The sequence below is a fragment of the Arthrobacter sp. K4-10C genome, from assembly GCF_059090085.1.
The window spans coordinates 56,659-113,832 of record NZ_JBNHFI010000002.1; the positions used below are offsets into that span (position 1 = coordinate 56,659).

Annotated in this window: 51 protein-coding genes (2 of these 51 cut by a window edge); 25 read left to right on the forward strand and 26 right to left on the reverse strand. The window is 65.9% G+C overall.

Annotation, left to right across the window (positions count from 1 at the left end):
- On the forward strand, window positions 1-795 hold the 3' portion of the coding sequence (locus AC5RUU_RS03030; RefSeq protein ID WP_493973738.1) for an ABC transporter substrate-binding protein. The gene continues 558 nt to the left of window position 1, outside the view; 795 of the gene's 1,353 nt are visible here — the last part of the coding sequence; the start codon falls outside the window, past its left edge; it ends in the stop codon at window positions 793-795.
- A 67-nt stretch (window positions 796-862) separates the two neighbouring features.
- On the opposite strand, the gene AC5RUU_RS03035 is transcribed toward AC5RUU_RS03030, so the two are convergent.
- From AC5RUU_RS03035 to AC5RUU_RS03050, 4 genes are read right to left on the reverse strand one after another with little or no spacing between them, the layout of a single operon-like run.
- A complete protein-coding gene (locus AC5RUU_RS03035; RefSeq protein WP_493973739.1) occupies window positions 863-1,636 on the reverse strand; it encodes an ABC transporter ATP-binding protein in 774 nt (257 codons plus the stop codon).
- Window positions 1,633-2,691, reverse strand: a complete 1,059-nt coding sequence (locus AC5RUU_RS03040) for an ABC transporter ATP-binding protein (protein ID WP_493973740.1) — start codon at window positions 2,689-2,691, stop codon at window positions 1,633-1,635. The genes AC5RUU_RS03035 and AC5RUU_RS03040 overlap by 4 nt, the downstream gene beginning before the upstream one ends.
- Entirely contained in the window at window positions 2,688-3,677 is a 990-nt protein-coding gene (locus tag AC5RUU_RS03045; RefSeq protein ID WP_493973741.1) for a branched-chain amino acid ABC transporter permease, read from the reverse strand. The genes AC5RUU_RS03040 and AC5RUU_RS03045 overlap by 4 nt, the downstream gene beginning before the upstream one ends.
- A 10-nt stretch (window positions 3,678-3,687) precedes the next feature.
- The gene (locus AC5RUU_RS03050) at window positions 3,688-4,971 is read right to left on the reverse strand and encodes a branched-chain amino acid ABC transporter permease (protein WP_493973742.1); all 1,284 of its coding nucleotides are present in this window, start codon (window positions 4,969-4,971) and stop codon (window positions 3,688-3,690) included.
- A gap of 496 nt (window positions 4,972-5,467) precedes the next feature.
- Here AC5RUU_RS03050 and AC5RUU_RS03055 point away from each other — a divergent pair, with 496 nt between their 5' ends.
- Window positions 5,468-6,370, forward strand: coding sequence for a Bax inhibitor-1/YccA family protein (locus AC5RUU_RS03055; protein ID WP_493973743.1), 903 nt, complete (start codon window positions 5,468-5,470; stop codon window positions 6,368-6,370).
- Between the two features lie 95 nt (window positions 6,371-6,465).
- Here AC5RUU_RS03055 and galK read toward each other — a convergent pair whose 3' ends face one another.
- Together galK and galT are read right to left on the reverse strand one after the other, a co-directional pair.
- Complete coding sequence (gene galK, locus AC5RUU_RS03060) at window positions 6,466-7,653, reverse strand: galactokinase (protein WP_493973744.1); 1,188 nt, start codon at window positions 7,651-7,653, stop codon at window positions 6,466-6,468.
- Window positions 7,650-8,807 (reverse strand): galactose-1-phosphate uridylyltransferase, encoded by a 1,158-nt coding sequence (gene galT / locus AC5RUU_RS03065; protein ID WP_493973745.1) that lies wholly within the window; start codon window positions 8,805-8,807, stop codon window positions 7,650-7,652. Before galT ends, galK begins: the two co-directional genes overlap by 4 nt.
- Window positions 8,808-8,905: 98 nt before the next feature.
- Here galT and AC5RUU_RS03070 point away from each other — a divergent pair, with 98 nt between their 5' ends.
- The 4 genes from AC5RUU_RS03070 to AC5RUU_RS03085 are packed head-to-tail and all read left to right on the forward strand — an operon-like array spanning window position 8,906 to window position 13,091.
- On the forward strand, window positions 8,906-9,865 hold the full coding sequence (locus AC5RUU_RS03070) for an aldose 1-epimerase family protein (protein ID WP_493973746.1): 960 nt from the start codon (window positions 8,906-8,908) through the stop codon (window positions 9,863-9,865).
- A gap of 39 nt (window positions 9,866-9,904) precedes the next feature.
- Complete coding sequence (locus AC5RUU_RS03075; protein ID WP_493973747.1) at window positions 9,905-11,236, forward strand: AI-2E family transporter; 1,332 nt, start codon at window positions 9,905-9,907, stop codon at window positions 11,234-11,236.
- A complete protein-coding gene (gene ilvA, locus AC5RUU_RS03080; protein ID WP_493973748.1) occupies window positions 11,233-12,471 on the forward strand; it encodes a threonine ammonia-lyase in 1,239 nt (412 codons plus the stop codon). The genes AC5RUU_RS03075 and ilvA overlap by 4 nt, the downstream gene beginning before the upstream one ends.
- A gap of 8 nt (window positions 12,472-12,479) precedes the next feature.
- Entirely contained in the window at window positions 12,480-13,091 is a 612-nt protein-coding gene (locus AC5RUU_RS03085) for a rhomboid family intramembrane serine protease (protein ID WP_493973749.1), read from the forward strand.
- 71 nt (window positions 13,092-13,162) lie between these two features.
- Here AC5RUU_RS03085 and greA read toward each other — a convergent pair whose 3' ends face one another.
- Together greA and AC5RUU_RS03095 are read right to left on the reverse strand one after the other, a co-directional pair.
- Window positions 13,163-13,657, reverse strand: coding sequence for a transcription elongation factor GreA (greA, locus tag AC5RUU_RS03090; RefSeq protein ID WP_493973750.1), 495 nt, complete (start codon window positions 13,655-13,657; stop codon window positions 13,163-13,165).
- 142 nt (window positions 13,658-13,799) lie between these two features.
- Complete coding sequence (locus AC5RUU_RS03095) at window positions 13,800-14,174, reverse strand: DUF4307 domain-containing protein (RefSeq protein WP_493974013.1); 375 nt, start codon at window positions 14,172-14,174, stop codon at window positions 13,800-13,802.
- A 205-nt stretch (window positions 14,175-14,379) separates the two neighbouring features.
- Here AC5RUU_RS03095 and mca point away from each other — a divergent pair, with 205 nt between their 5' ends.
- The gene (gene mca, locus AC5RUU_RS03100; protein WP_493973751.1) at window positions 14,380-15,285 is read left to right on the forward strand and encodes a mycothiol conjugate amidase Mca; all 906 of its coding nucleotides are present in this window, start codon (window positions 14,380-14,382) and stop codon (window positions 15,283-15,285) included.
- Between the two features lie 97 nt (window positions 15,286-15,382).
- Window positions 15,383-15,718: a hypothetical protein gene (locus AC5RUU_RS03105; protein WP_493973752.1), complete on the forward strand. Its 336-nt coding sequence runs from the start codon at window positions 15,383-15,385 to the stop codon at window positions 15,716-15,718.
- 67 nt (window positions 15,719-15,785) lie between these two features.
- Here the strand turns inward: AC5RUU_RS03105 and trhA are convergent, their stop codons facing one another.
- Window positions 15,786-16,529, reverse strand: coding sequence for a PAQR family membrane homeostasis protein TrhA (gene trhA, locus AC5RUU_RS03110; RefSeq protein WP_493973753.1), 744 nt, complete (start codon window positions 16,527-16,529; stop codon window positions 15,786-15,788).
- Between the two features lie 151 nt (window positions 16,530-16,680).
- Here trhA and AC5RUU_RS03115 point away from each other — a divergent pair, with 151 nt between their 5' ends.
- Both AC5RUU_RS03115 and phoH2 read left to right on the forward strand, forming a co-directional pair.
- On the forward strand, window positions 16,681-17,442 hold the full coding sequence (locus AC5RUU_RS03115; protein ID WP_493974014.1) for an isoprenyl transferase: 762 nt from the start codon (window positions 16,681-16,683) through the stop codon (window positions 17,440-17,442).
- A 237-nt stretch (window positions 17,443-17,679) separates the two neighbouring features.
- A complete protein-coding gene (gene phoH2 / locus AC5RUU_RS03120; protein WP_493973754.1) occupies window positions 17,680-19,098 on the forward strand; it encodes an RNA 5'-3' helicase PhoH2 in 1,419 nt (472 codons plus the stop codon).
- Between the two features lie 145 nt (window positions 19,099-19,243).
- On the opposite strand, the gene AC5RUU_RS03125 is transcribed toward phoH2, so the two are convergent.
- Window positions 19,244-19,891 carry a GNAT family N-acetyltransferase gene (locus AC5RUU_RS03125; RefSeq protein WP_493973755.1) on the reverse strand — a complete coding sequence of 216 codons (648 nt, stop codon included), beginning with the start codon at window positions 19,889-19,891 and terminating at the stop codon, window positions 19,244-19,246.
- Between the two features lie 43 nt (window positions 19,892-19,934).
- A complete protein-coding gene (locus tag AC5RUU_RS03130) occupies window positions 19,935-20,729 on the reverse strand; it encodes a hypothetical protein (RefSeq protein ID WP_493973756.1) in 795 nt (264 codons plus the stop codon).
- A 59-nt stretch (window positions 20,730-20,788) separates the two neighbouring features.
- On the opposite strand from AC5RUU_RS03130, the gene AC5RUU_RS03135 reads away from it, so the two are divergent.
- Entirely contained in the window at window positions 20,789-21,331 is a 543-nt protein-coding gene (locus AC5RUU_RS03135; RefSeq protein ID WP_493973757.1) for a prepilin peptidase, read from the forward strand.
- 143 nt (window positions 21,332-21,474) lie between these two features.
- On the opposite strand, the gene AC5RUU_RS03140 is transcribed toward AC5RUU_RS03135, so the two are convergent.
- From AC5RUU_RS03140 to AC5RUU_RS03150, 3 genes are all read right to left on the reverse strand, one after another.
- Complete coding sequence (locus AC5RUU_RS03140) at window positions 21,475-22,902, reverse strand: class II fumarate hydratase (RefSeq protein WP_493973758.1); 1,428 nt, start codon at window positions 22,900-22,902, stop codon at window positions 21,475-21,477.
- Window positions 22,903-22,989: 87 nt separating this feature from the next.
- Window positions 22,990-23,604 (reverse strand): carbonic anhydrase, encoded by a 615-nt coding sequence (locus AC5RUU_RS03145; RefSeq protein ID WP_493973759.1) that lies wholly within the window; start codon window positions 23,602-23,604, stop codon window positions 22,990-22,992.
- Window positions 23,605-23,613: 9 nt separating this feature from the next.
- A complete protein-coding gene (locus AC5RUU_RS03150; protein ID WP_493973760.1) occupies window positions 23,614-24,294 on the reverse strand; it encodes a DUF4245 domain-containing protein in 681 nt (226 codons plus the stop codon).
- A gap of 226 nt (window positions 24,295-24,520) precedes the next feature.
- Here AC5RUU_RS03150 and glpX point away from each other — a divergent pair, with 226 nt between their 5' ends.
- Together glpX and AC5RUU_RS03160 are read left to right on the forward strand one after the other, a co-directional pair.
- Window positions 24,521-25,543: a class II fructose-bisphosphatase gene (glpX, locus tag AC5RUU_RS03155; RefSeq protein WP_176156781.1), complete on the forward strand. Its 1,023-nt coding sequence runs from the start codon at window positions 24,521-24,523 to the stop codon at window positions 25,541-25,543.
- A gap of 85 nt (window positions 25,544-25,628) precedes the next feature.
- Complete coding sequence (locus AC5RUU_RS03160; protein ID WP_493973761.1) at window positions 25,629-26,669, forward strand: lipid II:glycine glycyltransferase FemX; 1,041 nt, start codon at window positions 25,629-25,631, stop codon at window positions 26,667-26,669.
- Here AC5RUU_RS03160 and manA read toward each other — a convergent pair.
- The 4 genes from manA to AC5RUU_RS03180 are packed head-to-tail and all read right to left on the reverse strand — an operon-like array spanning window position 26,666 to window position 31,387.
- Window positions 26,666-27,913, reverse strand: coding sequence for a mannose-6-phosphate isomerase, class I (gene manA / locus AC5RUU_RS03165; RefSeq protein ID WP_493973762.1), 1,248 nt, complete (start codon window positions 27,911-27,913; stop codon window positions 26,666-26,668). The genes AC5RUU_RS03160 and manA overlap by 4 nt on opposite strands.
- A gap of 36 nt (window positions 27,914-27,949) precedes the next feature.
- Window positions 27,950-29,599 (reverse strand): LCP family protein, encoded by a 1,650-nt coding sequence (locus AC5RUU_RS03170; protein WP_493973763.1) that lies wholly within the window; start codon window positions 29,597-29,599, stop codon window positions 27,950-27,952.
- Between the two features lie 10 nt (window positions 29,600-29,609).
- On the reverse strand, window positions 29,610-30,194 hold the full coding sequence (purE, locus tag AC5RUU_RS03175; RefSeq protein ID WP_493973764.1) for a 5-(carboxyamino)imidazole ribonucleotide mutase: 585 nt from the start codon (window positions 30,192-30,194) through the stop codon (window positions 29,610-29,612).
- On the reverse strand, window positions 30,191-31,387 hold the full coding sequence (locus tag AC5RUU_RS03180) for a 5-(carboxyamino)imidazole ribonucleotide synthase (RefSeq protein ID WP_493973765.1): 1,197 nt from the start codon (window positions 31,385-31,387) through the stop codon (window positions 30,191-30,193). The genes purE and AC5RUU_RS03180 overlap by 4 nt, the downstream gene beginning before the upstream one ends.
- 171 nt (window positions 31,388-31,558) lie before the next feature.
- On the opposite strand from AC5RUU_RS03180, the gene AC5RUU_RS03185 reads away from it, so the two are divergent.
- A complete protein-coding gene (locus AC5RUU_RS03185) occupies window positions 31,559-32,116 on the forward strand; it encodes a GtrA family protein (protein ID WP_493973766.1) in 558 nt (185 codons plus the stop codon).
- 17 nt (window positions 32,117-32,133) lie between these two features.
- Here AC5RUU_RS03185 and AC5RUU_RS03190 read toward each other — a convergent pair whose 3' ends face one another.
- Entirely contained in the window at window positions 32,134-32,832 is a 699-nt protein-coding gene (locus AC5RUU_RS03190; protein ID WP_493973767.1) for a TIGR03089 family protein, read from the reverse strand.
- 402 nt (window positions 32,833-33,234) lie between these two features.
- Here AC5RUU_RS03190 and AC5RUU_RS03195 point away from each other — a divergent pair, with 402 nt between their 5' ends.
- Genes AC5RUU_RS03195 through AC5RUU_RS03205 form a run of 3 tightly spaced genes read left to right on the forward strand, consistent with a single transcriptional unit; the run spans window position 33,235 to window position 38,796 of the window.
- A complete protein-coding gene (locus AC5RUU_RS03195) occupies window positions 33,235-33,768 on the forward strand; it encodes a WhiB family transcriptional regulator (RefSeq protein WP_493973768.1) in 534 nt (177 codons plus the stop codon).
- A gap of 29 nt (window positions 33,769-33,797) precedes the next feature.
- Window positions 33,798-37,142, forward strand: a complete 3,345-nt coding sequence (locus tag AC5RUU_RS03200) for a glycosyltransferase family 2 protein (RefSeq protein WP_493973769.1) — start codon at window positions 33,798-33,800, stop codon at window positions 37,140-37,142.
- Complete coding sequence (locus AC5RUU_RS03205; protein ID WP_493973770.1) at window positions 37,135-38,796, forward strand: DUF5719 family protein; 1,662 nt, start codon at window positions 37,135-37,137, stop codon at window positions 38,794-38,796. The genes AC5RUU_RS03200 and AC5RUU_RS03205 overlap by 8 nt, the downstream gene beginning before the upstream one ends.
- Window positions 38,797-38,861: 65 nt before the next feature.
- On the opposite strand, the gene AC5RUU_RS03210 is transcribed toward AC5RUU_RS03205, so the two are convergent.
- Window positions 38,862-39,374: a metallopeptidase family protein gene (locus tag AC5RUU_RS03210; protein WP_493973771.1), complete on the reverse strand. Its 513-nt coding sequence runs from the start codon at window positions 39,372-39,374 to the stop codon at window positions 38,862-38,864.
- 119 nt (window positions 39,375-39,493) lie between these two features.
- On the opposite strand from AC5RUU_RS03210, the gene AC5RUU_RS03215 reads away from it, so the two are divergent.
- The 4 genes from AC5RUU_RS03215 to AC5RUU_RS03230 all read left to right on the forward strand — a co-directional run bounded on the left by AC5RUU_RS03215 (window position 39,494) and on the right by AC5RUU_RS03230 (window position 43,080).
- Complete coding sequence (locus tag AC5RUU_RS03215; protein ID WP_493973772.1) at window positions 39,494-39,877, forward strand: DUF3499 domain-containing protein; 384 nt, start codon at window positions 39,494-39,496, stop codon at window positions 39,875-39,877.
- Between the two features lie 79 nt (window positions 39,878-39,956).
- Window positions 39,957-40,193, forward strand: a complete 237-nt coding sequence (locus AC5RUU_RS03220) for a Trm112 family protein (RefSeq protein ID WP_493973773.1) — start codon at window positions 39,957-39,959, stop codon at window positions 40,191-40,193.
- A gap of 106 nt (window positions 40,194-40,299) precedes the next feature.
- Window positions 40,300-41,778: an adenosylhomocysteinase gene (ahcY, locus tag AC5RUU_RS03225; protein ID WP_493973774.1), complete on the forward strand. Its 1,479-nt coding sequence runs from the start codon at window positions 40,300-40,302 to the stop codon at window positions 41,776-41,778.
- 63 nt (window positions 41,779-41,841) lie between these two features.
- Window positions 41,842-43,080: a L,D-transpeptidase gene (locus tag AC5RUU_RS03230; RefSeq protein WP_493973775.1), complete on the forward strand. Its 1,239-nt coding sequence runs from the start codon at window positions 41,842-41,844 to the stop codon at window positions 43,078-43,080.
- Window positions 43,081-43,082: 2 nt separating this feature from the next.
- Here AC5RUU_RS03230 and AC5RUU_RS03235 read toward each other — a convergent pair whose 3' ends face one another.
- A complete protein-coding gene (locus tag AC5RUU_RS03235; RefSeq protein ID WP_493973776.1) occupies window positions 43,083-43,883 on the reverse strand; it encodes an RDD family protein in 801 nt (266 codons plus the stop codon).
- A 73-nt stretch (window positions 43,884-43,956) separates the two neighbouring features.
- Between AC5RUU_RS03235 and AC5RUU_RS03240 the strand changes: the two genes are divergently transcribed.
- Together AC5RUU_RS03240 and AC5RUU_RS03245 are read left to right on the forward strand one after the other, a co-directional pair.
- A complete protein-coding gene (locus AC5RUU_RS03240; protein WP_493973777.1) occupies window positions 43,957-44,949 on the forward strand; it encodes a stage II sporulation protein M in 993 nt (330 codons plus the stop codon).
- A gap of 126 nt (window positions 44,950-45,075) precedes the next feature.
- On the forward strand, window positions 45,076-46,305 hold the full coding sequence (locus AC5RUU_RS03245) for a TIGR01906 family membrane protein (protein ID WP_493973778.1): 1,230 nt from the start codon (window positions 45,076-45,078) through the stop codon (window positions 46,303-46,305).
- On the opposite strand, the gene AC5RUU_RS03250 is transcribed toward AC5RUU_RS03245, so the two are convergent.
- Both AC5RUU_RS03250 and AC5RUU_RS03255 read right to left on the reverse strand, forming a co-directional pair.
- The gene (locus tag AC5RUU_RS03250) at window positions 46,296-48,125 is read right to left on the reverse strand and encodes an AMP-dependent synthetase/ligase (protein ID WP_493973779.1); all 1,830 of its coding nucleotides are present in this window, start codon (window positions 48,123-48,125) and stop codon (window positions 46,296-46,298) included. The two genes, AC5RUU_RS03245 and AC5RUU_RS03250, sit on opposite strands and share 10 nt — an antisense overlap.
- Before the next feature lie 66 nt (window positions 48,126-48,191).
- Window positions 48,192-49,937 carry a dolichyl-phosphate-mannose--protein mannosyltransferase gene (locus AC5RUU_RS03255; protein WP_493973780.1) on the reverse strand — a complete coding sequence of 582 codons (1,746 nt, stop codon included), beginning with the start codon at window positions 49,935-49,937 and terminating at the stop codon, window positions 48,192-48,194.
- Between the two features lie 45 nt (window positions 49,938-49,982).
- Here AC5RUU_RS03255 and rsmI point away from each other — a divergent pair, with 45 nt between their 5' ends.
- Window positions 49,983-50,858, forward strand: coding sequence for a 16S rRNA (cytidine(1402)-2'-O)-methyltransferase (gene rsmI / locus AC5RUU_RS03260; RefSeq protein WP_493973781.1), 876 nt, complete (start codon window positions 49,983-49,985; stop codon window positions 50,856-50,858).
- Window positions 50,859-51,043: 185 nt separating this feature from the next.
- The gene (locus AC5RUU_RS03265) at window positions 51,044-52,543 is read left to right on the forward strand and encodes an NAD-dependent succinate-semialdehyde dehydrogenase (protein ID WP_493973782.1); all 1,500 of its coding nucleotides are present in this window, start codon (window positions 51,044-51,046) and stop codon (window positions 52,541-52,543) included.
- 57 nt (window positions 52,544-52,600) lie between these two features.
- On the opposite strand, the gene AC5RUU_RS03270 is transcribed toward AC5RUU_RS03265, so the two are convergent.
- The 3 genes in view from AC5RUU_RS03270 to AC5RUU_RS03280 are tightly spaced (at most 8 nt apart) and all read right to left on the reverse strand, a layout consistent with a single transcriptional unit that may run on beyond the window.
- Complete coding sequence (locus AC5RUU_RS03270; RefSeq protein ID WP_493973783.1) at window positions 52,601-55,072, reverse strand: transglutaminase TgpA family protein; 2,472 nt, start codon at window positions 55,070-55,072, stop codon at window positions 52,601-52,603.
- Window positions 55,069-56,532, reverse strand: a complete 1,464-nt coding sequence (locus AC5RUU_RS03275; RefSeq protein ID WP_493973784.1) for a DUF58 domain-containing protein — start codon at window positions 56,530-56,532, stop codon at window positions 55,069-55,071. The genes AC5RUU_RS03270 and AC5RUU_RS03275 overlap by 4 nt, the downstream gene beginning before the upstream one ends.
- A gap of 8 nt (window positions 56,533-56,540) precedes the next feature.
- Window positions 56,541-57,174, reverse strand: the 3' portion of a protein-coding gene (locus AC5RUU_RS03280) for an AAA family ATPase (RefSeq protein ID WP_493973785.1). The gene runs 494 nt beyond the window's last position; only the last 634 of its 1,128 coding nucleotides appear in the window; the start codon falls outside the window, past its right edge — the gene reads right to left on this strand; the stop codon is at window positions 56,541-56,543.

Here is a 57,174-nt window from a genome sequence, read left to right on the forward strand (position 1 = left end):
TGGGACGACAAGGGCCTGTACTGGCGCACAGCGCCCTCTGATGTCCTCCAGGGCAAGGTCCTGGGTAACTACATGGCCACCTGCGGCGCCCAAACGGTCGGCATGATCGTCCTGAATGACGCCTATGGCACAGGGCTGGCGACCAACATCAAGGCCGCTTTCGAATCAGCCGGTGGCAAGGTCGTAGCGGAGGAGCTCTTCAACGAGGGCGACACCCAGTTCAGCAGCCAGGTGGACAAAGTCATCGCAGCCAAGCCGGATGCAATCGCCCTGATCACTTTCGACCAGGCCAAGAGCATCATCCCGCTGATGACCGGCAAGGGTGTAAAGTCCACCCAGATGTTCCTGGTTGACGGCAACACCTCGGATTACAGCAAGGACTTCCAGCCCGGCACCATGCTGGGAGCCCACGGCACCTTCCCGGGTACCTTCGCCAATGAGGCCTTCACAAAGAAGCTTCTGGAAATCGATCCGGCGCTGAAGGACTTCACCTACGGCGGCGAATCCTACGATGCTGTGAACCTGATCGCACTGGCGGCTGAAGCTGCCGGCAGCACCAGCGGCCCTGAGATCGCAAAGCAGCTCAAGGGAGTCTCGGAGTCCGGTGAGAAATGCACCAGCTTCCCCTCCTGCGTAACCCTGCTGCGCGAGGGCAAGGACATCGACTACGACGGCCAGTCCGGCCCTATAACGTTCTCCGACGCCGGTGACCCGACCGAGGCTTACATCGGCATCTACGAGTACACCAACGACAACAAGCTCAAGCCCCTCCAGTCGGAGTTCGGCAAGCTGTAGTCGGCACTCCCGACACACCAAAAAGCCCCTGTCCAACGGGACAGGGGCTTTTTTGGTGCCGTTTGCTCTACTCCACGGTATCTGCCAGCGTGCCGAGATACAGCTGAATGACCTTGGGGTCCTTCATTAGTTCGCGTCCGGTTCCGGTGTAGGCATCCCTGCCCTGGTCCAGGACGTAGCCGCGGTCGCAAATCTGGAGGCAGCGCCGGGCATTCTGTTCCACCATAATCACAGAGACGCCGGCCCGGTTGATCTCATGGACGCGCAGGAAGGTTTCGTCCTGCTTGACGGGGGAGAGGCCCGCGGACGGCTCGTCGAGCAACAGCACAGCCGGATCCATCATCAGTGCCCTGCCCATGGCCACCATCTGGCGCTCACCGCCGGAGAGCGAGCCGGCACGCTGCGCCCGGCGCTTGCCGAGTTCAGGAAAAAGGCCGGTGACGAAGTCAAACCGCTCGGCGAAGTCCTTGGGCCGCTGGAACATCCCCATCTGCAGGTTTTCCTCGATGGTCAGGGTGGCGAAGACGTTGTTGGTCTGCGGGACGAAACCTACGCCCCGGGTCACCAGCTTGTTCGCTTTCAGCCCTGTGATGTCCTGTCCGCGGACAACAACGGTTCCGGAGTGAACTTTCACGAGGCCGAACATGGCTTTCAGCAGCGTGGACTTGCCAGCTCCGTTAGGCCCGATGATTCCGATCAGTTCACCCCTGCGGGCCTCGATGCTGCAGCCGTTCAGGATGTTGACCCCTGGAAGGTAACCGGCCACAAGGTCGGTGACCTTAACCACCGAGTCGCTGTCGCTGACCGGCTGTGCGGCGGGTGCCGTGCTGGTGCTGCTCATTGGGTGCCCTTCTCTGTGCTGCCGGTCTCCGTGCTTCCGTGGCGGCCGCGGGCGGGTTCGTTGCCCTCAACTGCCACGACATCGGCGGCGATGATGCCGGCGTTCTCTGTTCCAACGATCGATTCCTCGTCAGCCACAAGTTCTGCTGCTAGCTCCTTGATACCTTCGGAGTCTCCAAGGTCGACATCGTGATGGGCGCCCAGGTAGGCGTCGATGACGGCAGGGTTTTTCATCACCTCACCGGGAGGACCTTCCGCAACCACCTTGCCCTCAGCCATGACCACTACCCAGTCCGCGATGTGCCGGACCATGTGCATGTCGTGTTCGACAAAGAGGACCGTCATGCCTTCGGCTTTGAGGTTCTTGATGTGGTCCAGCAGGGACTGCGTCAACGCGGGGTTGACGCCTGCCATGGGCTCATCAAGCATCACCAGCTTGGGCCGGACCATGAGGGCACGGGCCATCTCAAGGAGCTTGCGCTGGCCGCCCGAGAGGGAGGCCGCGTAGTCGTCTTTTTTGGCGTCGAGCTTGAACTTCTCCAGCAGGACATCGGCTTCGGCCGTAATCTGCTTTTCCCTGCCGCCCCAGATGCCCTTGAACAGGGCCTTGGCGAGGCTTTCACCGGGCTGGTTTGAGGCGCCGAGGCGCATGTTCTCCATTACGGTGAGCTTGCCCATGACCTTGGTGAGCTGGAATGTGCGCACCATTCCCATCCGCGCGACCTTGTAGGGGGACACCCCGGCCAGGCTCTGGCCTTCGAACTGCCACTTGCCGCTGTTGGGCGTGTCAAAACCGGTCAGCAGGTTGAAGAGGGTGGTTTTTCCGGCTCCGTTGGGCCCGATGAGTGCAGTGATCTTGTGGCGGGGGATTTCCAGGTACTCGACGTCCACCGCATTAATGCCACCGAAGCTCCGGGTGACGTTTTCGGCCACGACGATAGGGTCCCGTTTCTTGCAGCCCGGGCCCCCTTCGCCGGCAGCTATGGGACGGGTGTCCGTCATGTAGTCCGGTTCCCCGGTCTGCGTGGTGGTGGGTCCTTCGCTGTGCTTGCTCATGCGAACGCCAGCTCCTTCTTGTTTCCAAAGACGCCCTGCGGCCTGAAAATCATCAGCAGCATAAGGGCGACGCCAACCAGGATGTAGCGCAGCTGCCCGGCCTGGACCGTGTTAAGCCAGGTGACGGCACCTGATTCGATCAGGCCATAGAGGATCCCCTGCGTCAGGGAGAGGACCACCCAGAAAATCATCGCGCCGATGACCGGCCCCAGGACCGTGGCCATGCCGCCGAGCAGGAGGCAGGTGTAGAGGAAGAACGTGAGTTCCGTTCCGTAGTTTGCCGGCTGTACCGCTCCGCGGGGGAGGGTAAAGACCATGCCGGCGAGTGCCCCCAGCACGCCGCCGATGATCAGGGCTTGCATCTTGTAGGCGTACACGTTCTTGCCCAGCGAGCGTACGGCGTTTTCGTCTTCGCGGATGCCTTTGAGCACACGGCCCCAGGGGCTGCGCATGAGCAGCCACACGAGCGTGCAGCAGAGTACCACCAGCGCCCATCCCACCACGCGGATAAAGAAGTCGCGGTTGTTCATGCCGAAGTAGGAAATTTCTTCCCCTGCCGCGTTGAGAGCAGGGAACGGGTTCATGGAGTAGAACCCGCCTTCGAAGGCCGCCAGGCCGTTGGCCGATCCGGTGACCGAGGTGAGCTGGTTGGTGGTGACGATGTACCGAACGATTTCGGCCGCCGCAATGGTGACGATGGCGAGATAGTCGGCGCGGAGCCGCAGGGTGGGGATGCCGAGCAGCAGAGCAAAAATGGCTGAGGCAATGACCGCGATCAGCAGCCCCACAAAGAACGGGACGCCGAAGCTGAGGGTGGAGATGGCGAAGCCATAGGCGCCCACAGCCATAAAGCCGGCCTGGCCGAAGTTGAGCAGCCCTGAGTAACCGAAATGTACGGCGAGGCCGAGTGCGGCCAAGGCGTAGGCGGCCGTCGTCGGGCTGAAAATCTCGGCCGCGGCGCTGGCAAGAATGAATCCAAAGTCCATGGCTTGGCTCCTAACCCACGCGCTCGCGCCGGCCCAGGATTCCCTGCGGCCGGAACAAGAGGACAACGATCATGATGAACAGGGCTCCCACGTATTTGAGGTCGGCGGCGAGGCCGAACACTGTGGTCAGCTCCACAAAGATGCCGACGATGATGGAACCGATCAGTGCGCCGAAGACAGTGCCGAGGCCGCCGAGGGTTACGCCGGCGAAGATCAGCAGCAGGATGGCGGAGCCCATGTCGAACGTTACGCCCGGACGGTAGTAGGCCCAGAGAATGCCGCCGAGGGACGCCAGCATTCCGCCGGTGATCCAGACCAGCCTGATCACACCGTCGACGTCGATACCCGATGCCGCGGCGAGGGCGGGGTTGTCCGCCACTGCACGCGTGGCTTTGCCCAGCCTGGTTTTCAGCAGCACAATGCCGATTAGGGCAATCACTACCGCGCTGATGCCCAGGGACCAGAGGTTGTTGGGCGAGATGGATACCGGGCCGAGCTGGATCTCGGGGCTCTGGGCGAACGGCAGTTGCTGGGTGGCGCCGCCAAAGAAGAACTGGATGACATACCGGACGGCAAGGGCAAGTCCGATGCTGACGATCATCATGGGCACCAGGCTCGTCCCGCGCCGCCGCAACGGGCGCCACAGGCCCCTGTCCTGGGCATAACCGAACAAAGCACCGCCGAGCAGGGACAGGATGAGCGCCAGCCAGAAAGGCAGTCCGGCGGCGTTGAACGCAAACACCAGCACGGCGCCGAGCGTCACCATCTCGCCATGGGCGAAGTTTGTCAGACCCGTGGTACCGAAAATGAGCGAGAGTCCGACGGACGCCAATGCCAGGAGCAGCCCAAAACTCAACCCGGCCACGAGGCGGTTGAGCAGGTTTTGTCCGAAGTCCTGTTCCTGCACCACAATGCCCTTGCCGAAGGCAAAGATCACCGAGAGGTTCGAGGTCTGGCTAAAGGTGACCTCGCGCGGGTTTTCCTGGCCCTCGGCCAGGGTGATGCCCTCAGGCAGGGTCGATTCGTCCAGCTCCACTGTGTAGGTGCCCTGCTCGGGTACCCCGATACTCCAGGACCCGTTGGCGGACGACTTGGCGGTGCCGGTGAAGTCGCCGCGCGTGGCGGTGATGGTCACGTCCGCCAGTGGTGCACGGGTATCGTCGCGGAGGAATCCGCTGATGTTGTTCTGGAAGGTTTGGTTCGACGGGGATGGTGTCGGTGAGGGGGAAGCGGCCTGGGATGCCGGGGCGGCCACGAGGAGGATTGCCAGGATGGATGCGCTGATGACTCCCAACAGTCTTAGCAACCCGCGGCGTCCTCCGGCCGGCAGGCCTGGGGATGTACTTCTCAAATTGAAAACCTCCACTTGGGGGCGGTCTCGGCTGCGCCTTTACAGCCGCTGCGAACGGATGCAGGGCTGGGATGATGCCATAACGCCCTGCACCCGTCACGCATGTGAGTTCCGTCACCCTGCTTGGCTTATGCTACAGCCCGGGAGAACCTATAAATGCCCTGATGAGCGGCGTCAGCATAGCGATCAGGTAACAACTGCACCGTATCGTGGGCCGGAAACGGCGGGAGAGCCCGAGGAAACCTTTGTTGAGCCATGGTGCTCCCCGGCGTGCTCGGAGCCTGCCGGACTCCGCCGACCGGACCCCAGTGCGGCTTCAGCACGTCACGGTTGGGTTGCACCCGCGGCCGCAGGGAACTTTTAGCGGTGCAGCGACGTGAAAATTGATAGCGTAAACCATAAGGTTCACATCACATCCCATAAATGGAGGAATCCCGCAATGGCACTTGGCGGCAACCCGATCTTCAACGGAAGAAGCTTCCGTGGAGCCACCCAGGCACCGCCTGTCCCGCAGGCTCCCTATGGCCAGGCTCCTTATGGCCAGCAGCCGTACGGCCAGGCCTCCTACGGCCAGCAGGGCTGGAACGCCCAGCAGCCCATGACCAACGACCAGCTGCAGGAAATGTACAACCAGCCTGCAGCCGGCCCCGCTGACACCGGCCGCATGACATTCGACGACGTCATCGTCAAAACGGCTGCCTGCCTTGGCGTCGTGGTTGCCGGTGCCGCCGTCACCATGTTCGTCAGCATGGGCCTCGCAGGGCTGCTGATGATTGTCGGCGCCCTCGGCGGTTTCGTCCTGGCACTGGTCAACACCTTCAAGAAGCAGCCTTCACCGGCCCTCATCCTTGCTTACGCCGGACTGGAAGGCCTCTTCCTCGGCGGCCTGACGCGGATCCTTGATGCGCAGTTCCCCGGTGTCGGCTTGCAGGCGGTCATCGGTACCCTCTCCGTCTTTGCAGTGACCCTGGTGCTGTTCAAGAGCGGTAAGGTCCGCGCGACCCCCAAGGCCATGCGGTTCTTCATGATCGCGATCATCGGCTACGCCCTGTTTTCCGTCATCAACCTGGTGATGATGTGGACCGGAGCCGTCCAGGAGCCCTTTGGCCTGCGCACCAGCGTCGAAATCTTCGGCATCCCGCTGGGCGTCTTGATCGGCTTGCTGGCCATCGGCCTGGCCGCTTTCTCACTCATCATGGACTTCACCAGCATCGAGGCCGGTGTCCGCAGCGGCGCCCCGCAGCGCTTCTCCTGGACAGCCGCTTTCGGTCTGACCGTCACCCTGGTCTGGCTGTACGTGGAGATCATCCGCCTGCTGGCCATCCTGCGCGGAGACGAATAACCGCGAAGGCGGCGCCGCCGTCGTCCGTGCACAGCAGCGAAGGCCCCACCCTGTGGTGGGGCCTTCGCTTGTCTGTGCCCTGTGGGCTCTGCTGTTCAGGCGATGCGCATGGCGCCTGCAGCCGGTGACACGGTGAAAATGTCCGGGGCGGTAAATTTTGCCTCGGCAAAAGCGCGTACGACGGCGTGGCGCACCTTCTGTTCGTCGGCGGCGGCTGTCAGTGCGATCGCTGCGCCGCCGAAACCGCCCCCGGTCATCCGCGCACCGATGGCGCCGCTGGCCCGCGAGCTTTCCACCGCGAGGTCCAGTTCCGGACAGGAGATCTCGAAGTCATCCCGCATGGACAGGTGGCTCGCGTCCAGCAAATGCCCGATAGCCGCCGGTCCCCGGTCCGCGAGGAGTTCAACGGTCTGCAGTACCCGGTCATTCTCGGTGACCACGTGCCGGACCCGCCGGAAAGTCACCTCGTCCAGGAGGCCGCTGGCTTCCTCCAGGTCGCCCAGCTGCACGTCGCGCAGGGCTTTCACGCCCAGCACCTCCGCGCCCAGCTCGCATGAGGCGCGCCGGGAGGCGTAACCGCCGTCCGCATGCGAGTGCGAAACCTTGGTATCGACCACCAGCAGCACCAGGCCTGCCGGTTCGATCTCGAAAGGAACCAGGCTGGCATTCTGGTCCCGGCAGTCCAGGAACACGGCGTGGCCGTGCGAGCCCCGCAGCGAGGCGGACTGGTCCATAATGCCGGTGGGGGCTCCCACGAAGTCGTTTTCCGCGCGCTGCGTGGCCAGAACCATGTCCTGGGCTTCCAGCCCTGCCCCCGTCAGTTCGTTCAGTGCGGTGATGACGGCGCATTCGATGGCGTGCGACGACGAGAGGCCGGCGCCGAGGGGGACGTTGGAATCCAGCAGCAGGTCCACGCCCGGAACGTCGATGCCGCGCTGGCGCAGGGCCCACATGACGCCGAGGGGATACTTCGTCCAGCCTTTGGCCGACCCCGGCTTCAGGGACTCAAGCCGGGTGGTAACGACGCCCTGGTCGCCGTACGTGGAGAGCGTCCGGACCGTGGAATCCGTCCGGACGCGTACCGCCACGCGGGCCGTCCGGTCGATGGCGAAGGGCAGGACAAAGCCTTCGTTGTAGTCAGTGTGTTCGCCGATGAGGTTCACACGGCCCGGCGCCTGCCAGATGCCCGCCGGATCGCCCCCGAACTCCCGGGTGAACCTCGCGGCGAGGTCGCCGGGTGCCGGAGGAGCTGACGCGGCGGCGGGATCGGGTGCGGCGTTCACGCGGAGGCTCCTTCGGGCAGGCCGGCCAGGACGGCCGGGGATGTTGCGGACGCCGGAATGGAGACCGTACGCAGGCGTTCAGCCACGCTTTCCGGGGTGGTGTCGTTGATGAACGCACCCATGGCCGCCTCTGACCCGGCAAGGTATTTCAGCTTATCGGCAGCCCGCCGGGGCGATGTCAGCTGGAGGTGGAGGTAGCTGGCAGGTCGCAGCACCGGGTCCAGCGGGGCCTGGTGCCAGGCGGAGATGTACGGGGTGGGGGTTGGATAGAGGGCATCCACCCGCTTGAGCAGATCGAGGTAGACATGTGCCAGTTCGTCCTTCTCTTCGCCGCTCAAAGCCGCCAGGTCCGGTACGCGGCGGTGCGGGACCAGGTGGATCTCCAGCGGCCACCGGGCAGCGAATGGGACGTATGCGCTGAAGTTCTCACCCTCCACAACCATCCTGCTGCCGTCCTCCCGCTCAGCACGCAGCAGGGAACCCGTCAGTGTCTCCCGGCCGTCCTGTTCGTCGTAGAACTTCCGTGCTGCGGCGCCCATCACGGCAGCACGGGGCGTGAGGTAGGGGTAGGCATAGATCTGTCCGTGCGGGTGGTGCAGGGTGACGCCGATATCCGCCCCGCGGTTCTCGAAGGGAAATACCTGCCGGATCCCGGGGAGGGCGCTGAGGGCAGCGGTCCGTTGTGCCCATGCCTCAATGACGGTACGGGAGCGCACCTGGCTGAGTCCGCTGAAGGACCCGGTGTGCTCCGGAGTGAAGGACACGACCTCGCAGCGTCCATACGCCGGACCCTTGGTGCCCCATGCCGCTTGTTCCGGAAGGGGGCCCAGGGACGGCCCCAGGGACGGGAAGCGGTTCTCGAAAACAACAACGTCGTAGTCCGCAGCCGGTATTTCGGAGGGGTTGCTGCCGGTGGTGGGGCAGATGGGGCACTGGTCTGCGGGCGGGAGATGGGTGCGGGTCTGGCGGTGAGCCGCGACTGCCACCCACTCGTCCGTCAGGGCATCGAACCGCACTTCTCCGGGCTCCCCCCTCGGGGGAAGGCTGCGGTGGTCCCCGGTTAGCTCCGCTTCACGGGAAGCCGTGGTGCCGGCGTCATCGAAATAGATCAGCTCCCGGCCGTCGGAGAGTTTGGTGCTGGTGATCCCTATCATAGAAAAAGTTTCGCATATCCGATCAAAAAAGAATAGTTAACAACAAAATACAACATCGGTTGTCAGTGACCGGCATGGGGACGGGGTACCGTATGCCCATGACATCGTCTTTCCGCCCCGAGCCTCCTGCCCGTTCAAGCACCCAGGCTTACGCAACAGGCCGGCAGTACGAGCTGCGGCGCGGCGACGCGCAGGCCGTGGTCACCGAGCTGGCGGCCGGCCTGCGCTCCTTCAGCAGGGGAGGTGTACTCCTGACGGAGACGTATGGTGATGACCAGATCCCGCCCGGCGCCGCCGGAATTACGCTGGCCCCCTGGGCCAACCGGGTGGAGGACGGCAGGTGGTTCCTGGATGGCGAAAAACAGCAGCTGGACATCACCGAGGTTTCCCTGAACAACGCCAGCCACGGGCTGCTCCGCAACACCGCGTACGCCTTGGTTGACGAGTCGCAGCACTCAGTCTCGCTGGAGGCCACCATCTTTCCGCAGCACGGCTACCCGTTCCTGGTTCGGCACCGTGTCCAGTACCTTCTCGCGGACCACCTGGGCCTGGTGGTCCGCCAGACCCTCACCAGCCACGCCAAGGCCCCGGCCCCGTTCGTCCTGGGCGCCCACCCGTACCTTCGCCTGGGCGACGCGCCAATCGAAGACCTGGTGCTTACGGTTGCCGCGGACACCCAGCTGCTGGCCGATGAACGGCGCATCCCCCGCGGGGCGGCACCTGTGGAGGGGGATACCGACTTCCGCGAAGGCCGGCACATCGCGGACCTTAGCGTGGACGTCGCGCTCACCGGTCTGAAGCGCGAGGCCGGCAAAGCCCGTCATACCCTGAGCGCCGCTGACGGGCGGAGCGTCAGCCTCTGGCAGGACGCAGCATGCGAATATGTCCACGTCTTCGTGAGCACCAAGTACCCCGGCCGCAGCCGGGCCGTCGCAGTGGAACCGATGACCGGCCCCGCAAACGCCTTCAACTCCGGCGACGGCCTCCGCTGGCTGGCGCCCGGCGAATCCTTCACCATCGAGTGGGGGATCGACTACAGCCCCGGTACGGCTGGATAGCAGTTTCCCATTAGGGGACGGCTGCGCAAGTATTAGGCTATGACGCCAACCGGGGACTCAGTTCCGCCCACCAGCCCGGCCGCAGTGCCGCAGCAATCCGCCGCTGCCCCGCCGTTGCGGATTCGTACGGACCGTGAACTGGACGAGGACATTCCCTATGGAGTGCGCATCGCCGCGTCCTGGGCGTGGCGGCTTGGACTCATCCTCCTTGTGGGCGGGGCCCTGGTTTGGCTGCTGAGAGGGATCAGCTTCCTCATTATTCCCGTCATGGTGGCCGCTCTGCTGGCCGGACTCCTGAACCCTGTGGTGGGCTGGCTCAAACGCGACCGGGTGCCCGCAGGCCTGGCCGTGGCCATCACGGTGCTGGGCTTCCTGGGCTTGATTGGTGGAGCACTGGCACTGGTGGGCAGGCAGCTCATCGCCGGTTTCGGGGAACTCTGGTCCGAAGCGCTGACCGGGATAAGGCAGATACAGGACTGGCTGTCCGAAGGGCCTCTTCACCTGACCGCCGACCAGATTGACAAGTACCTGCAGGAAGCAAGTACGGCGCTGCAGGACAACAGCAGCAGCATCCTCAGCGGTGCCCTTTCCTTCGGCAGCACTGCAGGTCATTTTGCTGCGGGCCTCATTCTTGCGCTCTTTGTCCTCATCTTCTTCCTCTTGGAAGGCGACAGGATCTGGGCGTTCCTGGTGCGGCTGCTCCCCAAGAAGGCCAGGGCGGCAACCTTTGGGGCCGGCCGCAGGGGCTGGGCATCCATGGTGAGCTATGCACGCATCCAGATGTTTGTTGCGTTCGTCGACGCCGTGGGCATCGGCGTGGGCGCGGCCATCATCGGCGTTCCGCTGGCGCTTCCGCTCAGCGTCCTCGTTTTTATCGGTTCATTCATTCCGATTGTTGGCGCCCTGGTGACCGGCGCCATTGCGGTCCTTCTGGCGCTGGTGGCCAACGGTCCCATCAACGCCCTCATCATGCTTGGCATCGTCCTGCTCGTCCAGCAGTTGGAAAGCCACATCCTCCAGCCCCTGGTCATGGGCAAGGCAGTGGCACTGCACCCGGTGGCGGTAATCCTGTCCGTGGCGGCCGGGTCCTACCTGGCCGGCATCCCCGGGGCGCTGTTCTCGGTGCCCATCCTTGCCGTCGCAAATTCGGCCATACGCTACATTGCCGCCAGAACGTGGGAACATGAACAGGTGCCGGTAACGCCGCTGGCGGCCGGTGCCCCGGAGGACAACACCATCAAGGACGTTGAACCGCCGGTGGTGCGCCGCCACGGCCGGGACGCCGCAGCCGGCACCACAGCAGAAGATCCCGATGTCCGCAGCTTCCCCAAGCCGGGCTCCGGGACGAACCCAGAGGAGAATAGTCCGTGAACATCCTTGAAACCCTTCCCGTCACACTGGACGATGTCCTGGAGGCGCAGAAGCTGCTTGACGGGATTATTGCGCGGACTCCAGTTGAATCGTCCCGGGCACTGGGAAGAATGGTGGGCGGCGACGTCTACTTCAAGTGCGAAAACCTGCAGCGGGCAGGGTCGTTCAAGGTCCGCGGAGCCTACGTGCGCATGGCACGCCTGTCCCCGAACGAGAAAAAGCGCGGGGTCGTGGCTGCGTCTGCCGGCAACCACGCCCAGGGCGTAGCCGTAGCCGCCAAGAGCCTGGGCATCAAGGCCCGCATCTACATGCCACTGGGCGTGGCGCTGCCCAAGCTCGCTGCCACCCGCAGCCATGGCGCTGAGGTGATCCTGCACGGGCACAACGTTGACGAGGCGCTCGCGGAAGCCCAGCGGTACAGCAACGAGACGGGCACTGTTTTCGTCCACCCCTTCGACAACGTGGACGTCGTTGCCGGCCAGGGCACGCTGGGCCTGGAAATCCTGGAACAGGTGCCCAACGTGGACACCATCCTGATGGGCGTTGGCGGGGGCGGGCTCCTTGCGGGTGTCGCCGTCGCCATCAAAGCCCGGGCAAGGGAGCTGGGCCGGGAGATACGGATCATCGGAGTGCAGGCGGAAAATGCAGCCGCCTACCCGCCGTCGCTCGCAGCTGACGCGCTGGTACCCCTCAAAAAGGTGTCGACCATGGCGGACGGCATCGCAGTGGGCCGTCCCGGCCAGCTGCCCTTCAGCATCATCCGCGAGCTGGTGGACGACGTTGTCACAGTCAGCGAAGACTCACTGGCCCGCGCGCTGATTTTCCTGCTGGAACGGGCCAAAATGGTGGTGGAGCCTGCCGGGGCCGTGGGTGTGGCAGCGCTGATGGACGGCAAAATCGAAAATCCGGGAACCACGGCCGTGGTCCTCTCGGGCGGAAATATCGACCCCATGCTGATGCTCAAGGTGATCCAGCGCGGCCTGTCGGCGGCGGGACGCTACATGACTGTCCGGATGATGCTGGATGACAGGCCGGGTTCGCTGGCCACCATTGCACGGATCATCGCGGAGAATGATGCCAACGTGACAGGCTTGGACCACACCCGGGTGGGCGGCTCCATCAGCATGGGAGACGTCTCCATCACAGTGAACCTGGAAACCAAGGGCCATGAGCACGGGGCGCAGGTCCTCAGTGCTCTCCGTGCCGAAGGCTTCCAGCCGATCGTCGTGCACTAGGAGGTGCCATGGAAGGGCTGACGGGAGACGGGGGCATCAGGCAGCGCCAGACCGTTGCCGCCAGGGCCAAGGGTGGCCTGCTGGTCCTGGGCGCTTTTGTGGTCCTGCTCTTTGTCATCGAGCTGTTCAACATGGTGATGCTCCGATCGCTCAACAGGACGTTCGGGCTTCGGCCCCGGAGCGCGGACGGGCTGCTCGATATCTTCACGTTCCCCCTCCTGCACGCGAACCTGAACCACCTGCTCTCCAACAGCCTGCCGCTGATCATCTTCGGCTTCCTGGTTTTCCTCTCAGGCCTTCGCGTGTTCCTGACGGCCCTGGCCTTCAGCTGGCTGGGTTCCGGCCTCCTGGTATGGCTGATCGGCGACGGCGGCATCACCGTGGGGTCGTCGGGCCTCGTTTTCGGGTTGTTCTCGTTCCTCCTGGTCCGAGGCTTTTTCAACCGCAGCTGGCGCCAGATCCTCCTGGCCGTAGTCCTTTTCATGGGCTACGGGAGTATCCTGTTCGGGATCCTGCCCATCGCGGCGGGTTTCGTCTCCTGGCAGGCGCACCTGGGCGGTGCCGCCGGGGGAGTGGCGGCGGCGCTGCTGCTGCGGCCGCGTATGGGCCGCGCCGGCTGATCCGTAACCCCCGCGCAGATGCAAAAGCGCCGGCACCCCTGCAGGGGTGCCGGCGCTTTTGCTGTCAGGACCTACGCCGCGTACGGCTTGGCGGAAAGAATCTCCACCTTGATGTCCTTGCCGTTCGGGGCCAGGTAGCTCAGGGTCTCGCCTTCCTTGTGGCCGAGGATGGCTGCACCCAGGGGCGATTTTTCGCTGAAGACGTCGAGATCGGAATCCCCGGCAATTTCGCGGGAACCGAGCAGGAAGGTCTCTTCGTCCCCAGCAATCCTTGCCACGACGATCATGCCGGGCTCAACGATTCCGTCGTCGGCCGGGGCCTCGCCCACGTGGGCATCGCGGAGCAGGACCGTGAGCTGGCGGATGCGGGCCTCGATCTTGCCCTGCTCCTCCTTGGCAGCGTGGTAGCCGCCGTTCTCCTTCAGGTCCCCCTCTTGCCGGGCTGCATCAATTTTCTGGACAATTTCCGCCCGGCCAGGGCCGGAAAGGTGGTCCAGCTCTGCCTTCAGGCGGTCAAAAGCTTCCTGGGTAAGCCAGGCTGCAGCTGCGCTGTTGGTGGTAGACACGGACTTCTCCTCTAATGGTCCTACATGCAAAAGACCCCGCCACAGTGGCCACTTGTGGAACAGCAACCAGCTCAGCGGGGTGAAGGTATTGCTCCATTGTAATCAATCCTGTGGACTTATCCCAACAAGGGAGCGGCGCACGTCACATCTGTCGGCCTGTTCCATCCGCTGCCCAGCAGTTGTCTACAACGCCGGATACGGAGAGCGACTCCGTGCGGACGGTCACGCGCTGAAAAACGGTCCTGCCGCCGTCGGCCGTCCCTTCCCGGGCGGCGGAGGGAATGTCCACCACTTTCCAGCCAACCACCGCGTACTTGGAGTCAAGCGCCTTGACGGCGCACTTGACGGCTGTTCCCGGCTCCCGGGTCACCTGGAAGTCCACCTCGGCCAAAGTGGCATCGGGGGTGCTGTATCCAATGTCCTTGAACGAGATGTCCGAGAGGGAATTGGACGTTGAAACCCACGCCAGGAAGCCGATCCCGCCGGCGAGCGCCACTGCGGCGATGGTGCGCTTGATGGCAGGTGTAAGCCTGTGCTTTTTAGCACCATAGCGATTGGCTAGGCTAGTGTCTGCGGGCGCGGATTGGGCCGGCTGGTCCGGGGAAGTCACCCGACCAGTTTAGTGCCCTTTCCGCCGGCGCCGGTTCTGCCCCATCCCGGCGTCAGCGCCCTGCTTTCCGTTGCAACAACCACAACCAAAGATAATGAGGAGCCGTCCCTCCATGACAGCGTCCAGCAACTCCCCGGCACCGCTACGGCTGCTCGCAGTCCATGCCCACCCGGATGACGAATCCAGCAAGGGCGCTGCGACGATGGCCAAGTATGCCGCCTCCGGCGTGGATGTCATGGTGGCCACGTGCACGGACGGTTCCCGCGGGGACATCCAGAACCCGGCCGTGGAAGGCGAAGCGCACCCCAAGCGGGACATGGCAGGAGCCAGGCGCCTGGAGATGGAGCGCGCCGCCAGGATCCTAAGCATCCGGCAAAGATGGCTGGGGTTCGTAGACTCCGGGCTCCCTGAGGGGGACCCGTTGCCGCCGCTGCCTGCCGGTGCCTTTGCCACCCTGCCCCTTCACCGGGCAGCGGCGCCCCTGGTGCGGCTGGTGCGCTCGTTCAAGCCGCATGTCATCCTCAGCTACGACGAGAACGGCGGGTACCCTCACCCGGACCACATCATGGCCCACCGTGTGGCGGTCGAAGCCTTCGACGCGGCTGGCGACCCCGAGCGGTATCCCGACGCGGGGGAACCGTGGGAACCCAGCAAGCTTTACTACGACAGGGCCTTCAGCCCGGAGCGTTTCCGGGCGCTGCACTTCGCGCTCGAGGAAGCCGGACTGCAGTCCCCGTATGCCGAGCGGCTTGCCGCCTGGTTGGAGTCCGACGCCGAGGGGCACACCCCGCCGCCGGCTCCCCATCCGACCACCACTCAGGTGGATTGCGGCGACTTCTTCGAGGTGCGCGACGACGCCCTCCGCGCGCACCGGACACAGGTGGATCCGCTGGGGTTCTTCTTCGCCGTCTCGGCGGAGATGCAGCGGCGCGCGTGGCCCTGGGAGGATTACTCCCTCATCCGTTCCAGGGTTCCCTCGGAGCTCCCGGAGAAGGATCTGTTCGCAGGGCTAAGATAGTAGCGGCAGGTAATTTCTATGCCGTGTAGAAGATAGGCCCGGCCCTCGTCCGCGCCGTCCGCTGCCTGCTGCCACCCGCTCCACAGAAGGTAATAACGTGCATCGTCTGCTCCTCAGCCTGGCCACCACACCCACACCGCTGCCCTCTCCCACCCTGCGGGAAGGAATCTCTGAGGATCAGGTAACGCCGGGACTCCTGGGCTTCATCATGACCGCCTTCTTCGTGGTGGCAACCGCCCTGCTCATCGTGGACATGGTGCGGCGCATCCGCCGCGTCCGCTACCGGGCACAGGTGGAGGAGGACCGCCTGGCGGCCGCTGCAGCCGCGGATGTTGAGGCAGCCGATGCCCAGGACGGACTTGATTCCACTGCCAACCGCCCCGACGGCGACGGTAACGGCATCGCCCCCGGCAAGGCCCGGCCGCACGACTAGGCACGCAAGCTGCTCGGTCCTGCACGACTCCGCAGGGTCAGCCCCCGGTTGGCGGCTGGCCCTGCCGTCAGTTAAGGACCGCCATGGCTATCGCAATGAAGTGGGCGGAGAAGGCGAGGACCGTGAAAGCATGGAACAGTTCGTGGAAGCCGAAATGGTAGTAGCTGAAGTTCGGTTTTTTCAGGGCGTAGAACACGGCCCCGGCGATGTACAGGACGCCGCCGACGCAAATCAGCGCGGCAGCCGGAGCGCTGGACTGGAAGAACTGCGGAAGATAGAACAGTGAACCGCAGCCCAGTGCAATGTAGATCGGGACATAGAGCCAGCGGGGCGCGTCTGTCCACAGCAGCCGGAACAGCACGCCGAGGATGGCCCCGGACCAAATGACCCATAGCAGGAGGACGGCCTGGGGCCGCTCCAGGAGGGTCCACGCCAAAGGGGTATAGCTGCCGGCGATGACGAGCATGATGTTGGTGTGGTCCAGCCGTTTCAGGACCATCTTTACGGCCGGGGACCAGTTGCCGCGGTGGTAGACAGCGCTAACGCCGAACAGCAGGACGCCGGTGGCCGCATAGATGGCCGACGTGATCTTGCGGTCCGCGGTGGGGGCAAGGACTACCAGCATGACACCTGCGGCCAGGGCCAGCGGCGCAGTGACGGCGTGGATCCAGCCGCGCCACTTCGGCTTGATCATCAGGAGTTCTGCCAGCCGGACCGCGGCCTCGTCGAGGGCGCTGTTGGGGCTGCCTTCAGCACCGTTTCCGCCCTTCGGCTGCGGCGAGCGCGGGGCCTCGGAGGATTCGCTGTTCATCGTTCAAGAATAACCTACGCTCCAGTAGGTTACTGGCGAGTAGTACGACGGCGGAGCTGCCGCAGCGGCCCGTCCTGCCTGCCTGCCGGGCCACGGGCGGTAGCCTAGGATGTGCAAGTACGTACAGCACGGAAGTCAGGTGAGTGGACGCGTGGAGTTGCCGGGGTTCCTTTACGGCTTCTACGAGCGACGGCTCCTCAGGGACCTGGCCCGCGACCGCATTCCCCGCCACATTGGGGTCATGGTGGACGGCAACAGGCGGTGGGCAAAGCAGTTCAATGCCCCCACCAGCCAGGGCCACCAGGCCGGGGCGGACAAGATCCACGAGTTCCTGGGCTGGTGCCAGGAGCTAGGCGTCAAGGTGGTCACGCTGTACATGCTGTCCACGGACAACATGAACCGCTCCAGCGAAGAGCTGGACCTCCTCATGGGCATCATCGCCAACACGCTGGACCGGCTGGACGAAGACGCCAACATCTCGGTCCACGCCATGGGGGCGCCCGAACTGCTGCCGGACTACCTCGCCGAGCGGCTTAACAAGCTGACCGCGCGGACGCCCGTCCGCGAGAAGATCCACGTCAACGTGGCCGTAGGCTACGGCGGGCGGCGGGAAATCGTGGACGCCGTCCGCGAGCTCCTCCATGACGCTGTGGCCAAGGGCACCGACATCTCGCAGCTTGCTGACGACCTCTGCGTCGACGACATTTCCCGCTTCCTCTACACCCGCGGACAGCCCGATCCGGACCTGGTCATCCGGACCTCCGGCGAGCAGAGGCTTTCCGGGTTCCTGATGTGGCAGAGCGCCTACAGCGAGTTCTACTTCTGCGAAGCCCTATGGCCTGCCTTCCGCAAGGTGGACTTCCTGCGGGCCCTCCGCGACTACGCCGGCAGGCAGCGGCGCTTCGGCACCTGACACTCCCGGTTCATCACGAGTTCACCGCTCAGCAACAGGAATCGCCGCGTAATGGTTGCGGAAATTACCTGGCGTGGATTTACGTTATATCCATCAGCAGGCAAACCGCCGGCTGATCGGGGAGGCCAATACATGGAGCGGAACATCGCACCGGTTGTATGGGAGGCCGGACCCGGCCTCGTGGCCGAGCCGCCTCACCATTAAAAAATCCGGGCTTGCCCCGGGGCTGGAGTCGATGTGGCTACTTCTGAACAACTGCCCGAGGTCCTTTTCGACCAGGGAGGGAAAGCTACCTCTCGCGCCACGCGAGCCACTACACAGACCGGCGCAGCAACGGATGCTGCGGCCGGTTTTGCCGTCTCCGGAAGGGAATCCCTCATCCACACGTTCGTGATCGACACGTCCGTCCTGCTGTCCGACCCGCGCGCCCTGCTTCGCTTCGCCGAACATGAGGTCATTGTTCCGGTGGTGGTCATCACCGAGCTCGAAGGCAAGCGGCACGATCCCGAGCTCGGCTACTTCGCACGCAAGGCCCTTCGGCTCCTGGACGACCTCCGGGTCAAACACGGCGGCCTCAACCAGCCAGTTCCCATCGGTGACGACGGCGGCACGCTCATGGTGGAGCTGAACCACATATCGTCCGAGGTGCTGCCGCTGGGCTTCCGCAGCGGGGACAATGACAGCCGCATCCTCGCAGTGGCCAAGAACCTCTCCAATGAAGGCAAGGACGTCACGGTGGTGTCCAAGGACCTGCCGATGCGCGTCAAAGCCTCAGCCATGGGACTCACCGCGGACGAGTACCGCAACGAGCTGGTGAAAGACTCCGGCTGGACCGGCGTCGCCGAAGTGGAAGCCAACGAACAGGAAATCTCCACCCTCTACGGCCACGAGCCCGTCTTTATTCCCGCTGCAGCGGAAATGCCGGTCAACACCGGCCTGGTCCTGCTTTCCAACCGTGGTTCCGCCCTCGGCCGGGTAGGACCGGACAAGCAGGTGCGCCTGGTCAAAGGCGACCGCGACGTCTTCGGCCTCCACGGCCGGTCAGCCGAGCAGCGCCTTGCCATCGATATGCTGATGGATCCCGCCGTCGGCATTGTGTCCATCGGCGGCCGGGCCGGCACCGGCAAGTCTGCGCTAGCGCTGTGCGCCGGCCTCGAAGCGGTACTGGAACGCCGCGAGCACCGCAAGGTGATCGTCTTCCGCCCCCTCTACGCCGTCGGCGGCCAGGAACTCGGCTACCTGCCCGGTTCCGAGTCCGAGAAAATGAACCCCTGGGCCCAGGCGGTCTTCGACACCCTCGGCGCCCTGGTCAGCCAGGAGGTGGTAGAGGAAGTGATGGACCGCGGCATGCTCGAGGTCATGCCCCTCACCCACATCCGCGGACGCTCCCTGCACGACGCCTTCGTGATAGTCGACGAAGCCCAGTCCCTCGAAAAGAACGTCCTGCTCACCGTCATGAGCCGGATCGGCCAGAACTCCAAGATCGTCCTGACCCACGACGTCGCCCAGCGCGACAACCTCCGCGTTGGGCGCCACGACGGAATCGCCGCCGTCGTCGAAACCCTGAAAGGACACCCCCTCTTCGGCCACGTCACCCTGACCCGCTCCGAACGCTCGCCCATCGCCGCCCTCGTGACGGAACTCCTCGAAGGCTAAGTCACCTATTCGGGGGCCGTGGTCCGGTCCGCCGGGCCACGGCCCTTCGCCGTAGCTTAGACACGGCACAAAAGGGTCCCTGCGGTCGCTGAGCGACCCGTGCCCCGATGTGCCCCTACACCAAGGACCGCAACCTGGCTCGTCGTCAGGTCACCTCAAGGAACTTGGCCGCTGCCTCGTGGCCTTCCACTTGGAGGGTCCAGTCGGGGCGCTTGAAGGTTTCCGGGGTGAGGCGGACGTGCTGGACTGTTTCGACTTTGGTGCCCCAGGCGTTGCGGGTGGTTCCGTTCAGTTCATAGCCGAGGGACCGGGAGACGCCCAGGGAGGGTTGGTTCCACGCGGCGGCCTCCGATTCGGCGACTTCGGCGCCGAGCCAGTCGAACGCGTAAAGGGCGACGGCGGCGCGCATTTCCTTGCCGAGTCCCCGGCCTTGCGCGGACTGCTTCAGCCAGGAACCGGTGGTGACGGTGCGCAGCGTGGCGAAGTCCTTCGCGCCGATGTCCTGGCAGCCCAGGAAATCGCCCCCGCACCATATGCCGAGGAGCAGGGTCCAGGACCCTGGCGTGGACTCAGCCCGGCATCGCCAGTACCAGCGGGCCATGTTCGGGCCCAGTTCCTCCCCGGGAACCTCGGTCCAAGGGGTGCTGAAGGGGTTCTTGCCGGGCTGGTGGATGCCGCTGCGGGCAGCGGCGACGGCGGCGGGAATGTCCTCGTCCCGGACCGGCCGGAGTTCCAGCCGCGGAGTAATCAGCTTGAGGTCGAAGAGTGGCCAAACAGAACCCAGCGTAGTCATCAGCGAATCCTAGCGGATGAGCCGCGGCTGTTGCCTGTCACAGTCAGGCGGGAATGTCCCAGCTGATGTGCCGCCGCACGTCCGTGAGGTTCATGGATTCGGCCAGAAACAAGTCGTCGAGCATGTACTCATCCACCGCGATGATCCGCAGCCAATGGCCGTATTCGCCAGTGTCCGGTTCCAGGGATTGGCTGGCCACGCAGACGCCCGTTCCCAGATCCAGCCGGACACGTGTACGGCCCGCCAGGCAGAGTGGAGCGGCGGGATCGGCCGGTTGGTAGGCCGGAGTGGGTACCACCACGGCCTCAAGCGCGGGCCTGCCCTCGTGTTCCACCGCGCGGTGTTCCTCTATGAGCACGGCATTGCTGCCCGGAAACTCCAAGGGGACGGGGGAGTTGCCAGCCAGTTCAACAGGGTCCAGGGCCGCGGAAAAGCGGCCGTTACCGAACCCCGGCTCCCCGTACGCAGCTTCGGGGCGGCGCTTCACCAGGCCTGCGTCGTCGAAGACGGGGGTGACCAGTTGCGGCGGCAGCAACCATGATTTTCGGGTGGAACTGACATAAAAGCCGTCCCGCGAGTCATTGATTCCCGTTGTGCTGTGGAGGACGAGTCCATCCGGGCTTTCCAGGCGGAGGGCCCCCGGGCGGCGCAGCCACGCCCGGACCAGCGGGGCAGTGGGAGAAGGAGCTTCGGCGAAGGGTTCGTCCCAGTATTCAAAGCGCAACGACTGCCACTTCCATGGTGAGGACCGGCAGAGGTTGCGGAACGTGGTGATCGGGTCTGCGGGTGGTGCGCCGCGGTTCGGATCCGGCCGGTGCCGGGAATCCCATGTCGCCATATCCACAGTTTACGCGGGCGGGATGGGGCGGGCAGGAGAATTCCAGTAGCATCCGAGGAGTGATCGGACGACTGGGCGGCCTGTGGCACCATACACCGCTGGCTTTTTGGCTGGTGCTTGCGGCGTGCCTGTACTTTGCTCTGATGGCTGTCCGGCTCACCGTGATCGACGTCCGGCACCATCTGCTGCCCAACCGGATCGTTTTCCCGTCCTACGCCGTGGCCGGTGTCCTCCTGGCGGCAGCGGCAGTTGCGGGTGCCGCCGCGCCGGCGGGTGAAGATTTGGCTGCCGCCCTGTTTGCCGTCCCGGCGCTCCGGGTGGTGGCCGGCGCGGCTGTCCTCTGGCTCTTCTACTTTGTGCTCCGCTTTGTCTACCCGCCCGGGATGGGGTTTGGCGATGTGAAACTGGCCGGCGTGCTGGGGATGTACCTCGGCTACCTTGGCTGGGGGCACGTGTTTGCCGGGACCTTCCTGGCGTTCCTGCTCGGCGGCTTGTGGTCTGTCGGCCTTCTGGCGGCCCGGCGGGGGACCCTGAAGTCTTCCATACCGTTCGGCCCCTTCATGCTCGCCGGAACTGCCGCCGCCATGCTCTTGCCCGCCTGAATGCAGCCACCGGGGCTGCGGGGTGAGACCGGCGGCCGACAGCTTCAGTGCAAGCTAATGAGGGAGTCCTTCAAAGTGCGACGGCGGCCGCCCGCCTTCCCGCAGAAGGTGGGCGGCCGCCGTCGCACTGGAGCGGTTTGAACCTATGCCTTGTGGGCGGGAGCCGTCATGGTGGTCACGTCCAGTGCCTTGTCCAGGTCGGCCTCGGAAACCTTGCCTTCGCCGTCTCCAACAAAGCCGAGCTTTTCGGTGGCCTGGCGGATGGTCAGGCCTTCCTTCACGGCAGTCTTGGCGATCCTGGCGGCATTCTCGTAGCCGATGTACTTGTTCAGCGGGGTGACGATGGACGGGGAGGCCTCCGCCAGGAAGCGGGCACGCTCCACGTTGGCGGTGATGCCGTCGATCATCTTGTCAGCCATGACTCGGCTGGTGTTGGCCAGCAGGCGGATGGACTCCAGCAGGTTGGCGGCCATGACCGGGATGCCGACGTTCAGTTCGAAGGCGCCGTTGGTGCCGGACCAGGCGATTGCCGTGTCGTTGCCGATCACCTGGGCGGCCACCATGATGGATGCCTCGCAGATGACCGGGTTGACCTTGCCGGGCATGATCGAGGATCCGGGCTGCAGGTCGGGGATCGCGATCTCGCCCAGGCCGGTGTTGGGACCGGACCCCATCCAGCGCAGGTCGTTGTTGATCTTCATGAACGAGATGGCGATGTTGCGCAGCTGGCTGGACGCCTCGATCAGGCCGTCGCGGTTGGCCTGCGCCTCGAAGTGGTCGCGCGCCTCCGTGAGGGGCAGGCCGGTGTCCGTGGCGAGCAGTTCGATGACGCGCTCGGGGAACCCGGCGGGGGTGTTGATGCCGGTACCCACCGCGGTGCCGCCCAGCGGAACCTCGGCAACGCGGGGGAGGGCGGCGTTGACGCGCTCAATGCCGTAGCGGACCTGCGCCGCGTATCCGCCGAACTCCTGCCCCAGGGTGACGGGGGTGGCGTCCATGAGGTGCGTGCGGCCGGACTTCACGACGTCCTTGAACTCAACGGCTTTGCGTTCCAGCGATTCCGCCAGGTAGCCGAGGGCAGGAATGAGGTCGTTGATCAGCGCCGAGGTGGCGGCCACGTGCACGGACGTCGGGAACACGTCGTTGGACGACTGTGAGGCGTTGACGTGGTCGTTCGGGTGGACAACCTTGTCGCTGCCGGCGGCCTTCAAGGCGCGGGTGGCCAGCTCGGCGAGGACCTCGTTCGTGTTCATGTTCGAGGAGGTGCCGGAGCCGGTCTGGAAAACGTCGATGGGGAAGTCGCCGTCGTACTTGCCGGCAGCTACCTCATCAGCTGCGTTTGCGATCGCCTTGGCCAGCTCGCCGTCGAGCACGCCCAGTTCTGCGTTGGCCTGGGCGGCAGCCTTCTTGACCCGGGCAAGCGCCTCAATATGGGTACGTTCGAGGGTCTTGCCGGAGATGGGAAAGTTCTCCACTGCCCGCTGCGTCTGCGCGCGGTACAGTGCGTTCACGGGGACGCGGACTTCGCCCATCGTGTCATGTTCAATGCGGAACTCTTCAGTGGAAGTCATGGGGCTAGCTTAGGGCGATCAGCCACCTCATCGAAAACCGTGAAGAGCGTGCTACGGGGCCCTTGCCGGGCCCCGTGCGGATGCCTTCTAGAGCTCGCCGATTCCCGAAACAAGGTTCGCGCGGCCCTCTGCCAGGCTGTACGAAAGGCCGATGACAGCCGTCCGCCCTTCCTCGATTGCGTCCGAAATCACACGCGAGCTGTCCACCAGCCGCTGCGCGGTCTGCTTGACGTGCTCAACCACCATGTCGTTGACCTCGGTTTCGTCGTTGCGCAGCGAAGTCAGCACCGACGGCGTGATGCGCTCCACCAGGTCCCGGATGAAGCCGGCAGGCATCTGGCCGGTCTCCACGGCCGACTTCGTAGCGCTCACCGCGCCGCAGCTGTCGTGGCCGAGAATGACGATCAGGGGCACTCCCAGCACGCCCACGCTGTACTCGAGGGAACCCAGGACCGCGTCGTCAATGACCTGGCCGGCGGTCCGGACCACGAAAACGTCCCCCAGTCCGACGTCGAAGATGATCTCAGCGGCAAGCCGGGAGTCGGAGCAGCCGAAAATCACCGCAAAGGGGTGCTGGTTCTCCACCAAGGAGGAGCGGCGCGAAGCGTCCTGGTTGGGATGCGACGTCTCGCCGCTGACAAAGCGTTCGTTTCCTTCGCGCAGACGGCGCCAGGCAAGTGCAGGAGTCAGGTAAGTAGCCACGCCACTACGTTACGGTGCAGGCGTGGCCAATGGTGAAACTGTGACGGCCGGGCTGCTTTCCATGGACTTCACGACGGCGTCCGCCAAGGTGGCGAATTCGTCCAGCTGGGCGGCGCCGGACAGGATGACCGTGGTTCCGCGGTAGTCGAGGACCAGGGATTTTTCGCCCTTGCCCGTGTCGCGGAGTTCCCATTCCTGGCCCCCTGCGTTCCGGGAACCTGTCACCGGTGCGTTGCGCGTCTGCTGCAGGAGCCACGTGGGGTTCGCCTTGCTGGTCTGCACCAGGCCGATGAACGAATCCTTGGGCGTCAGGAAACCGACCTCCCAGGTGGGGACCCCGCTGCCTGTCCCTGTTTCCCACCGCGCGTAGTTGGGACGGAAGGCGCCGCCGGTATCGGGCGCCGCGGGTGTGAATCCTGCCACATCGGTGGCGTTGCGGGAGATGGCGGCCACGTTGATGTCCGGGCGGTAGCCGTCGCTCTTGGGCAGCGGATTCATGAGGACGATGGGCAGGAACGCTGCGATACTGACCACCAGCGCAATGATCATGCCGATCGCCGAAGCATTCGCGCGCTTGGCTGCGGCAGCCGGAATGACAGGCTTTACCGGAGCTTCGCCCCCCGGACCGCCGGCCTCCGGGCTTCCTGCCTGGTCCGCGGGCTCGGGGCTGGGACTGGTCTTCTCCTGCATGTCATTCACCCTTCTATAGTCGCCCATGCCGGCGGGCAACTTCCATTCGGCCAGCTCCCGCCGTCGAAGGTGGCGCGCGGGGCAGATTGCGCCGCCACGTCATCCGCCGCACTGCAGGCGGCGCCCGCGACTATGATCGGAAGTAGAGGAATCACTGTCCAGCTGTTCCGGCGGGCGGGTTCAATGATCGCCACTCGAAGAAGAGGTTCACGTGTCACCAGCGTCCATGACCCAGAAGTACTCCACGATCTCCCCGTCCCTGGCGGTGGGCAACGACGAGCCGGACCGCAACCTTGCCCTCGAGCTGGTCCGCGTCACCGAAGCAGCAGCAATCGCCGGCGGCCACTGGGTAGGTTTCGGCGACAAGAACACGGCCGACGGCGCCGCCGTCGACGCCATGCGCTCCTTCCTCCAGACCGTCCACTTCAACGGCGTAGTGGTCATCGGCGAAGGCGAAAAAGACGAAGCCCCCATGCTGTTCAACGGCGAACGCGTTGGAGACGGCACCGGACCGGAATGCGATGTGGCGGTTGATCCCATCGACGGAACACGCCTCACGGCCCTGGGCATCAACAACGCCCTTGCCGTCCTGGCCGTGGCCGAGCGCGGCTCGATGTTCGACCCCTCCGCCGTGTTCTACATGGAGAAGCTCGTCACAGGCCCCGAGGCCGCGGACATGGTGGACCTCCGGCTCCCCGTGAAGCAAAACCTGCACCTGATCGCCAAGGCCAAGGGCGTCAAGGTCAACCAGCTCAACGTCATGATCCTCGATCGTGACCGCCACCGCCCGCTGGTGGAGGAGATCCGGGAGGCAGGCGCCCGTACCAAGTTCATCATGGACGGCGACGTTGCCGGCGCCATCGCCGCTGCACGCTCCGGGACCGGTGTGGATGCCCTGATGGGCATTGGTGGCACCCCTGAAGGCATCGTTGCTGCCTGCGCCATCAAGTCCCTGGGGGGCGTCATCCAGGGCCGGCTGTGGCCCACCAGTGACGAAGAAAAGCAGAAGGCGATCGACGCCGGCCACGACCTGGAACGTGTTCTCTCCACCAACGACCTGGTCTCCAGTGATAACTGCTACTTCGCCGCCACGGGCATCACCGACGGCGACCTCCTCAAGGGCGTCCGTTACTCCAAGGACAAGGTCCTGACCCAGTCCATCGTGATGCGTTCCAAGTCCGGAACCATCCGTTTCGTGGACGGCGAGCACCAGGCCAGCAAGTGGGAGGGCTACGCCCGCAAGAGCTGATTCATGGCCCTGCCTGCATTATGGAGTCCCGGAGCGCAACCCGCTCCGGGATTCCGGCGTTAAGCCTTGGTATAGGGTTTAAGCCATGATTCCAGCTGTTGTGCCTTGTACTGACCGCGCCCTTTGGGATGAACTTGTTGACCGGTTCCAGGGACATCCGCAGCAGCTCTGGGGGTGGGGTGCGACCAAGGCCATGCACGGCTGGTCAGTGGACCGGGTGCTCCTGGACGACGGCGGCAACACGGTCGGGTGCGCCCAGTTGCTGATCCGGCGGCTGCCGTTTCCCTTCCGCGCCCTGGTCTACATTCCCCGCGGCCCGATGTGCTCCCTGGAAGACACCACTGCGGTCCTCAGCAGCCTGGCGGACTACGCTGCAGCCCGCCACCACGGCGTTGCCTTGAGCGTTGAACCCGACTGGGACCTGGACTCCCCGTATGCCGCCGCCGTTGCCGGAGCGGGGTTCCGGGAGACCACCAATACCGTGCTGATCCCGCGGACCCTCATCCTCGACCTGGCCAAGTCGGATGAGGAACTGATGGCGGACATGTCCAAGACCACCCGCGCGAACATCCGGAAGGCCATGCGCAGCGACGTGGAGTTCCGGAAGGTCAAGAACGACCCCGAGCTTGAGCAGGTGCTGGGCATCTACCACGAGACGGCCGGCCGGGCCGGTTTCGGCATCCATGAGGACCAGTACTACCGGGACATTTTCCGGAACATGGGTGACGGCGCACCCATCATTGGAGCGTTCGACGGCGAGCAGTTGCTGGCGTTTGTCTGGCTGGCCCGCAGCGGTGCCACCGCGTTCGAGCTGTACGGCGGGGTCTCCGCCGAGGGCCAGAAGAAGCGCGTGAACTACGGCGTTAAGTGGGCGGCCCTCCAGGCCATGCGCGAGGACGGGTGCTCACGGTACGACTTCAACGGGCTGCTCAACGACGGCATCTCCGACTTCAAGAAGCAGTTCGCCAAGCATGAAAACATGCTCCTGGGAACGTGGGAGAAACCGCTGTCACCGTTCTACCCGGCGTACTCGAAAGCGATGCCGCTGGCGCGGAAAGGCCTCCAGGCGGCGCGCCGGCTGGCAAAAACCGCTGCCGGCCGCGCCCGTTCCGCGCTCCGCCGCTAGAGGCCGGTAGTCACTGCGAACGCCAGCGCAGGCTCCGTGCTGCCCGCCACCGGGTGGATATTTACGGGAGCTTCGGCGGCAGCCAGGAACGCGCTGCCGCCGCGCGCCAGCTGCAGGTCGCCCTTCGGCGAGTCCAGGTACACGTCGCCGGCAACCACAATCACCACGGCGGCACCCGACTGGGCCAGCGGGACCGGGCCGCCATCCGGTTGCAGTTCAATCCGCTGCAGCTGGAACTCGTCGAACGGCGGGCGGTAAAGCTCCTGGTCAAGGACTGACTTCTCGGCATCAAGCATCGGGACGGCCACCGGGTGGAAGTCGATGGTGCGCAGAAGTTCGGGAACATCGACGAACTTGGGTGTCAGCCCGCCCCGCAGGACATTGTCCGATGAGGCCATGACCTCAACACCCAGTCCGTGAAGGTAGGCGTGGACATTCCCCGCAGGCAGGTAGACGGCCTCGCCCGGCTGCAGTGAGATCCGGTTAAGGAGCAGGGAAATCAGTACGCCGGGATCGCCCGGATACTTCTCGTTGAGGCTGATCACCGTTTCCAGTTCCGCCTCGTAGGGTGCAAGGGTGCCGCCGGCCAGGAGTGCCGCCACCACCTGGGCCGTGGCGTCGGACACTGCCTGGCCGCCCGTGATGAGGCGTTCAAAGGCCTTCCGCAGGCCCGCTCCTTCATCGTCGGCTTCCAGGTCCTCCAGCAGGGCCGGCACCAGGGCCGGGACCTGCCCTTCCACCATCTCGAAAGCCGACGCCACGCGCAGCAGGATGTCCCGGGTGTCAGCGGCCGGGCGGAACCCGCACAGTGCCTCGAACGGCGTCAGCGCGAAGATCATCTCCGGCTTGTGGTTGTCATCACGGTAATTGCGGTGGGGCGCGTCGGGGGCCACGCCGGCGGCGTCTTCCCTGGCAAAACCGGCCTTGGCCTGTTCCAGGCTGGGGTGGACCTGCAATGACAGCGGCTGGGCTGCGGCAAGGATCTTTGCCAGGAAAGGCAGCCGGGGACCGAACCGCGCCACGGATTCCGCACCAAGGAAATGGACCGGATCGCTGGCGATCATGGCGTCCAGCGGGGTGTCGGTGCCGTCTTCGGGAACGTGGGCCACGGATGGCGAATCGGGGTGGGCGCCGATCCACAGTTCCGCTTCGGGGCTGCCGGATTCGGGACGTCCCAGGAGCGCTGCGATCGCCGTCGTCGAACCCCAGGCGTAATCCCGGAGGACGTTTTCAATCTGGTACAAAACCGGTTCCGTTTCTGTAGGTCTGGTTGCGGAGGGCTACAGCGCTGCGCACATGCCGTTGCTGGCCACGAGCTCGCGGATTGCCTGCTCGTTGCCCTCGCGCTTGAGCTGGTTCAGCATCTCTTCGGTGATCGGCTCGCCGTCGGGCGTGGTGGTCACCGGGGTGAAGTCCGACGGCGTGGGCTGCTGGACGGCGCTGCCGCCTGACACCAGCGTGGCGGGGACGGTCCCCGCCGCTTGGACCCTTCCGGCGCCTGCCGCAGGAACCACCATGACGTCGTCGGGAACTCCTGCTGACTGGGCACCCTGGGCGGAGGCCGATGCCAGCAACTGGTCCACGCGCTCGTGGATCTGGTCGAAGTCCGGCACCGTGGAGAAGGACGCGTCGAAGTCGGGCGGCCCGATGGTGAGCCGCTTGATGTCCTGGCCCTTCGCCTTCATGGCGAGGTCAACGAAGCTGCCCAGCTGGGAGGATGAGATGTTGGAATCCACTACCTTGGTTCCCGCGTCGGCAATGTCTTCGAACTTGGACAGCAGGGTGGCAGGGTCCAGTTGCTTGAGCATTGCCTGCTGCACGCATTGCTGGCGCTGGATCCGGGCGTAGTCGTCCACGAATTCCCGGGACCGGCCGTACCAGAGCGCGAGGTCGCCATTGAGCCGGTGTTCACCCGCCGGGATCCAGCCCAGGGGCATCCCGTGGATGCCGTTGGCCTCATCGATGACGTCCCCGCTGATGGGCACCCAGCCGCCCGCCTTGATCCTGATTCCGCCCATGGCATCAATGAGTTTTGCGAAGCCCTCCATGTCCACCAGGACATAAGCCTGCACCGTAAGCCCCAGGGTTCCGGAAACGGCCTCCAGCGTCGCCTGCGCGCCCGGATCAGCCACGCCCGGGTAGAGGTCTGCGTACTCGTTCGTCACTTCAGTGTTGATGGCATTGATGAGGCACTGGTCGCCGCAGTTGTAACCGTCCGGGTAGATGGCACGCATGGGGGATCCCTCGCTGAACTGTGCGTTCTGAAGGTTCCGGGGCACCGAAATAATGGCCGTCTGTCCTGTTTCGGCGTCGACGCTCAGCACGGAGAGGCTGTCCGGGCGCCGTCCGGTACGGTCATCACCGGCGTCACCGCCCATCATCAGGAAGTTGTACCGCCCGTCAACAGGATCGATGGCCGGGCCGGCGGAGAAGATGCTGCCGATGGCGTTGCGGCTGACGTTGAGCAGGTATGCCGCATAGCCGAGGGAGCCGCTGCCCGCTACCAGGGCAAGCACCAGGGCCATGACGACGGCGGGCCGGGTCCTCGGCGCGAGCAGCACAGGGCGGATGAGCCGCAGGGTGTTGATGAACAGGACAGCCCAGCCGGCTGCCAGTGCCACCAGCAGGATGACTATCGCCAGCGAGGCGAAAGGATTCGTGGCGATATTAATGAGGAGGGTCCGGTTGACGAGCAGCAGAAGGACGGCCAGCAGCAGGACCGCCCACACGCAGAGCGTTACCCGGAGTGCTGCCCGGCCCAGCCTGCGGTCACCCGCCACCAGCTGCGCACTACCCGGGACCAGAAGGGTCAGCAGAATCAGCACGAAGGCGCGTTTGGTCCGGACGGGAGCGGATGCGCTCACCGGATAGCGGACCGGGTCCGTCAATGCGGTGTCGGCGGGCGACTGCGGAACTTTGCTGCTGGACATCCCGGCGGTCCTAACGGCTGCCCCGCTGGGAGCTGTTGCCTTCGGCGAAGACTTCGCTGACCTTTTGCCGGAGGCTTGCCCCCTTGCGGCTGGCCACGGCGTTGAGGTCGGAGGCAAAATCCAGAAGGTCGGTGCGCAGGGAAGCGGCAAGCTCATCAGTTCCGGCAGCGAGGATCCGGACAGCCAGGAGTCCCGCGTTACGCGCACCGGCGATGGATACTGTCGCCACGGGCACGCCGGCCGGCATCTGCACGATTGAGAGCAAGGAATCCATGCCGTCCAGGGTCTTCAATGGGACAGGAACACCGATTACCGGCAGGGGAGTAACGCTGGCCAGCATGCCGGGGAGGTGCGCGGCGCCGCCTGCCCCGGCGATGATCACCCGCAGACCGCGCTCATGGGCTGTCTGGCCGTAGCGAATCATCTCGGTGGGCATCCGGTGGGCGGACACCACGTCTGCTTCAAAGGGAATGCCGAATTCCGCCAGGGCGTCGGCGGCCGCTTCCATCACCGGCCAGTCGGAGTCGGAGCCCATGACAAGCCCCACCAGGGGGCTTGCGACGGAAGCGGCAGCGGGGGTTGCTGGGACGCTCATGCAGTCTCCTCAAAAGTTTGTGGCGCCTGTTCCGCCGCTGCCCGACCGTCGCGGATGATGTTTGCCACCGTGGTGGCGCGGCGCCGGACGGAATCGACGTCGGCGGTGGACGTACCCACCAGGTTCACGTGGCCGATCTTCCGGCCCGGACGCACGGACTTGCCGTAGCAGTGGACCTTGGCCGCGGGCTCGCTGGCCAGCGCCAGCGGGAAGGCGGAGTACAGGTCCTGGTTTTCGCCGCCAAGGAAGTTCTTCATGACCGTGACGGGAGCCAGGGCATCGGTTGCACCCAGCGGCAGGTTCAGGACCGCGCGCAGGTGCTGCTCGAACTGGCTCGTCACAGCCCCGTCCTGGGTCCAGTGCCCGGTGTTGTGGGGCCGCATCGCCAATTCGTTGATGAGGAAGCCTGCACCCACGCCGGGGGTTTCGAACATTTCCACGGCCAGGACTCCGGTCACTCCCAGTTCACCGGCTATCCGCAGGGCCGCGTCCTCCGCCGCTGCTGCAACCTCCACCGGGATGGCCAAGGCAGGTGCGATCACTTCGTCACAGACGCCATCCACCTGGATGGTGTGCACCACCGGCCACGCGCGCGCCTCCCCATCGGGTGTCCTTGCAACCAGCGCGGACAGCTCCCGGGTGAAGTCAACCTTCGCTTCGGCCAGGAGTGGACTCATCGTCCGGAACCAGTCTTCGGCGGCCACTGCTTCCTCCGCCGAATTGATGACCCTGACGCCCTTGCCGTCATAGCCGCCGCGCGGTGTCTTCAGGACAACCGGCCAGCCGGTTTCGTCACCGAAACTGACCAGGGCCGCCACGTCGTCCACGGATGCCCAGGCGGGGTTGGGCAGTTCCAGCCGGTCGATCGCGGCCCGCATCACCAGCTTGTCCTGCGCGTGCACCAGGGCGTCGGGGCCGGGCTGCACGTTCACGCCGGCCTCCTGCAGGGCCCGGAGATGGGCGGTGGGAACGTGTTCGTGGTCGAAGGTCATCACGTCCAAGCCCTGGGCGAAGTCAAGCAGGGTCTGCAGGTCTTTGTAGTCGCCCACCGGCGAAGTGGACACCGCGGATACTGCCGACACATCGTCACCTTCAGCAAGGACACGGAGTTCGAAGCCGAGTGCAGTCGCGGCTGGGGCCATCATTCGCGCAAGTTGGCCGCCGCCAACAACACCTATCACTGGAAAAGTCACAAGGGCCAGCCTACCGAAGACAGACAGGTATCCCGGCTTCCGGCAGCGGCGGGGAAGCGAATTCGTGTAACGGGGCCCGCCCGTGGAGGTTTAGGAGGCTGCCCCCAAGTTTTGGGGGCTAAAATAGGCCTCTGGCCGAGTGGCCCACAGTTTGGACGGCCATGGAGGGTCATGTATAGCTCAGTAGCAGATCGTATCCGGGGACTGGCCTCGCTTTTTTGGCGCGAAGTGGCCAAGTTCGGCGCTGTCGGCGGTGTGGCGTTCGTCATCGACAACGGCATGACGTACTACCTGATGCACGGCCCAATGTCGGACAGCGAAGCCAAGGCCAGGTTTGTCGGTGCATCGATAGCCACGGTATTTTCCTGGATCGCCAACCGGTTCTGGACCTTCCGGCACCGCCGCCAGGACAACGTCCTCCGCGAATTCCTCATGTTCATCCTGATCAACGGCATCGGAATCGGCATCTCCACAGGGTTTACCGCCCTGGCGAAGTACGGCCTGGGGATCACGGATAAAAACATGCTGTTCTTCGCCGGGGTGTTCGGCATCCTGGTGGCCACAGTCGTGCGCTTCTTTGCTTACCGGTTCCTGGTTTTCAACAAGGAGCTGGACCAGGAACCCGAGTTCTCACACGACCACGAACTTATCGAAATCCACCATCACCACAAAGAGCACGAAGCCCCGGGCGAGCGTGAGCCTTCGCCGGAGAGGCCAACCCGGCAATAGGGAGCCGTCCCGGCCTATCAGTTGCCGTGGATGCGTTCCGCGGCCAGCAGCTTGTCCGTCAACTCCACGTCGGGATGGGTGAGGACCACGGAACCGCCCTGCTTCCATGCGCCAAGGGCATCGGCCAAGGCCTTCTCCAGGCCGTCGCCGGCGGGAATATGCAGCCGCGCGCCCTGCTCGTGGGCAACGGCGAAGCTGTCAAACAGCTCCCGGTGAAGATGCCCGCGTCCGCTGCTGTCCGTAATGGCGCAGGCTTCGGGGTCAGGATCGGAGTGGGGCATAAAGACGTCGCCGTGGCTGCGCACCTCCGCGGCGTAATCGATGCAGCCGGCCGCGAGCTCCCCGGACCAGCGCATCGCGAGGGCGGGCAGCGCAACTGCGATGACAGCGTCGTACTGCGCTTCTGCTTGCCCGGGGTCCGCAGTGACCAGGAAATCGGCGTCGTCTGCGTCCAGAACAGCTTCAAGGCCGACCTGCCAGGCGGAAAGCGCCCAGACCATAGCCTTCCAGTGGGCGGGAAGTTCCAGCCGCAACCGCATCCCGGGGGCTGCGTCCAGTTCGTCCTGGAGCAGGTTGCTTGTCTTTGCCACCCAGTTGTCCAGGACCCGCCCCGAAAGTTCCACGCGTTCGGCATCGGGGCCGTACCACGTGAGACGGGGAGCAGTTGAGTTCCCCGAGCGGAGGCTGGCCATCAGATCGAGCGCCGGTGTGTTCATGGCACCATCCTGCCACTGGCGCCCCGGCTGGTCATCCTGGGTTGCAACCTTCGGCTGCGGCCACCTCCGCAGCACTCCAGCTGAAGTGATATTTATCACAGCCGAAGGTAAGCGTGCTTGCTACTTCTGGAATTTCGGGGTATTTTCGCGCAATCGCGCCACTTTCCCGCCCCTTTTCACCCCCGCTGCCGTCCCGGATGGCCCGTTCTGCGACCGGCGGGGAAAATTCCCGGGCGTGGCGTGCGCCTCCTCGGGGAAGTCCAGTGATTATTATCCCGGCTGCGGCTTGACTCGCCCTAGTTACACACGTGTAATTAGGTATCTAAAGCGACTGCGTAAATACAGGCACACAACCGAGTGCCCGGGTATCCAGGCAGGGGCTGCAACATCAGGAGGGTCGCCGTGGGGCAAGCAGAGCGTATCCAGGAAGATGCCGTCGTGGCCGGCCAGGCAACGGCAAAATACCGTGCACGGGGGGTGCCCAGCGATTGGTACGTGGACCCTGCTGATCCTGAGGCCGCGGAGCGGTACAACCGGGATGCCAGCGGCATCCTTGAAGACCAGGCCACGGCATTCCTTGCAGCGCACGAAGCCCTCCTGGACGGCGGCCAGGACCCCGAAGATGAACTGGACCCTCCCATGGAGGTGCGGACGCCCGATTCCGTGCAGCCGGTCTGGATCGGGTTGCCCTTCCAGCAGGATTTCGACGACGAAGGCGAGCTTGGCTGGCAGACTGACGCCTTGTGCGCCCAGACGGACCCCGAGGCGTTCTTCCCCGAGAAAGGCGGCTCCACCCGCGACGCCAAGAAGGTCTGTGGCGCCTGCAATGTGCGGTCACAGTGCCTTGAGTATGCGCTGGCCAACGATGAACGGTTTGGCATCTGGGGAGGCCTTTCCGAGCGTGAGCGCCGGCGGCTAAGGAAGCGAGCAATCTAATTCACCAGGACGTTCATGTCACCGCCGTTGTGGTCGCCCACAACGGCGGTGCCTACCTGCCCAGAACCCTGTCAGCGTTGGCGGACCAGACCCGGTCCGTTGACCGTGCCATTGGCGTCGACGCAGGTTCCCGCGATAACTCCCGTGCCCTCCTCGAGGAGGCTTTGGGCGCGGCCAGCGTCATCAGCCACGACCGCGGCAAAGGCGGTATGGGGGCGGCGGTCTCTGCAGGACTGGCAGGGCTGGCGCCAGGGCGGGGCAGCAAGGCCGATGGCAGGCCGGAGTGGATCTGGCTGCTGCATGACGACGCCGCTCCCGGCCCGGAAGCCCTCGCCGAACTGCTGGGTGCTGTGGAACGTGCGCCTTCCGTGACCGTCGCGGGCTGCAAGCAACTTGACTGGCACTCGGAGCGCAAGCTGGTGGATGTCGGCCTCTCCACCAGCCGGTGGGCCGAGCGGCTCACCCTGATTGATGCTGACGAACTTGACCAGGGGCAGTACGACGGCCGCAGCGATACGTTTGCCGTCAATTCCGCCGGCATGCTGGTCCGCCGTGACGTCTGGGAACACCTGGGCGGTTTCGATCCCGCGCTCCCGGGCAGTGGCGACGACGTCGATTTCTGCTGGCGCAACCGCCTCGCTGGGCACCGCGTGGTGGTGGTGCCCGCCGCCTGCATGTTCCATGTGGCCCACCGGCCCCACGCCCTGGGCAATCCGGCGGCAGCACGGAAGGCGCAGGTCCACCTGCGGCTGAAGCACGCGCCCCTCTGGATGGTGCCGGTCCATGCCGTGGGTGCACTGCTGGGCAGCCTCTTCAAACTGGTCCTGAGTATTGCCCTGAAGGACCCTGGCCACGGTATTTCCCAATTCCTTGCCACCGCCGCCGCCCTGGGCAGGCCCCGGGCTGTGGTGCGGGCCCGGCAGGCGGCCCGAAAGACGCGCCGGATCCGGCGGTCCGTCATCCGGAAGCTGCAGACACCGCGGCGGGAAGTCTGGAGCCACAGGCGGTCCCTGATGGAGGCCATCGGTTCCGACGGTTCCCAGGCCGACGACCTTGAGCAGGACCCGCTCGCCCACCAGCCAAGCGGTGATGCCTCTGATGATTTCGCTGCCCTGGCAACCACAAAGCGCGGCTGGGTGGGCAACGGGGCCCTCGCGGCGGTCATCGCCGCATCCGTTGCCTCCTTGCTGGGCCTGGCGGGCCTTTTCCGCGCAGATGCGGTTACCGGCGGGGCCCTTGTCCCCGTTTCCCCCGGACTCGGTGATATTTGGAACCATGCGTCCAGTTGGTGGCTCGCCCTTGGTGCAGGCCTCCCGGGGCGGGGCGATCCCTTCGGATATGTCCTGTGGATCCTGGGTGTCCTCGGCGGTGGTGACGCCAACGCCGCGATGGCCTGGCTGCTGCTGCTCAGTACTCCGCTGTCTGGTCTCACGGCCTGGTTCGCTGCCGGAGGGCTGACAGTCCGCCGCCGGCTCCGCCTCGCGGCAGCCGTTTTCTGGGCCGCCGCCCCCGCGCTCCAGGTTTCCCTGAACCAGGGGCGGGTTGGCGCCCTGGTGGCACATGTGATGATCCCCCTCCTTGTCCTTGCACTCTTGCGGGCCACCGGTTCAGCTGTAGGGCACGGACGCTTCACAGTTCCGGCTCCCGGGGACCGGCGCGGAGAACGGCCACCGGTCCGCCCCGGCATCAACGGCACGCCGTCGTGGACCGCTGCCGCGGCTGCCGGTCTGGTGCTGGCTGTCATCGCCTCAGCGGCCCCTTCGCTCCTCCTCCCCGCCGCCACGGTGATCGTGCTGTGCGGGCTCCTGCTGGGCCGCCGCGGCCGCACCGTCTGGTGGGCGTTGCTGCCGGCCGCGGCGCTGTTCGTCCCATTCGGCCTCTCCGTGCTGGACAAGCCAAGGGCGCTTCTCGCTGACCCGGGCCTGCCCCTGGGCTTTGATGCCGCGCCGCTATGGCAGCAGCTCCTGGGGCAACCGCTGGCTTTCGCTCCGGACAAGGGATTGGACGGGCTTCCCTACTTCCAGGACGGCACCCTGCCATGGGCGCTGCTGCTGGCACTGCTTATAGCCGTTCCGGTCCTGTTCTTTGCCGTGGCAGGTCTCTTCAGCGGGGGGCGCCGCGCCGGAAGGGCAAAGTCGTTGTGGGCGGCGGCCCTGATTGCCCTCGCTGGTGGCTGGCTGGCTTCACAGGTGGCAGTGGCCATGAACGCGGACACCCTGGTGACGCCTTTTACAGGTCCTGCAGTTTCCGCCGCATCGTTTGCCCTCCTTGGGGCCGGTCTCCTCGGAGCCGAACAACTCCTTGCGGTTGCGGATAGCGCGGCTGCCGGCACCGCAAGACAGCGCAGCGCTGCACGAGCGGCCGTGGCTTTCGGCATGGTGCTGCTCCTCATCGGTCCCCTGGCAGGGATGGCTGCCTGGTCCGCCCGGAACCTGCTTCGTCCCGCCGCTGTTTCCGCTTCCGGTCCTGCAACCGAAACCGTCAACCCTGAGGCCTCCGGCTGGGGTACGCCCCGGCTTGTAGAAGCTGCCAGCCCCCGCACTTTGCCCGCTACCGCCATAGACCGTGGCACCGGGCCGGAACAGACGCGCACCCTCCTGATCAGCACCCGGGAGAACGGTACCTTCGACGCCGCCCTGATGCGCGGGGCGGGTACCACGCTCGACAGTCTCTCAGCCGTGGCATCGGCGCGAAACATCATCGGGGCCCCGGGTGCCGAGACAGTCCGCGAGGACGACGACGTGACTGCCGCGGTGCGCCGCGTGGTGGCAACGCTGGTGGCCGGGCAGGGAGTGGACCCGCGCACCGACCTTGAACAGCTGGGCGTGGGCTTTGTGGTCCTGCGCTCCGCAGACACCGCGGCACAACTCACCGCCAGCAGGATGGACGCCGTACCGGGCCTGGTGGCCGTGGGGCAGACCGACGTCGGTTGGCTTTGGCGGATCACCCCGCTGAACCAACGGGTCCTGCAGTCGGCGGACATCGCCCACCGGGTCCGCATCGTGGATGCGGACGGTTCAACGGTCTCGCTGGTTCCGTCCGGCTTCGACGGAGCGGACGCCCCGGTTCCCTCCGGACCCGAGGGCCGCCTGGTGGTTCTTGCCGAGCGCGCCGATCCGGGCTGGAGTGCGTGGATTGACGGCCGAAAGCTTACCTCCACCACCTCAGGGTGGTCCCAGGCGTTCACACTTCCCGCTTCCGGCGGCCAATTGACCCTCCGCTACGAAAACCCCTGGGCCGTATGGGCCGGAATTGCGCAAGGCACCGTTATCGGGCTGACCGTCATGCTGGCCATTCCCATGCCGGCCCGGCGGCCCCGCACCGGCCTCTCCCGCGACGAGGGCTCCCTGCGTAAGGAACAGCAGAATGCATGAGCACACCATGTCCTCGGGAGCGCCAGGCGCAGACGTAGCCGGGACTGTACAGGGTTCCAGCGCCACCAGCCCGGGGCGGCCTGGTGGCAAACGCAGTCCCCGCGCCCTTGCCGGGTTCGCCAGTGCCGCCCTCGTCCTTGCCGGAACCGGGGCAGTGGTGGCCGCCGGGTCCCTGTTCCCACCGCCGGAGTCTGCACGGAGCGTCCCTGCGGCGGTGGCTGCTGTCCCGGCAGGGGAAAGCGTCGGCGTATGCCCCGGTCCTGCCCGGCTGCTGGAAGGCACCGAGGCAGGTACTGATCCGCAGTTCAGCCCGGTATCGGCCACGGCCGCAAGCACAGTGACAGCCGCCGTCCTCGGGGCTTCAGGTGTGCTGCCCGCCAGCCGCCTGGCGCAGCTGGACGGGACAACCGCGGTCGAGATAGCGAAAGACCCCGGCCAGCCTCCAGCGGAGGGTGGCCGCCAGGACCTGCTCGCAGGCACCGTTGCCAACCGGTCAGTGGACCAGGTGACTGTGCTTAGCGCTGGTGCCGTGGCAAACCAGCAGGCCTCCGCCGCTGCTGCCATGAAATTCGCTGCAACGGACGGCGACCTGCAGGGAACGGCCGCGGCCAGCTGCCAGCAGCCCTCCAATGACCAGTGGCTGGGGGGAGCCAGCACCACCGTTGGCCGCACCTCTGTGCTGGTCCTGACCAACGCCTCCACTACCCCGGCCACTGTCAGCCTCGAGCTTTTCGGCCCCGGCGGGCAAATCCAGGCGCCCGGCAGCCGGGGGCTTTTGGTTGCTCCCGGCACGGCACGCTCCGTGGTGCTGGCCGGTTTGGCGCCGGGGGAGGAGCAGCTCAGTGTCCACGTCCGCAGCGCGGGCGGCCCCGTCGCAGCCGCGATCCAGCAAAGCGTCCTGCGCGGCCTGACCCCCGGCGGAATCGACTTCATTGCACCAGGGGCGGCTCCCGCCGTCCGCCAGGTCATGACCGGCGTCGATATCCAGGATCCGGCCGGCGTTTCTGCCCTGACAGCAAAGTCCGGGTACGAGGATGCCGGGCCCGCCTTGCACATCACGGTCCCGGGCCCGTCGGACGCGGTAGTGGAAGTCAAACTGTACGGCCGCGACGGCCAAAAGACCCTCCCTTCCGGCGCTGTAATCACCGCCAAGGCCGGCTCCGTCACCGAAGTTTCCCTGGCGGGAGTCCCGGCGGGCCACTACACCGTTTCGGCGGAATCCGACGTCTCCTTCATTGCGGCCACGCGCCTCAGCAGGGGCCTTCAGGAGGACCAGCCCGCCGACGTCGCATGGGCTGCGTCCGGCTTCCGGCTCGGCAGCCAGCACGTGGTTCCCGTTCCCCAGGGCGGTATCCGCCAGTTGGTCTTTGGCGCCCTCGGCACACGGGCAACCATCAGCTACGCGGCCATCACCGCGGACGGGAAGGTGCGTCCCCCGGCCACAGCCGACATCGCAGGCGGAACGACGGCGTCCATCGCCGTTCCGGACAAGGCGGAGGATTCCGACGTGGTGGGTTATGTCGTGTCGGCGTCCGGGGACGCCGCTTACGGCGCCGTGCTGGTGCAGCAGGACGGCCGGAACGATGTTTCCTCCCTGGCCTTCCAGCCGGCAGCGGCAGGGCAGGAGACGGTGCCGGTCACCATCAGCTACTGATGCTGCCGGTGCCGCTGCCGGGCGAAGGCCCACCCGGCAGCCGTCAGCCGGAACAGGCGCCAGGTTCAGTAGCGGCGCCTGTACACCGGGTCCAGGGTTTCGGGGGCGACGCCCAGCATCTCTGCCGTGTGCTCAACCACCACGTCATGAACCAGGTCCTGCAGTTCCTCGATCCCGGGGCAAGCCTGCTCCACCACGCGGCGGTACACGGTGATCATTGGGCCGTTCTCGTCAGTGGCAGGAGAGTAGGAGCCCATGGGCACCGGCGCTGAGGTGGCTGCTAGCAGTTCCAGGTCCGGCGGGATCTCATCGACGCCAAACCTGACGCCGTCCAGTGTCTTCCCCCAGATATCGTGCAGCCGCTGTGCGGAGTCCAGGACCAGGTCATCGAAGCGGTCCGACCGGGTCCGGTACCCGGGATGGGTGGGCAGCATCACCTCGCCGCGAAGCCCGCGCCCGTGGCGGTTACGCCGGCGCTGCATGAAGCTCCTGCCTGTGGACTCCCCGCCCGGACCGCTGCGGGCGTCCGGGTCAGCCAACCGGACCGTAAAGCCTGATTTCTGGTTCGATGACTGCATACATCGACTGTAAACCCGGGGAATGATTTACGCGATAGATTCCCCCTGCGGCGAAGACGCGTCCCGTCAGGGGCCCCAATGCGCTGTTTTATCGGGGACTGCGAGTAGTCTGGGATGTCGTGGGAGCTATCCGTCAGTGTTCAAGATCTGCCTGCCGCCAGTCAGCGGTGGCTACCCTGACGTACGTGTATGCGGATTCCACCGCTGTCCTGGGCCCGCTTGCCACCTACGCGGAACCACATTGCTACGATCTCTGCGAGCAGCACGCGGAGTCGCTCACTGTGCCGCGGGGCTGGGAGGTCCTGCGGCTGGCCATGCCGTCCACGCCGCAACAACCCGGCCCGGATGATTTGCTTGCCCTTGCCAACGCGGTCAGGGACGCGGCCGCCCTGCCCGTCCAGGCGCCGCCTGCGCACCGAGGGCCCCACGCGGCGCTGGAAGCTCCTGCCGGCACCGAAGGCACCCGCAGGGGCCACCTGCGCGTCCTGCGCGAGCCGTCCTGAACCCCATCTGGCGGTACGCTGGAACCTGCACACCAGTCCGCTACCGGCGCGAGCGCGCCCGCCAGGGAGCATGAACCAAATGCCAAAGATCAGTCCTGAACTGCTGTCCGTCCTGCGTTGCCCCGTGACGGGTTCGCCCCTGGTCCAGGACGGCGATGAATTGGTGGCCACCGCTGCCGGGGAAACCGGAACAAAGCCGCGCTACGCGATTGAGGACGGCATCCCGCTGCTCCTGCCTCCGGAACTGCTGGCTGCAGCAACCTCGGCCGGCTCGGACCAGCACGATTCGGTCCCCGGGACCGCCCCCGCCGTGTAGTGCCGCCCCGGCTTTCCAAAAGACCACGCCACTGGCACCGCAGGCATCCGTAATACGCGCCGTTCAGCACGGACACAGCAGCACCGGAAACAGCAAAGGACCACCCATGACTTTCGATTACAAAGTTGCCGATATCTCCCTGGCCGAAGCAGGGCGCCACCAGATCCGCCTGGCCGAGCATGAAATGCCCGGCCTCATGTCCTTGCGCGAGGAATTCGGCGCCAGCCAGCCGCTGAAAGGTGCCCGGATCGCCGGCTCGCTGCACATGACCGTGCAGACCGCCGTCCTGATCGAAACACTGACCGCGCTCGGCGCGGAGGTCCGCTGGGCCTCTTGCAACATCTTCTCCACCCAGGACGAAGCCGCTGCAGCCGTGGTGGTGGGCAAAGGCACCCCGGAGGACCCCCAGGGCGTCCCGGTCTTCGCCTGGAAAGGTGAAACCCTCGAGGAATACTGGTGGACCGCCGAGCAGATCCTCACCTGGCCCGGTGCCGACTCCAACCCCGAACTCGGGCCCAACATGATCCTGGACGACGGCGGCGACGCCACCATGCTGGTGCACAAGGGCGTGGAATTCGAGGCGGCGGGCAACGTCCCGTCCGCCGATCCCACGGACTCCGAGGAGTACGGCATCTTCCTGGAAGTAATCCGCCGCTCCATCGCAGCGGACCCGCAGAAGTGGACGCGCACCGCCTCCACCATCAAAGGCGTCACCGAGGAAACCACCACTGGTGTCCACCGCCTCTACCAGCTGGCGGAGCAGGGCAAGCTGCTGTTCCCGGCCATCAACGTCAATGACTCCGTCACCAAGAGCAAGTTCGATAACAAGTACGGGATCCGGCACTCCCTGCCGGACGGCATCAACCGTGCCACGGACGTGCTCATGGGCGGCAAGGTCGCCGTCGTCTGCGGATATGGCGACGTCGGAAAGGGTGCCGCCGAGGCGCTGCGCGGCCAGGGTTCACGCGTGATCGTCACCGAGATCGACCCGATCTGCGCCCTGCAGGCCGCGATGGACGGCTACCAGGTGGCCAAGCTTGAAACGGTCCTGGCCCAGGGCGATATCTTCATCACCACCACGGGCAACAAGGATGTCATCATGGCCGAGCACATGGCCGGCATGAAGAACAAGGCCATCGTGGGCAACATCGGGCACTTCGACAATGAGATCGACATGGCCGGGCTGGCCAGGATCCCCGGTGTGAAGAAGGTGGAGATCAAGCCGCAGGTCCATGAATGGGTGTTCGACGCGGGAACCGATGCCGAGCGGTCCATCATCGTACTGTCCGAAGGCCGGCTGTTGAACCTGGGCAACGCCACCGGGCACCCGTCCTTCGTGATGAGCAACTCCTTCGCCAACCAGACCATCGCCCAGATTGAACTGTGGACCAAGAAGGACCAGCCGGAAGGCCAGCGCGAGTACGAGAACCAGGTCTATGTCCTGCCCAAGGTCCTGGACGAGAAGGTGGCCCGGCTGCACCTCGATGCCCTGGGCGTTGAGCTGACGGAACTGACGAAAGACCAGGCCGAATACTTGGACATCGACGTTGCCGGCCCGTACAAGCCCGAGCACTATCGTTACTAAGAAGTAAAGTACCCGGGTGCCTAGCGCGCCCGGGTTGTTACTTCCAGCCCCTAGGATCGCATTATGGAGCCCGAAGCCCAGTCCCGCCGCACGCGGACCGGAAAAAAGATACTTATCGTCGCCGTCGTCTGCCTTCTGGCAGCCGTAGGTGGTGTTTTCGCTGCCGTCGCGCCGGGACTTGCCGGCGGTGCGCTGGAATCCGAAGCAGGATCGGCAGTCCGGACTTCCCCGGGCCTGGCCTCGCCCGTCATCCCACCGGTGAAGTCCGATGCGGCGCCCGCCAACGGCGCCAAGCAGGTCAACCCGGCTGCCCCGGTGTCGCTCAAAGTCAGCAACGGGACCATCGAGCGCGTCACCCTGACCAGTACGTCGGGGGAAACGGTCGAGGGCAGCATCGACGCCGCCGGCACCGGCTGGACCGCGTCCGGGCCGCTCAAGTTCAATACCGATTACAGCTACACATACGTGGTGAAGGACGGCGCGGGGCGCGAAACAAGCACCACCCAGTCCTTTAGCACCGTGTCCAGTTCGCACGAGGCCGATGCTGCCATCTATCCTCTGGATGGCATGAAGGTAGGCGTGGGGCAGCCGCTGCAGATCATCTTCAGCGAACCCGTCCTTAACCGTGACGCCGTCGAAAAGGCCATCAAGATCACCAGCAGTGCCGGCCAGGTGGGAGCGTTCCACTGGTACAGCGACAAAATGGTCCGCTACCGCGCGGAGGGTTTCTGGGCCGCCAACTCCACCATCTCCATGGACATGCAGCTCTTCGGCGTGGACCTGGGGAACGGGCAGATCGCCAACTTCAACAAAAAGATGAGCGTGGCGATCGGCGATAAGAAGGTGGCCGTTGCCGACGCCGCCGCCCACACATTCACCTTGAGCATCAATGACCAGCCGGTCAAGACGCTGCCGGTCAGCATGGGGGACAAGCGCTTCCCGTCCGCCCGCGGCTATGGCGTGCTGATGGAGAAGAAGCGCTACGACCACTTCCGTGCCTCAAGCATCGGCTTGAAGCCGGACGACCCCGCCTACTACGGGGACGTGGACGTGGAGTACACCATCAGGCTCACGCTGAGCGGCGCGTATATCCACCAGGCCCTTGAATCCGCCTACCCGTTCATCGGCAACACGAACGTCTCCCATGGCTGCATCGGTTTTGCTCCCGACGGCGCTGCGTGGGTCTTCGACAACATGGGCACCGGTGACGTGGTGCAGATCGTGAATACCGAGGGCGACTACGCCGCACACGACGACGGCTTCGGGGACTGGAACATCCCCTGGAGCGAATACGACAACTAACCTCAGCTGCCGAAGGGCAACCGCTGCAGCCGCTCGCCAACCTCGGTGTTGCGCCGCCGCTGCTGCGTCAGCCGGGCGAGTTCCCGGTTCCGGCGTTCGGCAACGACGGCGGCAAGGAACTCGCCCGGGCTCGTTCCCGCCGGCGGGGGAGGAGCCACGTGGGCGGCAAGTTCCGTGGCGATTGCCTCCGCCATTCCGGCCCGGGACAGCGGTGCCATCCGGTTCGCCTGGCGGATGAACTGGGAGGCCCTGCGCGCCGTCGCATCCGGGATCCTTCCAATATCCGCCAGCGCTGCCCAGGCATGGAGCCGCGGTGGGACGGACACCGGAACGGCTTCTTCCACGGGCACCCGGCTGCGGATGGCATACGTTCCCGCCAGCAGGTCACCGAGCCGGCGGGATTTGTCGTTGAAGAGTGCAACGGCCAGCGCGAGCCCGCCCAGTGTCAGGTAGATTTCGAGGAACCCGGTGAGGCCGCGGATGACGGCGTGCCGGAAACGGATGGCGCCGCCGTCGTCCCGCACCACGCGCAGGCCTGTTGCCAGCTTGCCCAGCGACAGGCCGCGGCTCAGGGTTTCGACCGCTACCGGGAGGATCACCAGGCAGAAAACGACGCTGGACAGAACCAGCGCGCGCATGGCTGCCTCATCCACGTCTTCGCTTGCCGCAGCAAGGCCAATCAGGATCACCACCAGCAGCACGGCGTGGAAGAGGACGTCGAGCACCAGCCCAAGCGCGCGTGCGGCAAAGGACGCGGGGCGTAGTTCCAGGACAACTGCCTCGCCGGTGACGATCGAACTCACAGCATGTACCCATTCCCTCGCGGCTGATGGTGCGGACGGTCAAAGTCTAGTGCCGGGCAGTTAGGCTGGTCCCGTGGATATGGACGCCTTCTCCGCCGTGAATCAGGACAAGTGGTCACGGCTGAACGAGCTCGCCTCCAAGGGCAAACTGAGCGGACGTGAAGCCGATGAACTGCTGGCGCTCTACCAATCCGCGTCCTCGCACCTGTCGCTGATCCGTTCCGTTGCACCCGAAAGCGGCCTTTCAGCTTCGCTCTCTGCTACGCTCGCCCAGGCCCGCACCCGGTTCACGGGCGCACGTTCCAACCCAATGGCGGACCTCGCAAGGTTCTTCGTCGTGGCGCTTCCGGCCGCGTTCTACCGGCTGACCTGGCTCACGCTTGCCTGCGGCTCAGCCTTTATCCTCATCGGGACTGCCTATGCGCTGTGGATTGGAGCGTCCCCTGAAGCCCTGCGGGCGGTGGCTTCTGAAGCCGCCGCCAGGCAGTACGTGGAGGAGGACTTCATCGACTACTACTCCGAAAACCCGGCAGCCTCCTTCGCCGGGGCCGTATGGACCAACAACGCCTGGATCAGCGCGCAGGCTGTGGCGCTGGGCATTACCGGAGTCTGGGTGCCCATGATCCTGTTCAGCAACGCCCAAGGCGTGGGGATTGCGGCGGGGGTCTTCGCCGCGGCCGGCAAGTCCGACGTCTTTTTCAGCTACATCCTGCCGCACGGGCTGATGGAACTCACTGCCGTGTTCGTGGCCTGTGCCGCCGGCCTGAGGATCTTCTGGGCCATGGTCTCGCCTGGTCCGCGGACCAGGGGACGCGCCGTGGCCGACGAGGGCAGGTCATTGATCACGGTGGCTCTGGGCCTGGTCCTGGTGTTGTTTGTCTCCGGCCTGGTGGAAGGCTTTGTCACCCCCAGTCCGCTTCCGGTTTGGGCCAAGATCACCATCGGGGCCGGCGTGCTGGCGGGTTACTGGGTGTACGTCCTGGTGTGGGGAAGACGCGCCTACCTGGCCGGGGAACGCGGCGACCTCCGTCGTGAAGACGCCGGCTACACGGAAATCGCTGCCTGAATCGTTGTAATCCTGCCGGGGTGGTTCCTCGCCCGGTCCAAGCCCCGGACTGTAGGCTCGTGATCAGAAAAGCGTGCGCCAGCTGACCATGGCGCGGCGTGTAAACCCTACGGAAGTGACGCTGCTGTGAAAGACGAAACACCGGCCCGCGCCAAAAGCGCTGCGCCGCAGCCGGAACCGTTCCTGGATACGTCCGGCGACTCCGACGAGCCCGCCTTTTCCTGGCTTACCCCCGCCGGTAAGGAGACCGCCGGGTCCGATGCCGGGGGCATGTCCACCGCCGAAAGCCCAGCCACCGGTGAAACCCCAGCCGCCACCGAAACCCCAGCCGCCACCGAAACCCCAGCCGCCACCGTAAGCCCGTCCCCTGCCGCCAGGTCTTCGGCCGTTGCCGCAGAGCATGACGGCGTTGGCCGGGTGGCCGGGAGCACCCAGCCGGAAAGCAGGGCCGACCGGAAGGCAGCCGAGTCCGCAGCCGGGCCGTCCGGTGCTGAGGGCGCCTCCGGTGCCGTCCCGCCGTCGGGCGATGATGTGGAGTCCGGCCACGGCAGCTCACCGGTTTTTCGGGAGCCCCTGCACACGTCTGCGCTGCAAGTGCGTCCGCCGGAGGAGGAAGTGGAGCGCCGCAATGCGGAGCGGGAGAGTGCCGCCAACGCCAAGCCTGTTGCCCCGAGGGTGATGCAGGTCCTGCTCGCCATCATCTTTCCGGTGGTGCTTCTGGTCCTGGCCGTGCGCGCGGTCACCAGCCCGCTGTTCCTGTGGGTGGAATACAACCGCCCCGGCTTTCCCGGCGACGGCTACGGCTTCAGCACCGACGACCGCATGACCTACGGCTCCTACGCCGTCGATTACCTGAGCAACTGGTCCGGCCCGCGGTACCTGGGGGACCTGGTGCACCGGAGCGGGGACAAACTGTTCAAAGATGGCGAAGTCAGCCACATGGCCGACGTCAAGATGGTCATCCTGTCCACCTTTGGCGCGGGTGTCCTGCTGCTCCTCCTGGGGCTCATCGCCATTGTTTACCTTCGGAAGCGCAGCACGGGAGGCGTCCGCCGGGGCCTGTTCGCGGGTTCCGTCATTACCCTGGTCCTCATCCTGGGTCTCGGCACCCTGGCGTTTTTGGGGTGGCAGCAGTTCTTCACCGAGTTCCACCGGATCTTCTTTGCGGACGGCACCTGGACCTTCAGCCTTGAGGACACCCTGATCCGGCTGTTCCCCGGCCAGTTCTGGATTGACGCCGGCATTGTCATCGCGGGCCTGGTGCTGCTGACAGCGCTGGTGACACTGGTCCTCACCTGGCCAACGCGCCGCCGCCGCGGCCTGGTGCCGCAGGAACCGGCAGCCGATCAGGCGTAAAGCCTGGCGATATCCGCCTGGAAGTCCTGCACGACGGCGGCCCGCTTCAGTTTGAGCGAGGGCGTCAGGTGGCCTGACTCGACCGTGAACTCCGCGTCCAGCACGGCGAAGGAGCGGATGGACTCAGCCTTTGACACCAGTTGGTTGGCCTGGTCCACCGCTTCCTGCACGGCCTCAAGAACCCCGGGATCGAACTTTGCTGCCCCGGGCGCGATGGGCGGCAGCCCGCGCTCTGAGCGCCAGTTCTCCAGCCCCTCGTGGTCCAGGGTCACCAGCGCCGAGACGAACGGCCTGCCGTCCCCCACTACGACGGCGTGGCCCACGAGCGGGTGGGACCGGATCACTTCCTCCAGGGGCCCCGGCGCCACGTTCTTCCCGGCAGCAGTGACCAGGAGGTCTTTTTTCCGCCCGGTCACGGTGAGGAAGCCATCAGGGTCCAGCACGCCGAGGTCTCCGGTGCGGAAGAAGCCGTCTACGAAGGCTTCGGCATTGGCGGCCTGGTTCCCGTGGTATCCCTTGAAGACACCGATGCCCTTGACCAAAATTTCCCCGTCCTCGGCCACCCGGATGGTGGTGCCCGGGATGGGGATGCCCACCGAGCCCACCCGGGTATGCGACGGGGTGTTGACGGTGCAGGGCGCGGTGGTCTCTGTCAGGCCGTAGCCCTCCAGCACCGGGATGCCCGTGCCGCGGAAGAAGTGTGCGTCATCGCGTGCCAGCGGGCTGGCGCCGGACACGGTGTATCCCACCTGCCCGCCGAGGGCCTGGCGGAGCCTGGGATACAGGAGCCGGTCAAACAACCCGTGCCGGACCCTGGACAGCAGCCCGGGGCCCGTCCCCTCGCCGCGGCTCTCCATCTCCAGTTCCCGGGAGTAGGCGACGGCAGCCGCTGAGGCGGCCCTGAACAGCCTGCCTTTTCCGGCAACGGCTGCTTTATGTGCCGCGGTGGCCCGGACCTTCTCGAAAATCCGGGGGACCACCAGCAGGAAGGTGGGTTTGAACGTCGCCAGGTCTTCCAGGAGCTGGGCAGCTCCGGGCGTATGCCCCAGCGTGGCGCCGGCCGACAGGCACACGACCTGGACTGCCCGCGCCAGGACGTGGGCCAGCGGCAGGAACATGAGCGTGCGGGCCTGGTCCTGGAGCAGCAGTTCAGGAAGGAACGCGACGATGTTTTTGGCTACGAGGGCGAAGTTGCCGTGCGTGATCTCGCAGCCCTTGGGATTGCCCGTGGTCCCTGAGGTGTAGACAAGCGACGCGACGTCGTCCAGCCCGGCCCGGCTCCGGTGCCGCTCAAGCTCGGCGTCGCTTACCCCGGCCCCTGCTGCGGCGAGGCTGGCAAGGTTGGGTGCCTCGCCGTCGTCGTCCATCCTCACGACGTTCACCAGCCGGTCGCGGAGCGGCGCTGAGCCGGCAACAACACCGGTGACCAGTTCCACCAGTGCCGGGTTTTGCGCGAAAACACGCCGGACGCCGGCGTCTCGGATGATCCATTCCACCTGGCGGGCGGATGAGGTTTCATAGATGGGGACTGTCACGCCGCCGGCGAACCAGATGGCGAAGTCCACCAGCGTCCACTCATAGGACGTCGCGGACATGACGGCCACGGTATCGCCAGGCTCCAGCCCGCCGGCGATCAGCCCTTTGGCCAGCGCGCTCACGTCCTGCAGGAACTTTGCCGCAGGAATATCTACCCAGCCGTTGGGGCCCTTGCGCCGGTAGAGTGCATGCGCGGGGTTGGCGGCGTGTTGCTCCAGCAGCAGGTCCGTGACGTTGCTGTCAGCATCCAGCTCCACCAGCAGTTCCGTGCTTGCTTCTCTCACAGCAGGTCTCCGTTCCGCTGCCGGGCCGCGGCAGCGGCTTCGATGGGGTCTGATTGCAATCCTGCCCTAGATCCAGGACGGCATCCACATCCGTATCCGCCAGGCCTCATAGGGAATGACCTCGGCCGCCCAGATGGGGTAGAAGAACGATGACAGCAGGACGGTCACCGCCAAGAACAGGACCACCAGGTACAGCCCGGAGCGGCGGCGCCATGGCGGGTCAGCTGCCCGCCCCAGCACGAGTCCCAGGCAATAGACGAGGGCCAGGACCAGGAAGGGCTCGAAGGACACCGCGTAGAAGTAGAACATGGTCCGCTCGGGGTAGAGGAACCATGGAAGGTAGCCGGCTCCCACACCGGCGAGGATGGCGCCGGCCCTCCAGTCCCGCCGTCCTGCCCACCAGAACAGCACGATCACCAGGGATATGACGGCGGCCCACCAGATCATGGGGTTGCCCACGGAGAGGATGGCGGAGGTGCATTTGGCCACGGCGCAGCCCGGAGTGCCCTGCTGGGGGGATTCATAGAAGAACGACGTCGGCCTGCCGAGTACCAGCCAGCTCCACGCGCTTGCCTCATAAGGATGTTCGGAACCAAGGCCCTGGTGGAAGGTGTAGGCCTCCCGGTGGTAATGCGCGAGTGACCTGAATGAATCCGGCAGCCAGCCCCATTCGGCGGAGGGGTTGCTCTCCGCCCAGCGGCGGAAATAGGCGTCGTTGGAGCGGAACCAGCCGGTCCAGGTTGCTGCGTACACCATGCCTGCCACGGGCACCATGCTGAGGAACGCCGGGACGCCGTCCCTGATGGCTCCGCCGCTGATCCAGCCGCGGATTCCCGCCACGCGCCGGGCACTGAGGTCCCAGAAGACCGTGAGGACTCCAAATGCGGCCAGGAAGAACAGCCCGGACCATTTGGTGCCGACCGCGAGGCCCAGGCAGATGCCTGCCGCCAGCCGCCACCAGCGGATTCCAAGCCAGGGCCCGGAAAGCAGCACGGCTGCGGGCGGCTGTCCGCCGTTCCGGGCCGCTGCCTGCGCAAGGCGTTTGGCAAGCCGGCGCCGCCCGTCGTCCCTATCCAGCAGCAAGGCGCCGAACGCCGCGAGGACCCAGAACATCAGGAAAATGTCCAGCAGGGAAGTCCTGGACATCACCAGGTGGTGCCCGTCCACGGCCAGGAGCAGCCCGGCTGCGGCGGCCAGCGGCAGGGACCGGAACAGTTTCAGGGCAATCAGGGACAGGAGGAGGATGGACAAGGTTCCGGTGAGGGCCGCCGCGAACCGCCAGCCGAACGAATTGTCCGCGCCGAACAGCCACATCCCGGCAGCGATCATCCATTTGCCCACAGGAGGGTGGACCACGTACTCGGGGGAGGCGAGCAGGACCGACGGGTCGCCGGCGTTGAAAGAATCGTTCGCCTTCTCCGGCCAGTTGCGCTCGTAGCCGCTGATGAGGAAAGAGTAGGCGTCCTTGACGTAATAGGTCTCGTCAAAGACCAGCTTGTGCGGTGCGTCGAGCCGGACAAACCGGAGGATTCCCCCGGCCACGGCTGTCAGGACCGGAACCAGCAGCAGCCACAGCCGCAACGACGGCGGGTAGTCCCGCCAGGAACGAACTCCTCCCAGGAGCCGTGCGTGGAGCGCTTCGAAGGTGAATGCTTCCGCCGGACGGCTGATCCAGGGCCGTCCAGGGCGGCAAGGTATGTTGCCGGCGCCCCGGCCGTCGCCTGGAGCCTCCGCGGCGTCTTTGCCGGCTTCGGCGGGAGCGGGATGTCCGGCTCCGGGCGGCCGCGTGGAGGTCTGCGTCACGAGCCCCATGCTACCTTTTGCGGCTGGCAGTCCACTCAGCAGTAGGCTGGACGCGTGGACCCTCACCCCAGCACAGCTCCAGAATCCGGCCCGGCAGCCGCAGGACGCATCGTCCTCGCCGCCACCCCCATCGGGAATACCGGCGATGCAACCGCCAGGCTCGTGGAACTGCTGGGAACAGCGGACATCGTGGCGGCGGAGGACACCCGCCGCCTGCACCGGCTGGTGCAGAGCCTGGGGATTACGGTGGCGGGGCGGGTGATCAGCTACCACGAGCACAACGAGGCGGCAAAGACCGCGGAGCTGCTGGACCAGGTCCGGGCGGGCAGCACCCTGGTGATGGTCACCGACGCCGGCATGCCCTCCGTGTCCGATCCCGGCTTCCGGCTCGTGGAAGGCGCCGTTGCCGCCGGGCTGACCGTGACCGCAGTGCCGGGCCCGTCAGCTGTCCTGACTGCCCTGGCGCTGTCCGGCCTGCCCACGGACCGTTTCTGCTTCGAAGGCTTCCTGCCCCGGAAAACGGGCGAACGGGCGTCGCGGCTGGCCGATCTTGCCGGGGAACGGCGGACCATGGTGTTCTTTGAGGCGCCGCACCGGCTCGAGGCCATGCTGCGGGCATTGAAGGACCGGTTCGGAGCGGAGCGGCGCGTGGCCGTGTGCCGGGAACTCACCAAGACTTACGAGGAAGTTCTGCGCGGCTCCCTCGGCGAGCTCCTGCAGTGGGCGGAGAGTTCAGAAGTCCGCGGCGAGATCGCCGTGGTGGTGGCCGGGGCGCCCGAACAGGCGGCAGGCGTCCCCGAAGACCACGTGGCGGCGGTCAACGATCTCGTTGCCCAGGGTATCCGGCTCAAGGAAGCTGTTGCCGCTGTTGCCGAGGACGTCCGGGTGAGCAAGAGGGAACTCTATTCCGCGGTGCTTGCAGCTCGCTGACCGGTGCCAGGAAGGTTTCCGGCGCGCTGTGCAGCTGCACAGCAGAGCCCTGTTTCGGCAGTGCGCCGGGGCGTAGACCCCGGATGAACGGCAGCAGTAGTCTGGCACTTAATCAGCCTGATGGGCCCGGTCACTCCGGCCGCAGCGCAGGGCTGCCAACAAACCCTACTGACGAGGGAGTCATCGTGACTGTCACTGCACAGCCGGCCGTAACCGCGGACCGCGAAAGCCAGCTTCTGGCCTCTGTTCCCACCGGACTGCTGATCAACGGCGAGTGGCGGGAGGCCGCTTCCGGCAAGACGTTCGACGTCGAGGATCCCGCCACCGGCAAGGTCCTGTTGAGCATTGCCGACGCCGGCACCGAGGACGGTGCCGCCGCACTGGACGCCGCCGTGGCGGCGCAGGAGTCCTGGGCGAAGGTTCCGGCACGGGAACGCGGCGAGATCCTGCGCCGCGCTTTTGACATGGTGACCGAGCGGGCCGAGGACTTCGCGCTCCTGATGACCATGGAGATGGGCAAGCCCCTGGCCGAAGCCCGCGGCGAGGTGACCTATGGTGCCGAGTTCCTGCGCTGGTTCTCCGAGGAAGCCGTCCGCGCGTTTGGCCGCTATTCCGTGTCCCCGGACGGCAAGTCCCGGCTGCTGGTCACCAAGAAGCCCGTCGGCCCATGCCTGCTGATCACGCCATGGAACTTCCCGCTGGCCATGGCGACCCGCAAGATCGCGCCTGCTGTTGCCGCAGGGTGCACCATGGTCCTGAAGTCCGCGAACCTCACGCCGCTGACCTCGCAGTTGTTTGCCGCCGTCATGCAGGAGGCAGGCCTTCCTGCGGGCGTCCTCAACGTCATCCCCACTTCCACCGCTGGCGCCACCACGGGGCCGCTGATCAAGGACGCCCGGCTGCGCAAGCTCTCCTTCACCGGCTCCACGGAGGTGGGCCGCCGACTGCTGGCTGATGCGTCGGAAACGGTGCTGCGGACCTCCATGGAGCTGGGCGGCAACGCCCCGTTCGTGGTCTTCGAGGACGCCGACCTGGACGCCGCCGTCGCCGGCGCCATGCTCGCAAAGCTCAGGAACATGGGCGAGGCCTGCACCGCCGCCAACCGCTTCATCGTGCATGAATCGGTCGCCGCCGAGTTCGCCGAGAAGTTTGCAGCGAAGATGAAGGAAATGACCACCGCGCGCGGCACCGAGCCTGAGTCCAAGGTGGGACCGCTGATCGACGCGAAAAGCCGCGACAAGGTCCACGAACTGGTCTCCGACGCCGTTGCCTCCGGCGCGAAGGCTGTCCTGGGCGGCGGACCGGTGGACGGCCCGGGCTACTTCTACCAGCCCACCATCCTGGCCGGCGTCACCGAAGGCACCCGCATCTTGTCGGAGGAAATCTTCGGCCCGGTGGCGCCGATCATCACGTTCAGCAGCGAAGACGATGCCGTGCGCCTGGCCAACAACACCGAATACGGGCTGGTGGCCTACGTCTTCACCAAGGACCTGAACCGCGGCATCCGGATGGGCGAAAAACTCGAAACCGGCATGCTGGGACTGAACGCCGGCGTCATCTCCAACGCCGCAGCACCGTTCGGCGGCGTCAAGCAGTCCGGCCTGGGCCGCGAAGGCGGCCTCGAAGGCATCGAGGAGTACCTCTACACCCAGTACATCGGCATCGCCGACCCCTACGCAGGATAACCCCGGACTTGGCCGGCCAGGCAGGGCTGGCTACGTATCCGGGCCGCCGCCCGCCCCTTACCGTGAACGCACGGGGAGGGAGCGGGTGGCGGCTTTTGCCGTTTCGGCGAGAAGCCGCCCGGCGGCCAGGAACGGCGCCGCGATCATCCTGCCCAACCGTCCCATGACCGACGGCGGAAGCCAGGCGGCGCGGAATCTTTGCCAACGTGTGGCGTGGGCGCGCAAAGCGAGCTCCAGGGCAGCGACGCGTGCTGCATTTAGCCCGCCGTCCGCGCCCGTCCGTTGCCGTCGGGCGTCGTCCGTTCCCTGGCCCGCCGGCAGCGGCCGGCCGTACCTGTACCGTTCGAAATCGGCGGTGATCACGCCCGCGGCCTGATGGGCAGCCGTATCCACGCCGCCGGGTTCACCAAGGTGGCCGCGGAGGCGGCCCGCATAGGCCCGCGGGGTCTCACTCGGGCCGGGAGGGACGCCGTAGTCGGTGCCCAGGTCCAGCATTTCGCTCCATGCCAGCGGAACGGTATCGGCGGGAACCCGGGGCCGGAGGCGGCGGGCACGGACCGCGGCGCGGACAAGGTGCGGCGAAGCGGCCAGGAGTGCCGCGCCCAGAACTCCGCCGGCGCCAATGAGCCATGGCAGTAGCGGCAGGCCGGCATCAGAGGTGCCGCCCGTACCTGGAGCCGGGAGCGGGGCTGCGCTGGGTGCAGGGGCGGGCGCCGGAATAGCGTCGGGAACCAGGTCGTCGCTGTTTTCGACCGCACCTGGGGCGGACGGAGAGGACGACTCGATCGCATAAGCGGGGACCACGCCCCGGGAAGGCGTGGGTTCGAAAGGCACCCAGCCCAGGCCCTGGAAGTACAGCTCGGGCCAGGCATGGGCGTCCCGGGCGTCCACCTCATACTCGGGAAGCGCGCCCTGCCCGGCAACCGTCACGGTGGCGCCGGTCAACCTGCCCGGAGCGTACCCCACGGCGATCCGGCTGGGGATTCCTTCCAGCCGGGCCATGACCGCCATGGCGGATGCGTAGTGGATGCAGTAGCCGCTCTTCTGTTCCAGGAAGTCGGCAAGGACGGAAAGGCCGTTGCCGTCGTAGCCGTTCTGGACGGGGGACTGCAGGGAGTAGGTGAATTCTGCCGACCGAAGGTAGCGCTGGATGGCCATCGCTTTTTCATACGGCGTGTTGCTGGAACCGGTCACCGTTCCGGCGGTGGTCCTGACGATCTCCGGAACGTTGCCGGGAATCCGCGTGAAATCCTCGGGGATGTTCTGAACCGCGGGCGCGGACTGGGCCAGGAGGTCAGCTGACAGGTCCGGAACCGAGGACGTGACCACATACTCCTGGCGACGGGAAGTGGTGTCGGTCCCCTTGATGCTCAGGGTGGCCGGATCCCACGTCCACCGGCCGTCCAGCCCGCGCACCGACTCCGGTGCGTACGGCGCCGGAAGGTAGGGGCTGTTGAAGGTGCCGGTATCAATGGCCGTTATCTGCTGCATCTGGTTGTTCGTCGGAATGGCGTAGCCAGGATCGATTTGCCCCACCAGCGGAAGCCGCGAGGCGTTACGGTCGTCCGGGCCCCAGGACTCGCCGTCGAAGTTGTCCACTGTGACCGACCGCAGGTACAACGGGGTGGCAGCGTTGGTGGCGTACGTGATCCGGCCGCTTCCGTCCGGCGTGCGGAGGCTGTTCCCCAAGGTGATCATCGGGTTCAGCCCGGTGGAGGCGCCCCAGGGATTGAGCCGCGAGCCCTGGGGAAAAGTGCCCTGGTCGAATCCGGGGATGGCGAGCGGAACCATCAGGGCGGCCACCAGTGCAGCACCGCCCGTCAGCGCCGCCCGCCTGACCTGGCCGGGGTTGCGGGCGGAGTCAGCCTGGGTGCGCTGATCCGGGGCGAACCATTGGCTGCAGGCGAGGATTATCAGGTAACCGGCGACGGCGCCCGTGAAGCCCCAGAAGCCGACGCTTTGTGGTTTGATCGTAGCCGGCACCACCAGGATGGCGAGCAGCCCAACCCCGGTGGCGGCGGGCATGCCGAGGGGTACCGCCAGTGCGTCCACCAGGATGACCGCGAGTCCGAGGACTGCGCAGATCACCAAGACAATTCCGACGTTGGGTGCAACTGGTGCGGTTTCGTTGAGGACGGTTTCGCTGGCCCTGCGGATCAGCCTGCCCAGCTCGGTGAAGGTGGCACCACTGGGGATGAAGCCCAGGATGCTGGGCCCGCGGAGGAACGTCAGTGTCAGGATTGTACCCAGGGACAGGAACCCCCCGGCTGTCACGAGCAGGGGCTGGGCGCGGGCGGCGCGCAACACGGCCAGGGTGAAACTGACCACCAGCACAGTGGTCAGCACGGGCCAGTACCAGCCCCAGCCCCTGAGCACGCCGTTCAGGGACAGGGCAGCACCGCAGACAGCCGTGGCGATCGCGGCGGCCATTGCCCAGGGAAAGACGCCAACACGCGGCCGGCTTGCGGATGTTCCCGTTGGCGCGTGCCGCTGCCCGGTCTCCGGAGTCCGGGTTGGGGCCATTGTCACCGGGCCACCCCCGCCCCGCGCCGGACCTCCACGGCCGGTGCCGGCAATTCCACGTCCTGGTCGAACTGCCCCCACGCGGCGGCCACCGGGACCGACGGCGGAACGGCTACCGCCCGCCACCCGCCCTGGCGCAGTGCTTCAAGGACGTCGGCTGATTCCGCCGGCCTGTCGGCAACCACGATGGCGAAGGCATTTGTGCCGTAACCGGCGGCGGGGGCCAGGGATAGGCCCTCCTCCGGTGAAATCCTTCCGAGCACGGCAATCAGGGGGCCGCGCATACGGTGTGCGGAGAGTTTGTCCATCAACTGGTCGTCGAAGTGGGGAGGTGCGGATTCCTGGCCTGCGCGGTTGCGGGGGGCAAGAAGGCCCGAGACAGGGGCGTCGCGACCCACGGCGTCCAGGAGCCGGCCGTCACGGCGCTGATGGTGGGGTCCGGTGAGCTGGATCGCGGCGAGGCTTTCGGCAATGGACTGAAGCCCCGAGGCGCCGCTGTATTCCTCCGCTTCGGGGTCCGGCGCGGACGGCGAGTGGAGGAAGGCCGGTTCCCCGCGGGTGTCCAGCAGCCGCAGTCCGTAATTCCGTTCCGCGAGATGGGCGCTGATGGACATTGCCGCCACCACAGCCCATTCAAAGGTTGCGCTGGTGGCCACGGCATGCCCGTCCTGCACAGCCAGCCCTGCGGAGGGTGCGGTTGACCCGCCGGAGAACGCAGTGAACCGGTGGTCCAGGATGATCGTTGCCTCCGGCGTGGTGACGGACTCCTCCTGCCGGACCATCAGGGCGCCGTGCCGGGCAGTGGCTGCCCAGTGGACGCGGCGCATCGGATCGCCGTGGCGGTATTCACGCGTCATGACGTCGTCATCGCTCGGATTCGCCCGGATCCTGGTGGCAGTGACGCCGTCATTGCCCCGGGCCCCGGCGAGCCCGGTCAAGGGAAGCACGACGGCGGCAGGCGTCACGGTGAGGGTGTCGCCGCCGTCGATGGCCTGGCGGTGCAGCGAAAGCCCGAACGGGTCGGTGAACTCGGCCGTGACTGGCCCAATGCGGAACTGGCCCCGCTGGGCGGAGCGCAGGTGGTACTCGTAGCGGCTGGTTCCGCCTGACGCCGAGCGGGAAGGAAAACGGAAGGCAGGGGATTCGCCGAACCGTTGCGGCAGCCGTTCCTCCATGGTGGCTCGGCCGCTTGCGTTTCCGGTCCGGGAAACCGCCAGCCGCACGGTGGTGGGGGCGGAGGTTTCCACGGGCGAGGGGTTGAACTCGCGGTATACCCGGAAGCGGGGCTTTACCAGGCGGATGCCGGCCAGGGAAACCAGGGGGAGGGCAAGCAGCAGGACACTGAGCGTGAGGAGGTCGCGACGGCCCATGACGTACGCGGCGGCCAATGCGGCAGCCCCGGCCCCCAGCATTCCCCAGCCGCGCTGGGTGAAGAGGTGCCGCGGCAGCCGGTCCAGCAGCGCCATGGCTCCGCCTAGCGGTTCCTGCCCAGGTCGGACACCGGGGCGGTGTTTCTGCCGGCAGGTGCGGGTACCCGGCCCGGATCGGCCGGCGCATGGGGAACGGGCAGCCGCGACAGGATGCCCTGCAGGACACTGCGCGGCGTCTCGCCCGCCCCGGCGGCCTTCCGGTCCAGGATGATCCGGTGCGCCAGGACGGCCTCCGCGACATGCACCACGTCGTCCGGCAGGACAAAGTCGCGGCCGTCAAGGGCGGCGGTGGCCTTGGCAGCACGCAGCAGCTGCAGCATGGAACGGGGACTCGCTCCCAACCGGAGCAGCGGGCTTTCACGGCTGGCCCTGCCAACCGAAACCGTGTACTCCTTGACGGCCTGTGACACGTACACCTGCTGGACGGTGGCGATCATGCCCGCCACCTCGCCTGTGGTGACCACCGCCGATACCTTGGCCAACGGAGACGCCGCCTGGTGCGTTTCGAGCATCTCGATCTCGGCGTCCTTGTCCGGGTAGCCCATGGAGATCCGCGCCATGAAGCGGTCCCGCTGCGCTTCCGGCAGCGGATATGTCCCTTCCATCTCGATGGGGTTCTGGGTGGCTACGACCATGAACGGCTCGTCCAGCCGGTAGGAATTGCCGTCCACTGTGACC

What these genes read in the sequence shown, in the direction of transcription:
- AC5RUU_RS03210 (WP_493973771.1), bottom strand. Translation starts at nt 39,374, where the DNA reads ATGCAGTCATCGAACCAGAAATCAGGCTTTACGGTCCGGTTGGCTGAC.
- AC5RUU_RS03055 (WP_493973743.1), top strand. Translation starts at nt 5,468, where the DNA reads ATGGCACTTGGCGGCAACCCGATCTTCAACGGAAGAAGCTTCCGTGGA.
- ahcY (WP_493973774.1), top strand. Translation starts at nt 40,300, where the DNA reads ATGACTTTCGATTACAAAGTTGCCGATATCTCCCTGGCCGAAGCAGGG.
- AC5RUU_RS03230 (WP_493973775.1), top strand. Translation starts at nt 41,842, where the DNA reads ATGGAGCCCGAAGCCCAGTCCCGCCGCACGCGGACCGGAAAAAAGATA.
- AC5RUU_RS03220 (WP_493973773.1), top strand. Translation starts at nt 39,957, where the DNA reads ATGCCAAAGATCAGTCCTGAACTGCTGTCCGTCCTGCGTTGCCCCGTG.
- AC5RUU_RS03185 (WP_493973766.1), top strand. Translation starts at nt 31,559, where the DNA reads ATGTATAGCTCAGTAGCAGATCGTATCCGGGGACTGGCCTCGCTTTTT.
- AC5RUU_RS03070 (WP_493973746.1), top strand. Translation starts at nt 8,906, where the DNA reads ATGACATCGTCTTTCCGCCCCGAGCCTCCTGCCCGTTCAAGCACCCAG.
- AC5RUU_RS03255 (WP_493973780.1), bottom strand. Translation starts at nt 49,937, where the DNA reads ATGGGGCTCGTGACGCAGACCTCCACGCGGCCGCCCGGAGCCGGACAT.
- glpX (WP_176156781.1), top strand. Translation starts at nt 24,521, where the DNA reads ATGACCCAGAAGTACTCCACGATCTCCCCGTCCCTGGCGGTGGGCAAC.
- mca (WP_493973751.1), top strand. Translation starts at nt 14,380, where the DNA reads ATGACAGCGTCCAGCAACTCCCCGGCACCGCTACGGCTGCTCGCAGTC.
- AC5RUU_RS03170 (WP_493973763.1), bottom strand. Translation starts at nt 29,599, where the DNA reads ATGTCCAGCAGCAAAGTTCCGCAGTCGCCCGCCGACACCGCATTGACG.
- AC5RUU_RS03130 (WP_493973756.1), bottom strand. Translation starts at nt 20,729, where the DNA reads ATGGCGACATGGGATTCCCGGCACCGGCCGGATCCGAACCGCGGCGCA.
- AC5RUU_RS03150 (WP_493973760.1), bottom strand. Translation starts at nt 24,294, where the DNA reads ATGCAGGAGAAGACCAGTCCCAGCCCCGAGCCCGCGGACCAGGCAGGA.
- AC5RUU_RS03085 (WP_493973749.1), top strand. Translation starts at nt 12,480, where the DNA reads ATGGAAGGGCTGACGGGAGACGGGGGCATCAGGCAGCGCCAGACCGTT.
- galT (WP_493973745.1), bottom strand. Translation starts at nt 8,807, where the DNA reads ATGATAGGGATCACCAGCACCAAACTCTCCGACGGCCGGGAGCTGATC.
- AC5RUU_RS03160 (WP_493973761.1), top strand. Translation starts at nt 25,629, where the DNA reads ATGATTCCAGCTGTTGTGCCTTGTACTGACCGCGCCCTTTGGGATGAA.
- AC5RUU_RS03205 (WP_493973770.1), top strand. Translation starts at nt 37,135, where the DNA reads ATGCATGAGCACACCATGTCCTCGGGAGCGCCAGGCGCAGACGTAGCC.
- AC5RUU_RS03275 (WP_493973784.1), bottom strand. Translation starts at nt 56,532, where the DNA reads ATGGCGCTGCTGGACCGGCTGCCGCGGCACCTCTTCACCCAGCGCGGC.
- AC5RUU_RS03075 (WP_493973747.1), top strand. Translation starts at nt 9,905, where the DNA reads ATGACGCCAACCGGGGACTCAGTTCCGCCCACCAGCCCGGCCGCAGTG.
- AC5RUU_RS03040 (WP_493973740.1), bottom strand. Translation starts at nt 2,691, where the DNA reads ATGAGCAAGCACAGCGAAGGACCCACCACCACGCAGACCGGGGAACCG.
- AC5RUU_RS03190 (WP_493973767.1), bottom strand. Translation starts at nt 32,832, where the DNA reads ATGAACACACCGGCGCTCGATCTGATGGCCAGCCTCCGCTCGGGGAAC.
- trhA (WP_493973753.1), bottom strand. Translation starts at nt 16,529, where the DNA reads ATGAACAGCGAATCCTCCGAGGCCCCGCGCTCGCCGCAGCCGAAGGGC.
- AC5RUU_RS03140 (WP_493973758.1), bottom strand. Translation starts at nt 22,902, where the DNA reads ATGACTTCCACTGAAGAGTTCCGCATTGAACATGACACGATGGGCGAA.
- AC5RUU_RS03035 (WP_493973739.1), bottom strand. Translation starts at nt 1,636, where the DNA reads ATGAGCAGCACCAGCACGGCACCCGCCGCACAGCCGGTCAGCGACAGC.
- purE (WP_493973764.1), bottom strand. Translation starts at nt 30,194, where the DNA reads ATGAGCGTCCCAGCAACCCCCGCTGCCGCTTCCGTCGCAAGCCCCCTG.
- AC5RUU_RS03125 (WP_493973755.1), bottom strand. Translation starts at nt 19,891, where the DNA reads ATGACTACGCTGGGTTCTGTTTGGCCACTCTTCGACCTCAAGCTGATT.
- AC5RUU_RS03045 (WP_493973741.1), bottom strand. Translation starts at nt 3,677, where the DNA reads ATGGACTTTGGATTCATTCTTGCCAGCGCCGCGGCCGAGATTTTCAGC.